The organism is Saccharibacillus sp. O23 (genome assembly GCF_002205895.1).
GTDB lineage: Bacteria > Bacillota > Bacilli > Paenibacillales > Paenibacillaceae > Saccharibacillus.
Map to the genome: position 1 here is coordinate 1 of NZ_NJDE01000002.1, position 55,120 is coordinate 55,120.

The 55,120-nt window shown below is 50.2% G+C and carries 75 protein-coding genes (1 of these 75 cut by a window edge); 74 read left to right on the forward strand and 1 reads right to left on the reverse strand.

Features of this window, described 5'->3' with window-relative positions; all coding sequences use genetic code 11:
• The first annotated feature begins 116 nt into the window (after window positions 1-116).
• The 54 genes from CDO73_RS01425 (at window position 117) to CDO73_RS01695 (ending at window position 37,032) form a co-directional block, all read left to right on the forward strand.
• Window positions 117-554 (forward strand): ribosomal-processing cysteine protease Prp, encoded by a 438-nt coding sequence (locus CDO73_RS01425; RefSeq protein WP_088486716.1) that lies wholly within the window; start codon window positions 117-119, stop codon window positions 552-554.
• 729 nt (window positions 555-1,283) lie between these two features.
• A complete protein-coding gene (locus CDO73_RS01435; protein ID WP_088486718.1) occupies window positions 1,284-1,733 on the forward strand; it encodes a hypothetical protein in 450 nt (149 codons plus the stop codon).
• A gap of 165 nt (window positions 1,734-1,898) precedes the next feature.
• Entirely contained in the window at window positions 1,899-2,144 is a 246-nt protein-coding gene (locus tag CDO73_RS27390) for a DUF5984 family protein (protein WP_373446960.1), read from the forward strand.
• On the forward strand, window positions 2,099-2,428 hold the full coding sequence (locus CDO73_RS27060) for a low molecular weight protein tyrosine phosphatase family protein (protein ID WP_088486719.1): 330 nt from the start codon (window positions 2,099-2,101) through the stop codon (window positions 2,426-2,428). Before CDO73_RS27390 ends, CDO73_RS27060 begins: the two co-directional genes overlap by 46 nt.
• A gap of 50 nt (window positions 2,429-2,478) precedes the next feature.
• On the forward strand, window positions 2,479-2,859 hold the full coding sequence (locus CDO73_RS01445; protein WP_088486720.1) for a hypothetical protein: 381 nt from the start codon (window positions 2,479-2,481) through the stop codon (window positions 2,857-2,859).
• Window positions 2,860-2,875: 16 nt separating this feature from the next.
• Complete coding sequence (locus CDO73_RS01450; protein WP_088486721.1) at window positions 2,876-3,499, forward strand: DUF3885 domain-containing protein; 624 nt, start codon at window positions 2,876-2,878, stop codon at window positions 3,497-3,499.
• 60 nt (window positions 3,500-3,559) lie between these two features.
• Window positions 3,560-3,919: a hypothetical protein gene (locus tag CDO73_RS01455; RefSeq protein ID WP_088486722.1), complete on the forward strand. Its 360-nt coding sequence runs from the start codon at window positions 3,560-3,562 to the stop codon at window positions 3,917-3,919.
• Window positions 3,920-4,252: 333 nt separating this feature from the next.
• Window positions 4,253-4,717 (forward strand): SMI1/KNR4 family protein, encoded by a 465-nt coding sequence (locus CDO73_RS01460; protein ID WP_088486723.1) that lies wholly within the window; start codon window positions 4,253-4,255, stop codon window positions 4,715-4,717.
• Between the two features lie 29 nt (window positions 4,718-4,746).
• The gene (locus tag CDO73_RS01465; RefSeq protein ID WP_088486724.1) at window positions 4,747-5,049 is read left to right on the forward strand and encodes a hypothetical protein; all 303 of its coding nucleotides are present in this window, start codon (window positions 4,747-4,749) and stop codon (window positions 5,047-5,049) included.
• 19 nt (window positions 5,050-5,068) lie between these two features.
• On the forward strand, window positions 5,069-5,725 hold the full coding sequence (locus tag CDO73_RS01470; protein ID WP_179218466.1) for a tetratricopeptide repeat protein: 657 nt from the start codon (window positions 5,069-5,071) through the stop codon (window positions 5,723-5,725).
• Between the two features lie 23 nt (window positions 5,726-5,748).
• A complete protein-coding gene (locus CDO73_RS01475; RefSeq protein ID WP_088486726.1) occupies window positions 5,749-6,651 on the forward strand; it encodes a hypothetical protein in 903 nt (300 codons plus the stop codon).
• Between the two features lie 187 nt (window positions 6,652-6,838).
• Window positions 6,839-7,234 (forward strand): contact-dependent growth inhibition system immunity protein, encoded by a 396-nt coding sequence (locus tag CDO73_RS01480; protein WP_088486727.1) that lies wholly within the window; start codon window positions 6,839-6,841, stop codon window positions 7,232-7,234.
• A 65-nt stretch (window positions 7,235-7,299) separates the two neighbouring features.
• Complete coding sequence (locus CDO73_RS01485; protein WP_088486728.1) at window positions 7,300-7,776, forward strand: hypothetical protein; 477 nt, start codon at window positions 7,300-7,302, stop codon at window positions 7,774-7,776.
• A gap of 61 nt (window positions 7,777-7,837) precedes the next feature.
• The gene (locus CDO73_RS01490; RefSeq protein ID WP_088486729.1) at window positions 7,838-8,470 is read left to right on the forward strand and encodes a hypothetical protein; all 633 of its coding nucleotides are present in this window, start codon (window positions 7,838-7,840) and stop codon (window positions 8,468-8,470) included.
• A gap of 1,103 nt (window positions 8,471-9,573) precedes the next feature.
• A complete protein-coding gene (locus CDO73_RS01500) occupies window positions 9,574-10,161 on the forward strand; it encodes a DUF4269 domain-containing protein (protein ID WP_088486731.1) in 588 nt (195 codons plus the stop codon).
• Window positions 10,162-10,213: 52 nt separating this feature from the next.
• Complete coding sequence (locus CDO73_RS01505; RefSeq protein WP_256972512.1) at window positions 10,214-10,714, forward strand: GNAT family N-acetyltransferase; 501 nt, start codon at window positions 10,214-10,216, stop codon at window positions 10,712-10,714.
• 32 nt (window positions 10,715-10,746) lie between these two features.
• On the forward strand, window positions 10,747-11,184 hold the full coding sequence (locus tag CDO73_RS01510) for a hypothetical protein (protein ID WP_088486732.1): 438 nt from the start codon (window positions 10,747-10,749) through the stop codon (window positions 11,182-11,184).
• A gap of 128 nt (window positions 11,185-11,312) precedes the next feature.
• Window positions 11,313-11,750, forward strand: coding sequence for a hypothetical protein (locus tag CDO73_RS27065; RefSeq protein WP_256972513.1), 438 nt, complete (start codon window positions 11,313-11,315; stop codon window positions 11,748-11,750).
• A complete protein-coding gene (locus tag CDO73_RS01520) occupies window positions 11,747-13,018 on the forward strand; it encodes a hypothetical protein (protein ID WP_088486733.1) in 1,272 nt (423 codons plus the stop codon). Before CDO73_RS27065 ends, CDO73_RS01520 begins: the two co-directional genes overlap by 4 nt.
• Before the next feature lie 161 nt (window positions 13,019-13,179).
• Complete coding sequence (locus CDO73_RS01525) at window positions 13,180-13,686, forward strand: hypothetical protein (RefSeq protein WP_088486734.1); 507 nt, start codon at window positions 13,180-13,182, stop codon at window positions 13,684-13,686.
• A 37-nt stretch (window positions 13,687-13,723) separates the two neighbouring features.
• Window positions 13,724-14,266 (forward strand): DMP19 family protein, encoded by a 543-nt coding sequence (locus CDO73_RS01530; protein ID WP_088486735.1) that lies wholly within the window; start codon window positions 13,724-13,726, stop codon window positions 14,264-14,266.
• 11 nt (window positions 14,267-14,277) lie between these two features.
• Window positions 14,278-14,652, forward strand: coding sequence for a pentapeptide repeat-containing protein (locus CDO73_RS27395; protein ID WP_088486736.1), 375 nt, complete (start codon window positions 14,278-14,280; stop codon window positions 14,650-14,652).
• On the forward strand, window positions 14,613-15,323 hold the full coding sequence (locus tag CDO73_RS01540) for a Type 1 glutamine amidotransferase-like domain-containing protein (RefSeq protein WP_256972514.1): 711 nt from the start codon (window positions 14,613-14,615) through the stop codon (window positions 15,321-15,323). The genes CDO73_RS27395 and CDO73_RS01540 overlap by 40 nt, the downstream gene beginning before the upstream one ends.
• A 36-nt stretch (window positions 15,324-15,359) precedes the next feature.
• Window positions 15,360-16,076, forward strand: coding sequence for a hypothetical protein (locus CDO73_RS01545; RefSeq protein ID WP_088486738.1), 717 nt, complete (start codon window positions 15,360-15,362; stop codon window positions 16,074-16,076).
• A gap of 52 nt (window positions 16,077-16,128) precedes the next feature.
• Complete coding sequence (locus CDO73_RS01550; RefSeq protein ID WP_088486739.1) at window positions 16,129-16,524, forward strand: Imm7 family immunity protein; 396 nt, start codon at window positions 16,129-16,131, stop codon at window positions 16,522-16,524.
• A 134-nt stretch (window positions 16,525-16,658) separates the two neighbouring features.
• Window positions 16,659-17,366, forward strand: coding sequence for a hypothetical protein (locus CDO73_RS26625; RefSeq protein ID WP_179218468.1), 708 nt, complete (start codon window positions 16,659-16,661; stop codon window positions 17,364-17,366).
• 33 nt (window positions 17,367-17,399) lie between these two features.
• Entirely contained in the window at window positions 17,400-18,107 is a 708-nt protein-coding gene (locus CDO73_RS01560; RefSeq protein ID WP_088486740.1) for a nucleotidyltransferase, read from the forward strand.
• 91 nt (window positions 18,108-18,198) lie between these two features.
• Complete coding sequence (locus CDO73_RS01565; RefSeq protein ID WP_088486741.1) at window positions 18,199-19,086, forward strand: GNAT family N-acetyltransferase; 888 nt, start codon at window positions 18,199-18,201, stop codon at window positions 19,084-19,086.
• Between the two features lie 107 nt (window positions 19,087-19,193).
• Window positions 19,194-20,231, forward strand: a complete 1,038-nt coding sequence (locus tag CDO73_RS01570) for an ABC transporter substrate-binding protein (RefSeq protein ID WP_088486742.1) — start codon at window positions 19,194-19,196, stop codon at window positions 20,229-20,231.
• A gap of 1 nt (window position 20,232) precedes the next feature.
• Window positions 20,233-21,006 (forward strand): ferric iron reductase, encoded by a 774-nt coding sequence (locus CDO73_RS01575; RefSeq protein ID WP_088486743.1) that lies wholly within the window; start codon window positions 20,233-20,235, stop codon window positions 21,004-21,006.
• Window positions 21,007-21,049: 43 nt separating this feature from the next.
• Complete coding sequence (locus CDO73_RS01580) at window positions 21,050-22,792, forward strand: helix-turn-helix domain-containing protein (protein WP_088486744.1); 1,743 nt, start codon at window positions 21,050-21,052, stop codon at window positions 22,790-22,792.
• A gap of 252 nt (window positions 22,793-23,044) precedes the next feature.
• Entirely contained in the window at window positions 23,045-23,398 is a 354-nt protein-coding gene (locus tag CDO73_RS01585; RefSeq protein ID WP_088486745.1) for a hypothetical protein, read from the forward strand.
• Between the two features lie 26 nt (window positions 23,399-23,424).
• Window positions 23,425-24,321 carry an RCC1 domain-containing protein gene (locus CDO73_RS01590; protein WP_088486746.1) on the forward strand — a complete coding sequence of 299 codons (897 nt, stop codon included), beginning with the start codon at window positions 23,425-23,427 and terminating at the stop codon, window positions 24,319-24,321.
• Between the two features lie 241 nt (window positions 24,322-24,562).
• Window positions 24,563-24,718: a hypothetical protein gene (locus tag CDO73_RS26630; RefSeq protein ID WP_179218470.1), complete on the forward strand. Its 156-nt coding sequence runs from the start codon at window positions 24,563-24,565 to the stop codon at window positions 24,716-24,718.
• Entirely contained in the window at window positions 24,715-25,110 is a 396-nt protein-coding gene (locus CDO73_RS01600; protein WP_088486748.1) for a DUF7674 family protein, read from the forward strand. Before CDO73_RS26630 ends, CDO73_RS01600 begins: the two co-directional genes overlap by 4 nt.
• A gap of 49 nt (window positions 25,111-25,159) precedes the next feature.
• On the forward strand, window positions 25,160-25,624 hold the full coding sequence (locus CDO73_RS01605) for an NUDIX domain-containing protein (RefSeq protein ID WP_088486749.1): 465 nt from the start codon (window positions 25,160-25,162) through the stop codon (window positions 25,622-25,624).
• Between the two features lie 38 nt (window positions 25,625-25,662).
• On the forward strand, window positions 25,663-26,130 hold the full coding sequence (locus CDO73_RS01610) for a VOC family protein (protein ID WP_088486750.1): 468 nt from the start codon (window positions 25,663-25,665) through the stop codon (window positions 26,128-26,130).
• A 184-nt stretch (window positions 26,131-26,314) separates the two neighbouring features.
• Window positions 26,315-26,767 (forward strand): alpha/beta hydrolase, encoded by a 453-nt coding sequence (locus CDO73_RS01615; RefSeq protein WP_256972515.1) that lies wholly within the window; start codon window positions 26,315-26,317, stop codon window positions 26,765-26,767.
• Window positions 26,768-26,810: 43 nt separating this feature from the next.
• Window positions 26,811-27,482: an SMI1/KNR4 family protein gene (locus CDO73_RS01620; protein ID WP_088486752.1), complete on the forward strand. Its 672-nt coding sequence runs from the start codon at window positions 26,811-26,813 to the stop codon at window positions 27,480-27,482.
• Window positions 27,483-27,574: 92 nt separating this feature from the next.
• Window positions 27,575-28,054, forward strand: coding sequence for a GNAT family N-acetyltransferase (locus tag CDO73_RS01625; RefSeq protein ID WP_256972550.1), 480 nt, complete (start codon window positions 27,575-27,577; stop codon window positions 28,052-28,054).
• Window positions 28,055-28,104: 50 nt separating this feature from the next.
• The gene (locus CDO73_RS01630; protein WP_088486754.1) at window positions 28,105-28,659 is read left to right on the forward strand and encodes a YfiT family bacillithiol transferase; all 555 of its coding nucleotides are present in this window, start codon (window positions 28,105-28,107) and stop codon (window positions 28,657-28,659) included.
• 2 nt (window positions 28,660-28,661) lie between these two features.
• Entirely contained in the window at window positions 28,662-29,186 is a 525-nt protein-coding gene (locus tag CDO73_RS01635) for a phosphotransferase-like protein (protein ID WP_088486755.1), read from the forward strand.
• Window positions 29,187-29,199: 13 nt separating this feature from the next.
• The gene (locus CDO73_RS01640; RefSeq protein ID WP_088486756.1) at window positions 29,200-29,496 is read left to right on the forward strand and encodes an antibiotic biosynthesis monooxygenase family protein; all 297 of its coding nucleotides are present in this window, start codon (window positions 29,200-29,202) and stop codon (window positions 29,494-29,496) included.
• A 23-nt stretch (window positions 29,497-29,519) separates the two neighbouring features.
• Window positions 29,520-29,819, forward strand: coding sequence for a hypothetical protein (locus CDO73_RS01645; RefSeq protein ID WP_088486757.1), 300 nt, complete (start codon window positions 29,520-29,522; stop codon window positions 29,817-29,819).
• A gap of 39 nt (window positions 29,820-29,858) precedes the next feature.
• Window positions 29,859-30,416 (forward strand): DUF4303 domain-containing protein, encoded by a 558-nt coding sequence (locus tag CDO73_RS01650; protein ID WP_088486758.1) that lies wholly within the window; start codon window positions 29,859-29,861, stop codon window positions 30,414-30,416.
• Window positions 30,417-30,420: 4 nt separating this feature from the next.
• Window positions 30,421-31,107, forward strand: coding sequence for a VOC family protein (locus CDO73_RS01655; RefSeq protein WP_088486759.1), 687 nt, complete (start codon window positions 30,421-30,423; stop codon window positions 31,105-31,107).
• Window positions 31,104-31,757, forward strand: a complete 654-nt coding sequence (locus CDO73_RS01660; RefSeq protein WP_088486760.1) for an ATP-binding protein — start codon at window positions 31,104-31,106, stop codon at window positions 31,755-31,757. Before CDO73_RS01655 ends, CDO73_RS01660 begins: the two co-directional genes overlap by 4 nt.
• A gap of 50 nt (window positions 31,758-31,807) precedes the next feature.
• Window positions 31,808-32,878 carry a hypothetical protein gene (locus CDO73_RS01665; protein ID WP_088486761.1) on the forward strand — a complete coding sequence of 357 codons (1,071 nt, stop codon included), beginning with the start codon at window positions 31,808-31,810 and terminating at the stop codon, window positions 32,876-32,878.
• Complete coding sequence (locus CDO73_RS01670; protein WP_088486762.1) at window positions 32,875-33,339, forward strand: NUDIX hydrolase; 465 nt, start codon at window positions 32,875-32,877, stop codon at window positions 33,337-33,339. The genes CDO73_RS01665 and CDO73_RS01670 overlap by 4 nt, the downstream gene beginning before the upstream one ends.
• 84 nt (window positions 33,340-33,423) lie before the next feature.
• Window positions 33,424-34,206, forward strand: coding sequence for a class I SAM-dependent methyltransferase (locus tag CDO73_RS01675; RefSeq protein ID WP_088486763.1), 783 nt, complete (start codon window positions 33,424-33,426; stop codon window positions 34,204-34,206).
• A gap of 46 nt (window positions 34,207-34,252) precedes the next feature.
• Window positions 34,253-34,981, forward strand: coding sequence for an ATP-grasp domain-containing protein (locus CDO73_RS01680; protein WP_088486764.1), 729 nt, complete (start codon window positions 34,253-34,255; stop codon window positions 34,979-34,981).
• 173 nt (window positions 34,982-35,154) lie between these two features.
• Window positions 35,155-35,643 (forward strand): NUDIX hydrolase, encoded by a 489-nt coding sequence (locus CDO73_RS01685; protein WP_088486765.1) that lies wholly within the window; start codon window positions 35,155-35,157, stop codon window positions 35,641-35,643.
• Window positions 35,644-35,663: 20 nt separating this feature from the next.
• Entirely contained in the window at window positions 35,664-36,227 is a 564-nt protein-coding gene (locus CDO73_RS01690; RefSeq protein WP_088486766.1) for a CHAP domain-containing protein, read from the forward strand.
• 154 nt (window positions 36,228-36,381) lie between these two features.
• Complete coding sequence (locus CDO73_RS01695) at window positions 36,382-37,032, forward strand: SMI1/KNR4 family protein (protein WP_088486767.1); 651 nt, start codon at window positions 36,382-36,384, stop codon at window positions 37,030-37,032.
• 83 nt (window positions 37,033-37,115) lie between these two features.
• Here CDO73_RS01695 and CDO73_RS01700 read toward each other — a convergent pair whose 3' ends face one another.
• Window positions 37,116-37,532: an SET domain-containing protein gene (locus CDO73_RS01700; protein WP_088486768.1), complete on the reverse strand. Its 417-nt coding sequence runs from the start codon at window positions 37,530-37,532 to the stop codon at window positions 37,116-37,118.
• 120 nt (window positions 37,533-37,652) lie between these two features.
• Here CDO73_RS01700 and CDO73_RS01705 point away from each other — a divergent pair, with 120 nt between their 5' ends.
• The 20 genes from CDO73_RS01705 to CDO73_RS01800 all read left to right on the forward strand — a co-directional run.
• Window positions 37,653-38,189, forward strand: coding sequence for an AAA family ATPase (locus CDO73_RS01705; protein ID WP_088486769.1), 537 nt, complete (start codon window positions 37,653-37,655; stop codon window positions 38,187-38,189).
• Window positions 38,190-38,207: 18 nt separating this feature from the next.
• Window positions 38,208-38,588 (forward strand): hypothetical protein, encoded by a 381-nt coding sequence (locus CDO73_RS01710; RefSeq protein ID WP_088486770.1) that lies wholly within the window; start codon window positions 38,208-38,210, stop codon window positions 38,586-38,588.
• A gap of 48 nt (window positions 38,589-38,636) precedes the next feature.
• Complete coding sequence (locus tag CDO73_RS01715; protein WP_088486771.1) at window positions 38,637-39,092, forward strand: hypothetical protein; 456 nt, start codon at window positions 38,637-38,639, stop codon at window positions 39,090-39,092.
• A 324-nt stretch (window positions 39,093-39,416) separates the two neighbouring features.
• On the forward strand, window positions 39,417-40,997 hold the full coding sequence (locus CDO73_RS01720; protein ID WP_088486772.1) for a type 2 periplasmic-binding domain-containing protein: 1,581 nt from the start codon (window positions 39,417-39,419) through the stop codon (window positions 40,995-40,997).
• A 152-nt stretch (window positions 40,998-41,149) separates the two neighbouring features.
• Complete coding sequence (locus CDO73_RS01725) at window positions 41,150-42,007, forward strand: ABC transporter permease (RefSeq protein WP_256972551.1); 858 nt, start codon at window positions 41,150-41,152, stop codon at window positions 42,005-42,007.
• A 21-nt stretch (window positions 42,008-42,028) separates the two neighbouring features.
• Entirely contained in the window at window positions 42,029-42,913 is an 885-nt protein-coding gene (locus CDO73_RS01730) for a carbohydrate ABC transporter permease (protein ID WP_088486774.1), read from the forward strand.
• Between the two features lie 128 nt (window positions 42,914-43,041).
• Window positions 43,042-45,414, forward strand: coding sequence for a helix-turn-helix domain-containing protein (locus CDO73_RS01735; RefSeq protein WP_088486775.1), 2,373 nt, complete (start codon window positions 43,042-43,044; stop codon window positions 45,412-45,414).
• Window positions 45,415-45,430: 16 nt separating this feature from the next.
• The gene (locus CDO73_RS01740) at window positions 45,431-46,591 is read left to right on the forward strand and encodes a glycoside hydrolase family 88 protein (RefSeq protein ID WP_088486776.1); all 1,161 of its coding nucleotides are present in this window, start codon (window positions 45,431-45,433) and stop codon (window positions 46,589-46,591) included.
• 135 nt (window positions 46,592-46,726) lie between these two features.
• Window positions 46,727-47,236, forward strand: a complete 510-nt coding sequence (locus tag CDO73_RS01745) for an AAA family ATPase (protein WP_088486777.1) — start codon at window positions 46,727-46,729, stop codon at window positions 47,234-47,236.
• Between the two features lie 4 nt (window positions 47,237-47,240).
• Window positions 47,241-48,101, forward strand: coding sequence for a YwqG family protein (locus CDO73_RS01750; protein ID WP_088486778.1), 861 nt, complete (start codon window positions 47,241-47,243; stop codon window positions 48,099-48,101).
• A 31-nt stretch (window positions 48,102-48,132) separates the two neighbouring features.
• Window positions 48,133-48,651, forward strand: a complete 519-nt coding sequence (locus tag CDO73_RS01755) for a hypothetical protein (protein ID WP_088486779.1) — start codon at window positions 48,133-48,135, stop codon at window positions 48,649-48,651.
• A 38-nt stretch (window positions 48,652-48,689) separates the two neighbouring features.
• Window positions 48,690-49,235, forward strand: a complete 546-nt coding sequence (locus tag CDO73_RS01760; RefSeq protein WP_088486780.1) for a GNAT family N-acetyltransferase — start codon at window positions 48,690-48,692, stop codon at window positions 49,233-49,235.
• 53 nt (window positions 49,236-49,288) lie between these two features.
• Entirely contained in the window at window positions 49,289-49,621 is a 333-nt protein-coding gene (locus CDO73_RS01765) for a hypothetical protein (protein WP_088486781.1), read from the forward strand.
• An 80-nt stretch (window positions 49,622-49,701) separates the two neighbouring features.
• Window positions 49,702-51,366: an ATP-binding cassette domain-containing protein gene (locus CDO73_RS01770; RefSeq protein WP_088486782.1), complete on the forward strand. Its 1,665-nt coding sequence runs from the start codon at window positions 49,702-49,704 to the stop codon at window positions 51,364-51,366.
• Window positions 51,281-51,748: a helix-turn-helix domain-containing protein gene (locus CDO73_RS01775; protein WP_179218472.1), complete on the forward strand. Its 468-nt coding sequence runs from the start codon at window positions 51,281-51,283 to the stop codon at window positions 51,746-51,748. Before CDO73_RS01770 ends, CDO73_RS01775 begins: the two co-directional genes overlap by 86 nt.
• 81 nt (window positions 51,749-51,829) lie before the next feature.
• Window positions 51,830-52,333, forward strand: a complete 504-nt coding sequence (locus tag CDO73_RS01780) for a hypothetical protein (RefSeq protein ID WP_088486784.1) — start codon at window positions 51,830-51,832, stop codon at window positions 52,331-52,333.
• A gap of 17 nt (window positions 52,334-52,350) precedes the next feature.
• Window positions 52,351-52,824 carry a hypothetical protein gene (locus CDO73_RS01785; RefSeq protein ID WP_088486785.1) on the forward strand — a complete coding sequence of 158 codons (474 nt, stop codon included), beginning with the start codon at window positions 52,351-52,353 and terminating at the stop codon, window positions 52,822-52,824.
• Window positions 52,825-52,843: 19 nt separating this feature from the next.
• Window positions 52,844-53,920: an NAD(P)H-dependent flavin oxidoreductase gene (locus tag CDO73_RS01790; RefSeq protein WP_088486786.1), complete on the forward strand. Its 1,077-nt coding sequence runs from the start codon at window positions 52,844-52,846 to the stop codon at window positions 53,918-53,920.
• Between the two features lie 38 nt (window positions 53,921-53,958).
• A complete protein-coding gene (locus tag CDO73_RS01795) occupies window positions 53,959-54,864 on the forward strand; it encodes a DUF7638 domain-containing protein (protein ID WP_088486787.1) in 906 nt (301 codons plus the stop codon).
• Between the two features lie 132 nt (window positions 54,865-54,996).
• Window positions 54,997-55,120, forward strand: partial view of a class I SAM-dependent methyltransferase gene (locus CDO73_RS01800; RefSeq protein WP_088486788.1) — the beginning only. The gene runs 764 nt beyond the window's last position; 124 of the gene's 888 nt are visible here — the first part of the coding sequence; the start codon lies at window positions 54,997-54,999; its stop codon lies beyond the right edge, outside the window.

Below are 55,120 nucleotides of genomic sequence, written 5' to 3' on the forward strand. Positions count from 1 at the left end.
AATATTCACGCTGCGGACATTCGTCCCTGGACCGACATGCGCCGCGTCTTGAATACAGGAACGTTATGTGAAAGACCCTTAGGCAAATGTAATTAAGGATCTCAAGGAGAGTATATATGTACAAGCCAAATGACGAAGACATAGAGATCCAAAAATCAATACTTGAGGGAGAGAGAGAACCGTTTATATTCAGGTTCTATTTTAATAACAAGTCCATTTTATATGGATTTGTTGCAAAGGGTGAAACAGGATTTACTCAGTATGGTCTTGATATAATTGCCGCTGCGGTTTCAGCATTAATCATTAATACCATACATAGCCTAAAACACTTAACTAAAGATAATGTAGAAGCAGACATGCAAAGGAATTACTCAAAATGTATATTACCAGATCTAAAAACGAAAAATCGTGGAAGTAAAGAGGCGAAAACATTATTAAAGTCTCTAGAAATGGGAATGTATAGCATACAAAATACCTATGGTGAAAAATACATAACAATAGAAAAGATATATGAAGAACAAAAAATAAGTCGATTTAAAATATTTCAAAGATAATCAGGTTATTCAAAGAAGAGGTTCCTTCACCTAACAATATATTCACGTTGCGGGTCATTCGGCCCTGGATCGACATTCGCCGAACGTCCTACATGCATCGGGGCTTGAATACAAGAACTTTATATGCAACTCCCGAAGGCGGCTAAAAACTTTTTCAAACCGAGGTGAATCCTCATCACTTTCAAGCCTTTTTCTTACTTTAAGATTTATCGACTCAAGCAAGAACTACAAATCGTGAAGCCTATATTTGAGATTATGACAGACCGGAAAGAGATTTTTATCAAGCATTGGGAAGACCGATCAGAAGAGTATCTTTCACTGCGTGAACCAGCCATTCGCGAAGTGTTGGAGTATACGCAAGAAAGATTGATTGAATTGAAAGCGTATTTAAATAGGATTAGAGCAGATAGAAGAACGAAGAGAATCTTAGGGTTTTATAGAGAACATGTCGAACTTCTGTTGAAGGATCATCAAAAAGAAATAAAGGGATACCCGGGGAACTACATGTATTTTTACAACGAACTGTTATTAGGATCGGAAAGATATTTGACAATCAAAAACGAATTGAAGAAATTGGGCTGCGAGATCGAATAAGAGTAGAGCGACACATAACAACATATTTACGCTACGGATATTCGTATTTGGTCCGGCATTCGTCGGGTCGTGAATACAGAAACGTTATTCGAAATCTTTGAATAGCGGATGAATCTTAAATACAGGTGATTTCCAATGACAGATAAACTGATTACTTGCAAGATCGTTGGTGTATATAAACATGCATTAACTCGAGGAAAGCCATATGAAATAATTGATTATGCAAATGACAAGTACAGAATTATTGGCGATCATGGAAGACGAGTATGGGTAAGCCAACTCTATTTCGATATGGGTAAAGTGTTATTGCTGCATATGAAGGAATGGAAGTTTGATGATGAGATTAAAGATTGGGACATCATTGAGGTCACAATCACTTTTGATAACGGAACTCGACGCTGGTGTCATATGACGACGCCCGAAAAGCTGGTGGAACACTTTAAGAATCCTATGATGGATCCGCCCGGGTTTTTCATGAAGCATTTAATCATTATGAAGTCTCTAGAAATAACTGAAGTTGAACAAACATTAAGATATTTGGATTCACAAGGGGAACTGGAAGAAGCGACAAAGCCATTGGAATGAATGTAATTTAACGCGACCAAAGGCTTCGTCTAACACTGTGTTCACGCTGCGGACATACGATACGATCTTGGTCCGGCATTCGCCAAATACCCACATGCACCGGGACGTGCACATAGGAACGGTATAAGAAATTGCAGGCCAACCAAGTTGAAAACCTAGGAATGAATGGTACTGATCCGCTATAAGCTGAAAAACTGGAGAGACATTCAACCTTGGGGCGATGAGAACCCTCGCGTTTTATATTGGTTTGGTTTAACCGATTGCTATTACTGGTTTGATTTTAAAGAAATCCGAAGAGGTTTCAAGAAACATTGTCTGAGTTCGTTATTAATAATCAAGGATCACAAAGGGAGAGGTGACAAGATATTAAATTACTTTTTATATGCAGCCGCAATAAGTGGCGTAGTTTAACGGCCGAGAAGATTTTTGATCGATACAATGGCTATGAAGTAAGATCGGCAGGAACGGAAGAAGGAGCTAGAATTAAAGTAACAGAAGGACATATCGGGTGGTCGGACTTGATTTTTGTAATGGAGAAAAAGCATACGAGAAGGCTTAAAGATAAATTCTCAACCAGTCTCAAGAATAAAAGATTAATCTGTCTTGATATCCCGGATGATTATCAATTTATGGATGAGGAATTAATCGAAATATTGAAATCAAGAGTATCCGAATATATTGAAGTGCCCGAATGACTAAATAAGAACGAATAGCTGATTCAATAAATAGAAGGGAGCGAAACGAGATGAAAACGATCATTCCAAAAGGATGCGACAATGCTCCGAGGAAACAAATCGTTATTGATTTTACGATAGCGATCCTACGACAACGAATCGAGATCATTAAAGAATATGCCGACGAATCCGTAATATGGCATCAATTAAAAGAAGGTAAAAAAGTTGAAGGTCAAAGCGCGTTACTCGATCTTTTGCAGCACGAAAACAAAGATCCGATCGACTGCTTAGAAATCGACCAAGTAATCACGCACGGCAAATTTGCTTCAATAAACGGCGTGATCTTATTAACGAACGGAACAAAAATCGATTTCTGCGACGTCTACACGTTCAGCAATACGGCAAAGTCCGGGAAGGTCAAGGAAATAAAATCATATAGGCTGAAGCCTTGAGAAAAGAGCGGATTAAATGAAAAAGGAAATCATCGAATATCTGGACAATCATTTTCCAAACTTAAGCGGCGAAGTGCATATTAGATTTGAACTCGGAGAACCTTATGAAAACGGATCGGACCAAAGAATCGAGCAGGTCAATCAAAGAGTAGTCACTATATTCGAAGAGATTTTTGATCAAGAGGATCTTATCTTTGTATATATCAAAGACTGGGGGAGTCAAGACGACCCTATGTTCGGAAATACGACGCCCGACTATCTCTACGAGCTGCTCGACGGTAAAGTCATCGAAGAGGAAATCGGATTCGAATTAGACGAAGATGAGGACGAAGCAGGGAACACGATCGAAATAAAGAATGAGTACGGAATTAAAATCTTGAACGGACGAGTTTCTTCATTTCCTTATAAACAAATCCTTGAAGGAATCAGCCATTACGAGCAGGGAAGAGAACCGTCGATCGGTCAAAGCGTCTTTTTCGTCAGCAAGGATAAAGACGTTGTTTTTCATATGTACGACGATAGAGGGTGCATCATTCATGCGAAATCGAAAGAGCGATTAAAGCCTTTATATCTCAAATACAATGACTGGATCGTGGATTATTGGAGAGATTATTTCGACAGCATATTTAAAGAAGAGTGATCCATCGCCTAACCTAATATTCACGCTTCGGGCACACGATTTTGAGAGGAAGGGTTTGCTATGCAATGGATCATTCTGATCGGCGATGAAACATTCAATATCGATTCCGTACATAAAATTAAATACTTTGGAGCAAGTACAGTTTCCAGTGTAGAGAACAACAGATTTGTCGTCGATTATGGGGAAGAACATGTCTTTTATGATTTTTCTGAAAGTATTATAAATGATTACGAATTTGAAGAATTACAGAAGATTCCTTTTCGCAACCCTCGATTCATCATGATGATCTATAAATCCAAAGAACTGATGAAGAAAATATTGAGTCAGGACAATTTTATTAGAGACATTTATATTGACGATGACCACGGTACGATATTGCCGATAGAAGAATACATACTCACTTTCCAAATCGAAAAATAGAGATTCGGCTCTCGGTTCGACAGAAGCTAGAAGAGGATTCGGCAGCTTCGCGATCTGAAGTCGCTGCGACGTCGTCGATACAGGAACGTGATCCGAAACCAGCCCGAAATCTAAAAGGAGTGAACGACTAGTGATTCGAGAAGCAAAAGCCAAAGATCGAACGCAATTATTGGAGACGTCAAGAAGCACACCGTTTTTTTGAAAGAGAAGGTTTCGACGGTTCAGTAAGTAGGGGCTTCAAGAGATACCTCTGAAAAAATCATCGGATAGCGAGAAAGTTTGTGAACAGAAGAACGTTATATCGAACTTCTGGATGGACATCTAGGGGGAAGCATGAAGAAGAAGGATATAGAAACACTTTTAATGAATAAGAAACTCGTTAACGCGCCTCTCGCGGGTTGTACGGAAGAAGAGATCCTCAAATTAGAGGATCGGATCGGTCTTAAGCTGCCGGGAATATATAAAGAATTTTTATCGGCGGCAGGACGCGAATCGGGCAGATTATTTCAAGGAACGGTTGTTCATTATACGAACCTTCTTGAAATTCAAACATGGGCAAAAGAGTTATTAGAAGAGAATCAGAACCCTATGACTTTATCCGATACTTCGTTTGTCTTTTCCATGCATCAAGGGTATGAAATTCGTTTTTTCGATGTGGATATGGGCGAAAATCCGCCTGTATTTCTCTGGTACGAAGGAATGGAAGATCCGACATCGGCCATTCAATTATTTGATACCTTCGAGGAGTTTTTGTTACAAGAGATTGAAGAACATTCCAGTATAAGTTGGAGAGATTAAGCGAGCGAAATCGTTCGAGGAGCGAACATATGACAGACATGGATCAAAATAATATTGAAGAAGCCATAAAGGTACTGGAAGATATGATAACCGAAAGAATACCTATACATCTGGGGTGTCATTTGCTTTCCGCTATGCATCACTCAGGGAATGAGTTGATTTGGTATGATTTCGATGAATATTATTACGATCTAAGCGATATACCTTTGCCTGGCGAATATGAATTATGGAATCAAGAAGCGCTGAAAATAAAGTTGAAGAAATTGGAGGAGAACAAAGAAAGCGTATTAAGCATGGCAAAAAAAATGCTGGATGAGATTAAAGGACTTTAGGTCGAATTGGAGAGCTATCATGACACTTTACGATCAAGGCGATCAGCTATACTACGAACAGAAATTTTTGGAAGCTGCCGAGAAATTCAAAGAATGTATCCGGTCGGGAATCGACGTCATAGATAGCATGAACTATCTAGGCTGCTGCGAGATGCGGCTAGGCCGTTTGGATGAGGCCCACCGTTGGTTCGATGAGGCCATTTTAGTAGATCCGGAATGGGCCAGACTTTATACCAATAAAAGCAGAGCCTATATGAAACAGAAGGACGATTCCAAAGCGTTAGAGTTTTTGCAAAAAGCGCTGCAGTTGAACGAAGCAGATGAGGACACTTTATATTACTTAGGCGTATTTTACGAAGGTCAGGGGGACTTGCAGAGCGCTCGAAAAGCATACCTAAAATCGCTTGAAATCAACCCGGATCAACCAGAAACGCTTTTGAATTGCGGAGTCGTCGAGTATCGGTTAAATCATATCGAAGAAGCGAAGAAACGGTTGGAAGCAGCGATCATTCTTGATCCAAACGAGAGTTTGGCCTATTGGAATCTAGCACAAATATATAGGGGAACTTATCATTATCCAGAAGCCTTGAATTACTTGAACAAATATCTTGAATTGAATAAAGAGGATGAAGAAGCGAAAGCTTTGCTGGGAAAATTAAAAGCCGATTTGCAGTAGAACAACATATTGGAGATTAGTTTATGAAGAGACTTATACCAATAATATTAATTTGTTTTCTATTAGCAGCATGTAACCCTAAAGTAGCAGAAATGACTAATGAAAAACCCTCGGAAGAACACAGCGGCCTTTACGAAGACGTTAAAAGCGATGTTATTCGTGATGTTGACGAGAACAATAATAGTTATGAGCTTTTTAACGAACAGTTCAACAAATTCAGCGGCAGGGTTGATGATAAACTCGCAATCGGTATGCTTTTATGGGTAGATGAATACAACGATATAACGGGGAATTTCTTTTATAAGGACCAACAAATTAAGATTCCGTTAATCGGTTCTTTTCATAATAATCGTCTCGAACTCTACGAACTAGATCAGCAAGGAAACAAAGTAGGTAAATTTGAAGGAGAGGTTGTCTCGGAGCATCTAGAAGTCAAAGGAGTAAAGACTGATCTAAAAAGCAATAAGTCAGTTTCCTTATCTCTCAGATTAGAATCAGCGTTCCCCAGGCATTTAGATAATCTTTATGTAGATGCGGGGGCACCAAGTACAGAAGAGGTCGAGAACTTTGCTAAAGCGCTTAAAAAGGAGATATTGTCTGGCGCCAAATTTAATGTAGCCAGAAAAATATCTTATCCGATATCGGTTGAAGTGAAAGACGAAGAGGTATCGATAGAGAACGAAAAACAATTTATGGATAAATTTGATGACATTTTCTATCATGATTATTTAACATCAATAAAAGCAGGTGATCCGATTAACATGGATTCAAGTTATCGCGGAATCATGTTCGGAGATCGGGGAGAAATTTGGTTGAATTATGTTTTTTCTGAGGATCCATCAGAAGCGACCCTTAAAGTAACTTCAATCAACAACTCGCGTGATGCAGTAAACTTTTATTTGGAAGAAATAAACGGATCCGAATAGCTGTTTGCAAAAAGGCGATAGACGAACTGAGCCAGTACAAGAACAGAAGAGTCCTCACGCCCAAATGGGAGGATGAAATAATCACTCCGAAATTGGTAGGCGAAATCATCGAGTGGTGCCTATCGGAAGACAAAGAAATCACTGTTGTGAATTGGAATGAAGAGTGAAGAGTGAAGAGGGTGAACCCATGCGGCAAGTCGATCTGACCCAAACGATTGAAGAACTTGAAGGCGTATATTGGGATAAGCCCGATTTTGATTCTTCATTGGTGATTAAAGTGCATCGCTTAAGAAAGAAGCCTATTTGCGAATTAGATAAAGAGGATCTAAGGCTGCTGATCGGACAACAAATGAATCTGGACTTGCTTTTGCCGCTGGCTTTAGAAGAATTAACACAAAATCCATTTGCATCAGGGGACTTATATATTGGAGATTTGTTCTCCTCGGTGCTCCAAGTCAAGCAAGAATATTGGATCGAACATCAAGATTTAAAGAACGAATTGGATGAAGTGATTGGAATCTATGAAGACACGGCAAATATGATAGACGGGAAAATAAGCAAATATAGAAGTGGTCAGTTGTAAGTGGATTTAAGATTAGATGTGATGCTTCAGAAACTAAATACATTAAAAGAAGAGAAGGAACATAAATGAAAACATATATGGAATACTCTTTTTACTTACCTTTTTTTGATCTTATAGATGATGAAATCGAAATGTTTCTTTTAGAAGAATTGATGCAACAATTAAATATAAGATTTGATTTTATGGAATTATACGATCAATATTTATCCTATGGTGAAGGAGCTAGCAGCGCGGGCAAAGGAGATGCTTTTGTGTTTTTTAATAAAGAGGATAAGGAAAGTTTTATACTCATAGATTTGTTTCATGACTTCACTGATCAGTATAATATGGTGCAACTAGGAGTCCGCTGCAAGATTGAAAATGATAATGAGAAGCGTATAAAAAACATACTTAATGATTTACACGCAAGGGCAGAGATCAAAAGCGAAATACAAGAGAGTCATGATTTGCTGAAGTCACAGATCGGCAGCGAAAATTATCCTAAAGAGATTCGTTACGGAGATAAAAAGTATATAACGAACATTTATTACAAAACTATGTAGCTCCTATGCCGGCTAATATAAGAGTATTGACGAAGCCCTTATAAGAAGGAACAATCACACAATGAACATTAGAGGAATCATTCTTGAAGGATATTCGAATTCAGGGAAAACCTCATTGCTTAGAGCCCTCAAACGGTATCAAGCGCAGGACGAGGCTTCGGAATCAAGCGTGGTCATACTCGGCGAGCATTACTCTCAGATCTTGCATAACGTTCATGGAAAGTTCGTCCGATTATCTCGCGAGCAGCATCTCGATTTGTTGAAAAGCCGTGTCGATCTGATCAAGCCGTTAAACGATTGGGCGAACTTTTTAGGTCCGGGTCGCAGGAAATCCAGAGGCCTCTTTTTTATATTGGAAAGGTTTCATTTGAATCATCGTGCGGCATTCCCGGAAGCTGACGAGATCGAAATAACAGAGCTGGAAAAACAATTGTGCGAACTTGGCGCTAACTGTATCCTGCTCACCCTTTCAAACGAGAAGGCAGAAGAACGCATCAAAAGCAGGAATCCGGACGAATGGGTCGGTAAGCCTAGAGAGGATATGGAACAAGCCTGCGAAGATTTGATCGAAACTCAAAATAACCTTAGAATCCAAGCCGCAAAGTCGCTCGTCCCTACCAAAGAAATAAATACCGATCGTAAAGACTGGAACGAGTATGCAAGATTGATTATGGAAGACTACGGCTTCGCCTAAGTTCATCTTTGTGCTACGAACGTTAATAGCAATTCTCGAAAATCTGCTCGACGAGGTATTGTAAGGTGAAGGAACTCTATGCTAGCGCTAAATAGTGAATTCCGGTATGTGAGATCTAATGCGGAAAGAATAATCAATGAGCTTAGGTAAATCAAAGAAAAGCGAGATGATCCTATTTTACCTTCATTAGTACCGGCACTGATCGAAAAAGAAATGCATTTGAATCATCGGCCCTATCTCGTCAGAATCGTTTATAGTTACGGAGATTTCGTTTGTTTTATCAAAGAATATGATGAGAACGAATCTCTAATAAAACCGGTAAAGCTTATACATTTCGGACATCGAAACACGGATTATCGAGGTTATTACTACGGGATGAAGAACGAGCATGGAGATTTTGCAGAAATCATCAAAGAGATCGCTTATCGAATCTATGAGAAAGGAAATTGGTCGAACAACGATCGGAAAAGGAAAGGATTAAAGCCGATCAACGTCAAAAGGAAAATGGAAAAGCACAATAACAGATAGCTTGGAGAGATTCGATGCTAAGATCATATCCCTATACTTGTATACTCTCTGTCGATGCGAAAGGACTTACATTCAGATCTGAAACGGAGCTCGAGTTTATTGACTTCTATGCGTGCAGAAGAAACTGGGTCGAGTACGTCAATAAGTCGGATGATTTTGTGATTAGCGATTTGAATGAAGAATCAACAAACTGCGTAGGACAACGGAATATAATCGGCCGCCCTCCGTTTTTCGAATTTTATGCGGATGCGATCATTAGATTCGAATTTAGCAATCGAGGACAATTACCTAGGCTCGCAATGAATAGAATAAAAAGAAGAGGCATTCGTAATTTTCAAGAACTAAATCATCTAGTCAAAGAGAAGGGATGGACAACATTTGACTTAAGCTGATTAGAAAGAGGTTGAAAATGATGATGGAACCCGAAAAGGCCGGGCAAATGATCGCCTACGAGCTTAAAAAGATCGAAGAATAGTCGACAAGCGAGTGCAAAAGCGCCGGATTGCTTGTCGGCGTTTTTGTTTAGGTTTCGGAGGTAAAAGGCATCCAAAAATCAGAAGAATGGACTGAAACATATGACCGAAGCCGCTTATCATTTTACGGATATTGCCTATTTAAACGACGGAAACGTTCGGCAGCGCAGCGCGTTTCGTGTTCTGAACGACTTGGAGATCATGACGGCGTTAAGTTCGTTTGACCCCTTGCTTGTCGGAACCGTGCCGATCGAAATCGATCTGCCGACTAGCGATTTGGATATCGTCTGCGAGTTTCAAGATGCCGCACAATTCGCAGAACGGCTTGTTCAGGAATATAGGAAATACGAGGACTTCGTGATCAAAACCCAAACAGTCGATCAGATTGAAAGAGTCGTGTGCAACTTTACTTATGAAGATTGGATTTTTGAAATTTTCGGACAACCTGTTCCTACTCTCCGACAGAACGGTTATAAGCATATGATCATTGAATATCGTATACTGAATATATTGGGAAATAAAGCAAAAGAATATATCATCGATTTAAAAAGCGGAGGATTGAAAACCGAGCCGGCTTTCGGAAAGATGCTAAACTTGCAGGGCGATCCTTACCAAGCTTTGTTGGAGATGTGCGAATGGGATGAAGAACGATTGAGAAACTACCTGAAGAGAATTCGATCAGCGTACTAGGTTCCTGTTCTACGCAGTTATATGTATAAGAACAAAGTACGAAGACCGCTTAATGACTGAAACCGGAGGGTTTGAAATGAATTTTAGTATCGTCCCCGCTAATCACACGCATAGAAATGCATTAGCCGATCTGATGCAATTTTATATTTACGATTTTTCCGAGTTTCTCGGCTTTGATGTAGAAGAGAACGGCCAGTATAGTCCTTACCCTTTAGATGAATATTTTGAAGAAGGAAACCGTCAATTTGCTTACGTGATCAAACGAGAAGAGAAGTACGCAGGGTTTGTGTTGGTGCGTTTGATCGAAGACGTCGGAGTTCGGCATTATTCGATCGCGGAGTTTTTCGTATTAAAGAAGTACAGACGAGAAGGCATAGGGAAAGCAGTCGCAGCAGATATCTTCAGCCGGCACAAGGGACCGTGGGAAGTACATCAGATCGAGAACAATAAAGGCGCGCAGATCTTTTGGAAAAGAGCGATCGATGAATATACGAAAGGCCGATTCGAAGAACTGGTCGAGGACGGGAAAACGATACAAACGTTTGTTAGTTAACCTAAACAGAGGCATTGAAAAAGGAGAATAGGATGAAGCCGGATATGATTCGTTCAGTAATCGGAACCAAAGCAGTGATGACAAGAGTAATAGGGAATTCGCTGATCATTTATCTGGACTCGATGCCGGGCGAGCAAAGCGGATTCTCGATTTCGCTTGAACCTGCATGGCATTTGCACGATAACAAGAAAGTCTTGATCGGATCGAGACAACTGCAAACGGAAGATGAGCAGAAATTTAATGTTCTGGCCCAAATCATAGAAGTGTTATCTTCAAAAGAAGTGGAGAACATAGAAGTCGACGAGGTAACAAACGATATCACCGTAAAGATCGGGGAGTACATGCTGCACACGTTTGTAACGGATGCAAACGATGAATGGATATGGCGGATCAGAGATCGAACGCGGGGAATCATGCTGGAAGCAAGCCCGCAAGAAATCGTTAAGAAGAAGACTTGGAAGAAGCCTTAAAGAAGGAAAAAGGAGGACAACATGACCCCGAATTCGCTGGATTCCAAAGATCCGTTTATCGGCTTCTGGAAGTATTTCGTTAACAATCCCAATGAATTGACCGACCTTATAGACTCTCTGGAGGATGTATGAATCCACAACTCGAACAAGCATTTATCGAATCGTTTTGCGCGACCAGAATAAGAGAACGATTATATTTCGAATTAAGTTCGCCCCGCAAAAGAAAAGAAGGATTAAGCCGGTTCGCGCATCAGTTTAAGAATATTCTTATCGAAAAATACATGCACGAGTTAACAAAGCCCAATTCGAATCTCCAATCAATTTTAAACCTACTGAAAAGTCATGGCGCTGACGCCGAAGGCTACTGTTTATCTTTGAATCCTGAAATAGACGGACAGACCCTACCTTTATCGGAAGCTCTTCAGCAGGCCGTCGGCTACGGAATGCCGTCCATCATTATTTGCGGTAAAGGGCTGGCGTATTTCGAATCCGAACAAGAAGCGGGGCCGCCGAAGAGGTTCGTTTTGAAGCGAGATCAACCTTCGCGGTTAAAGGAGGATCTATGAGTACGAGTTTCGAGGTATATCCGACTTCGGAGAACTTGCCTACCTATGCCGAGTTGTTGAAGAGAACCAATGAGCTATTCGAAATGAAGCTAAGATCATTAGGCGTTGATAAGCGGTTCGATTTGGATTTTACTTTAAAGAACAAAGAAGGAACATTGTATTTTAATAAAAATGAAGTTCTCGATCTAACGGAGCACTGTTATTTATGGGTGTTCACTCCGGAAGTCGAAGGCGGATTTTGCATCGATCAACTCAATAATGATCAAGTGCAAGCAGACTTATTATGGGAGGCCGAGCTGGAAAGAGAGCAATCTAAAAGGCTGGAACCGTTGATCAGAACCAGCCTAAAAAAGAAGGACCACTGGAGCGTAACTCGATATGCGGGAACGGCTTCTTTATACCATCTGGCTTATGGAATCATGGCCGGCGCTTTAGCGGAACTCACGAAAGGAATCGTATTTACGGATGATGATGCTTGGGAATACAGCAAATTTCCATGTTTGCTCGAAGAATTTTTCGCTTTTTATTTTGACCCGAATAGGGCGATAGATCAGGCATATAAAGAAGCGGCCGTTTATCATATCGAGAACATTTTAAAAGACTACGGCGGGAATTCAAAGAATGAGCTGCAAGGAGGTCCTTTCTTCGAACTTAGTTTTGTAATCGAAGAAACCGAACATCTGCAGCATCTTTTGGATCGGATGATCCGTTCTTCGAAGATGCAAATCGTTACACCTGATATTCCGCAAATGATCGCCGATTTTTACAAAGGATATCCTTTTGACGAAGAAGACGCTGCCAGTCACAGGATTCATCAAATGCGTCTGAACGTAACCGTGAAAATGAACCGAGTCCGCCAAGCGCTTCTTTTTGCAGAAAGAATACATACGAATTTGCTTTGCTTGTCTCTTTGCTTTTACGGTTCGGAATTCGATACCGACGAATGGGATCAACCCGGAATTGGAGCGGACGAGAAACCGGAGTTCTACGAAATGCTTCGAAATATGTATCAAGCCATTCCTTTTCTGATCGGCGGAAGCGCATTGGAAGAAGATATAAAAGTTCTTTTCGGAACGAATGAATGTTGGCCTCATGCAGCGTATGCGATAGAGAATCTGGCGGCGGATCGAATAGCGGATCGAATGGAGAGTTTTGATCAGCTCATAATCAGTAATGACTTATATAAGAAGCTGGAATTAGACGTTAAAGGGCATGTACTTCACAAAAGGCCGGACGGAGTCGAAATCCTGTTGGATACGGAGCAGTAGTGGAGATCCGTACTTTGCGTGAATAGAAGAATGAGGTTGGTAACCGGAGCCGGAAACGGAACGAATCAATGGAGAGAAGCGATCCAGCTTATTGAAGAACACGACGAAGTTGTCCAATCATCCAAAAGGCGAATCTTGTTCGACCGAAAAGAGGCGAGTGCGTGATCCTTGACTACTTGAAAATGTACGCTCAAAAAGCTTATAGAGAAATTCATTCCCTTACGACCTCTCCTGCCTTCTTATTTGCGAATGATCCCGAGTTAAGAGAACGAGAGTTTTATTACAATTACTTCTACATATACGGATTCAACCGGCTGATTAAGCATAATCGAATACCTTCAGATAAACTAATCGAAGCCTTTACTCATACGGAGGAAGCGATCGAGCGGTATCTGAGGACGTATTATCAGGCTAAGAACTTTATCTTCTATTTAAAAGCGGACGCTTTGATCCCGGCCTTTACAGTCACGGTGGTTTCTTATTACGAAGACGAGGAAGCAAAAGAAAACTATTCTTTGCTTGAACTCGTTGATTGGTATACAGAAAAGGCTTGCTTCGATGGATTGAAGATCATAGAGGACGGAACCGGCGAAGAGCATGAAGAAGCAGAAGATGAGGATAAGCTGCCGGTTACGGCAAAGATCTATGCGAAGATGATAAGGACGTAATTCTTATGTTCTAAGCGATAAAATTGAGGTGAAGACAGTGAGCCTACCCGATCATTCCATCCGGTTACTGATTCCGTCGAAGGAGACGTTCACCCCGGACGATCTTGTCGAACAGATCGCAAGTGTGATCTACGAAAAAGAGCTGCTTTCGGTAAGAAACCGAGTCGAAGAACTGCCCGAATTATTAAAAACGATCATATGGGTCATCGATTTCGATACGGAATTGTCGATAAACGGGATTTTAGGTTTTTTCGAAAATTCTTCGGGCAACTATTTAAACGCGACTATTCGAACTTTACGATTAATCGAAGCCGTAGAAGATGCAGACTTATTGGAGCAGATAGAAAAACGGATCGAAGGTATCGATTTCAGTTCGGAGATTGAATTACAGCCTGGTCAGATTACGACTTTCGAACAAAGACACCGTATCGACGAGCAAATCCTAAGCGAGATTGCAGCGCTGGCCGCGCAATTATACTTGAGTTCGGAAGATCGCAATATTTTTGATTACCTTCTTAAGTATCTGTCTAAAGATTGGCCTGCAAAGTCGAAAGAACTTAAGCAGACGATTTCCGATTGAGGTGATTCTCCATGAGAATACATACAGAATTAACTTTAGCTGAATTTAAAGAGCTTTTACGATCGGGGGAAAATCATTTCTCTAATATTGAAGTTATAGAATCCGGTGAACTTCACGATTACAATCTGGACGAAGTCGTATTCGAAGAATGCATTTTGACATTAGACTTTAGCAGCTCGACTTTTCGAAAAGCCAAAGTGATCGATTCGAATATCAAAACTTGCATATTCGCAAACGCAAATTTGTCCAATGCTGAATTCATAAACAATTCGATCGAACATTGCATATTCAGTCATGCTGACATCACAGGAATAACATTTGTTCAGAACAGCCGATATTCTAGCGAATGTACATTGCAGGATCTGATGGAACTGGTAAAAGAATAAGAATATCCAATCATCGTACAAGGACGGAGATCTTAATGGGCAGCGCATTACTCACCTCTTGCGGTTTTATTACCGAAAATATCAAAAATCGATTTCTGGATTCTGTCTCTAAGGAGCGTGATGTCGCGGGATTAAAAGTCTCGATCATCACCACGGGATCTCCCGCGAAAGAGAATAACCGTTATGCGCAAAGAGCGATGCAAGACTTTAAAGACATGGGATTTCGGCATATCGATTTTGTGGATATCGAGTTCGACGACCCGCAGGTTCTCGCAGATCGGGACATTATCTATATCAACGGCGGGAACCCGTTCACTTTGTTGGATCACGCGAGAAAAAGCGGAGCCGACGAAGTGATCCGGAAGCTTGCCGCACAACAGGTCGCGATGGTCGGAGTCAGCGCCGGCGCGTTGTTGCTGGGTCCGAATATCAAGATCGTCGATTTGTTTACGCCGCAGATGAATACCGCCGGTTTGACGGACTTTACGGCATTGGGCGTAACCGATCGGCTTATTTTCCCGCATTACGATCGAGAAGACCTTTTCCAAGACGGGACTGACGCCACGATCGAAGAAAGAATAACGGCATTCGAACTCAAGGAAAACTGTCGGGTAGCCAGACTGAAGGAAGAAGACTGCCTCTCGATCTTGATCGATGAAGAGCAAGCCTAGCCGACCGTGAATTTTTCGCAGAAAGGAATCGAAGACATGAAAGTTCGCAAAGGAATATTGAGAACGCCGATCAAACTGAACCTTCCCTATCGCAACCTGAATCTAGGGCTGATCAAAGAATATTCGATGATCGTTCCGAAAGCCGAGCTTTGCAAATGGAAGCAAGCGGGATGGGCCGAAGACCGACTATTTACAGATTTCAATTACTATCCTGATCCGGAAGAAACCTTGATTCTGAACAGACCGCAAACGCTGCTTGAACTCGATATCCAAACGCTCAAAGGAAAACAAATTCTGGGCTACTCTACTCATTTGGGCACCTACGGAATGGGCGGGCCGGGATTCTTCGGCTTGTTAATCGATCGTGACGGGGAACCGGAGTATCTGGTATATGCGGTATGGTCGTCTGATCAATATACGATGATGGATCATCGAGTGATCGGCTGCCATATTCGTCACAACGCCACCCATCGCCCTTGGATTTCCCGTTGGACCGGCGAAAGCGAAGAGAATCAATGGGACGAGCTGACGGACCGATTAATAGGAAGCACGATCTCGGAAGTCTCGTTGTCGGAAGCGCGTTTTGACATCGAGATTATGAATAAAGGACAAACGCACAAATTAACTTTTTATCGATATAGCGAAGAACTGCCTCCGCAGGGGAACGGCGAGCCCAGAAAACCGGCATTTACCGAAGGGACGATCGGCAGCTATATCGTGTTCTGTCATCGGAATGCTTTATTGCATGTGTAGTTGAAAACGGCGCAATAAGATTCGAGATCATAGGTAGAAAAGGTGGCCGAGAATGTTCGAATTTCACGGATGGGCAGTATTAAGGCATCACACGCATGATACGGAAGATGCCGAGCAAGAACTTCAAATCGAAAAATTGTTCGATTTTATCGAAGGCGTCGATTCCGAAGGTGTCATTACGCGCAAAATAAGAAACGGGCTCGTATCGTTAGAGATATCCGGATTACATAATCATAGGCAGCAATACGTGTTCGATCTGTTCAAAAAGATAGCCGAACTTTTACCGGGATCGTATGGACTGCTGTATATCTATGATGATGAAGATATCGGCAAAAACCATGATCATTCGAACGAATTTGTCGTGTTCAAATTGGTTCGAGGCCATCTGATCCAAGAGCAAGATTATTACTTGTCTCCTTATATTCCAACCGTCGAGGACAATGGGTGATACTGAGGGAATGATTCAACAAATCAAAGAGCTCGCGAATAGGAGTTGATCGTAGGCTTTGAAGGTAGAAGTACGACGTGTCCATACAATCATTCCTGCTCTTAATAGAAATGAAAGGAGCGAGAATATTTACCATGAATGAGGACTGGCCGTTCGAGGATCCGAAGAACCTAGCCGTGATCACTACCCGAGGCATTATGGAAAGAAGCGAATCGATCAAATATGTCAGTCATGATGAGGACGATGGGGGCTGGCAGTTCCACAATGGCGAGTCGGTAGATGAAAAAGAGGCAAGAATCATCAGTTTGCGGCAAGCGACGATACTCGATCCGACTCTGCTGGAATTAGCCGATCTGCCTCTAGGTTGGCTCGCGATTAGAGATAACGTGCATGACGAATGGAAAAGAATCAAGAAATCGAATATCGAAGATCAGCACCTGCTGTTTACCCTTTTCCATGACGGAACTCTCCTCGATCTTGTTCAACAGGATAAAGATTACTGGATGTCGATCGAGATTCCATATCTGGCCGAGCGGATCGATCCGAATTTCGAACTGTTCCGTATTCGATTGATGCAGCCGCATGAAATCTTCTATAGCGATATCGAATCCGGCAGGATTACAGAAGATCCGAGCGAGATCAGCCGGATGGAGTTGGAGATCTGGAACACGGATTTGAAGGAAGGGAAGATCCATATTTTTTGCAGGAATGAAGAGAACAACGATTTCGGATATTTGATCCTTGCAGCCGAGCATATTCAAATCTTCGATCAAGCATATAACGCGGTGGAACTAAGCGAACTCAAACGAATCGCCCAAAGCTACTGGGACGAAAAGAAGTAGAACGCAGGCATCGGCCAATGAGGAGAGAATACGATGATATTGCAAAAAGTCATACCCAAGATCAACATACAAAAAGAATACCAAGATTTTGTAGATACCTTTATCGACCGAACTCTGAGCGAATTCGGCGATAAGGTGCACAGCCTCTATATGTGCGGATCGATTCCGCTAGGCACCGCCAGACCGTTCAGCTCGGACGCGGATTTTACTCTGGTATGCGCGAATCCCGCGAATATCGATTACGACAGATTGTCGACGATCAGACAAGAAGTGCTGAACGAATACCCGTTCGTCACCAAGATCGATACGACCGTAAGCTCGATCGAGAACGTGTTAAACCGGCCGAACGATTGGGGATTCTGGGTGAAGGTCATTTGCATATGCGTGCACGGCGAAGATCTCGGCGAACGAGTTCCTCCGATCGTTGTCTCTCCGAAATTCATTGTTGAGCTAAACGCAGATACTCCGATGGAATTCGATCGTGCCCGCCGCTCGCTTGCCGAGTCGGGCGATAACGAAGAAGCGAGACACAGATCGACGAAAGGATGCTCCAAAAGATTGATGCGCGCGCTGTACTCTTTGACTATGGAAGATACAGGGGTCTGGGAGAACGACATGCTGAAGATGAAAGAAGCGATATTGACTTACTGCGCGATCGATCCGGCTCTGGTCGAGTACCTGTATGCTTCTTATTTGCATAGCGATGCGCCTACAGAAGAGTTCTTGATCCGCGCGGATTAAGCTTATCGTTATTTCGAAGACGCGCTGCGGACGATGGCCGAAAGACCTGATCCGGCTTCATTCCAATAATCGGATAAAAGGAGAACTTGCGATGGAATTCAAAACGTATACGGACGTGCATGAGTTTTACCGGGATACTTACGAAGTGCTGATGCGTCATGAAGCGCAGAACATGATTCCGCTGGGGAATCTCATCATCGGACATGAAGGCAAAGACAAAACGGATTGGCGCGATCCCGCGAATTGGCTGATGATCGCGATCTCGGACGCCGAAGGCATACGGCTGACCGCAATCATGACGCCTCCGCATAATATCACGCTGTACGCCACGGACAACATCTTGAATCCCGAAGCTGTCGACTGCTTGATCGAAGGTCTGGACGGCTTCGAAATTCCGGGCGTGACCACCGAAAAAAGCTTGGCCGAATATTTTGCGAAAGAATATAAGCTGCGCAGAGGCCTGACTTACCGGACCGTCATGGATCAACGAATCTACGAGCTTACGGCGGTAAATCCGGATATTCGGAAGACCGGTACCGTTCGGCTGTTGGACGAAAAGGATATGCACTTTTTCCCTTATTGGGTCGAAGCCTTTTCCGCAGCGGCGAAGTACGGCCAAACGCAAATGCACATCCCGCAGGACACGGAGCCTTATCTTTACCGCATCGCGTCGAAAAAGCTTTATGTTTTGGAAAACGATGACGGGATTCCCGTTTCGATGGCCGGGTATACGAGAGAAATGGAGAACGCGATCGGCGTAGCTTTTGTCTATACCCCTCCTTATCAATGCAGAAAAGGCTACGCGACTTCCGTCGTAGCGCAGGTCAGCCAACTCGCTTTGGAAAAAGGATTCTCTAAATGCGTATTGTATACCGATTTGGCGAACCCCACGTCCAACAGCATCTACCAGAAAATCGGCTATACGCCGGTCTGCGATTCGCTTCATTTGCAATTCGAACCGATGCCCGCGTCGCATTAGTCCCGCCAATATGTCGCAAAAGTACATGGTCAGGCCGAGCGGGTATTCGCTATACTCCCTTTATACGCGATAATGAAAATCATTATCATACATAAGGGGGATTTACCATGCTTAAAGGAACAAACAAGCAGGCGGCGGGAAGCCGAGGATATGCCGTCTATAGATCGCGAGGATTGATGGGGCTGATGTTGGCGCTCATTCTGATTCTGACGGCCTGCGGCTCGGGAACGGGTACCAATAACAGCAAGTCCGCCGCGGCGGAGACGACGGAGACTCCCGCGAAGACGGAAACGAACAGCGGAGCTTATCCGGTCACGATCAAGCATATGAAAGGCGAACTGGTTCTGAAAGAAAAGCCGAAAACGATCGCCGTGCTCGACGTGAAGTTTCTGGATCAGATGTTGGCCGTCGGCGAGAAACCGGCAGGCAGCGTGATCGCGGGCGGCAACACCGATTACCCGGAGTATCTGGGCGATCGGACGAGCGGCATGCAAGTTCTGGGTACGCGGGACGAGCCTAACCTCGAAGCGATCACGGCGCTGAAGCCGGATCTGATCATCATGACCGATTTTCAGGAAGAGCAGTACGAGAACATAAGCAAGATCGCGCCGACGCTGGTGCTCGATTTCTACGAAGATTGGCGGGACACGTTATCGACGATCGCCAAGATTACGGACAAGCAGAGCGAAGCGGATCAGGTGGTCAGCGCTTACGAAGAGAAAGTCGCGGGACTGAAAGCGAAGCTGAGCGAGAAATTGGGCGACGAAACGGTAGCCATTATCCGTCCGAGAAAAGAAGGCATTCGCGTGCACGGCATCGAGCACCGCATCGGCCAAATTCTGTATCAGGATCTGGGTCTGAAAATGCCGGAGATGGTCAAAGGAATCGGCGAAGACGGCTCGGTCGAGATCTCGATGGAGACGCTGCCCGACATCGGCGCGGATCGTTACTTCGTACTGTCGGACGAATTGTTTGCCGCGGAAGCGGAAACGCTGGCGAAGAACCCGGTATGGAAATCGCTGCCCGCGGTCAAAGAAAATCATGCTTACGACGTGAACGCGACGCTCTGGATCGCTTATTACGGCCCGCTCGCGATCAACTTGATCGTGGATCAAGCGTCGGAAGCGCTGCTCGGATCGAATTGATATGGAACATTATCTCGCTGCGGAGGCATGGAGACGGACGGCGGCCGACCATTCGATTCGGCTCGGCGAGCCGCCGTCCGACAGCGTCCGCACTATAGCGCTTAGCGAACTGAAGGAAGAAGCGGCATGTCTGGCTTACGTGAGTTGGTTTCGGGACTATATCGATGCGCCGGACCTGCAAGTCGCCGCTTCGATGCTCGCCAAGCGTCTCGGCTATCTGTGGACCGCGCCGCTGGTGACCGCGCTGACTTTTCATCGTCAGCATGTTTCTTTGGATTTGCAAAGCAGTTTCCTGTATCATCCTGTGCTCGCCGAGGAAGGGATGACCCGTTTTCCTTTTCTGGCGGTTGGCGAGGTTCGATCCGAACCGCTTACGGGAAGTCCGGAAGCACGCCGGACGGCGGCGATCGAAGAAATGTTCGCGATGCAGCTTACGCCGATCTTGAAGATGCTCTCCAAGATCGCGCCTCTTCCGATGAGTATCCTCTGGGAAAATATCATGGTTCGCATCGGCCCGCTGTATCGGATGGAAGAAGAATACGACGCGCGGGAAAAGGAACGGCTTCAAGCCGACTTTGCATATTTGACGCAGGAAGCGCCGGGCGCGGTGTTCGATCAGCGGAAGAACCCGTTTACCCGCTTCACGACCTGCGAAGACGAGGTTCCGGTCGCGAGAAGCGAGCGCCTTACCTGCTGCTTCTACTACCGGATGTCGAACGAATACTGCCGAAAATGCCCGAAGATTGACACTGAGAACATTTCTCAACTAAAATGACAACAGCGAGTTACAACGATGCTATCGTCAGGAGTTGAGAAAGATGCCGCTGCAAGAACAAACGAGCCTCTGGAGCGATACGGCGATCAGGATGCTTGACGGATACAGCGGGACTTTGCAGGCGGGCGAGGTTCTCGGCATGAGCGAAACCGAATCGACGTCGAGTTTGCTGCTGTTGGCGGTAGGCGGGGCAGGGGAGCTTGCAATGAACGGCGACGTTTGCCGCATTGGAGCTTCTTTTGCTTGTCATGCCGCGCAAGGGACTTCCTTTACGCTGACCTCCAGATCGGACGAGTTGTATTATATCGCGATCGCGTATCGGGCAGTCTCCATAGTGGGAGCCGCCGGCGATCTGCCTTCGTACCGCAAACACCCGCTGCAAATCTCGTTCGTGCAGAATATGGCGGCGCAAACGGACTGGGTACGGAACGCGGAGAAGATGATCGCCAAATGGCGGCGCGGGGAAGGCTTGGAATGTTTCCATGCCCACGCGTTGCTTCAAAGCATGATCTACGAACTGATTATGGAGTACGAATGCGGTCAAGGCGCGGCGGAGTTCGATATGGTGGATACGGTCTCGTCGTATATCTCGTCGAATTATCGCCGGAATCTGGAACTGAACGAATTGGCGGCCGTCGCCGGATGCAGCGTCAGACAGCTTCAGCGGCGCTTCAAACAGGCCAAGCAGCTCGGACCGATGGAGTACGTGATTCAGTTGAGGATGGAGAACGCTTCGCGGATGCTGCGGCATACGGAAGCTTCCGTCGGAGAGATCGCCGATCGGCTCGGTTATCGCGACATGTATTATTTTAGCCGGGCTTTCAAAAAGCATTACGGCGTCTCGCCGCTGCGCTATCGCTTGGCCGACGTCGCGAAAACGGATGCCGATTACGCAACCGCTCTGCTGCAAAACGTCACGGCGTCTTCGTACGATTCGGATCGCGGACCGGTCGTCTGCCATATGCGGGGCGAATATGCCGTGACGCGGCCCCCGGTTCGGATCGCCGTGCTGGACGTTCAGTATGCCGACCATTTGCTCGCGCTGGGATCGTCGCCGGCCGGCAGCGTAGGATCGGGCAGCATGTCGGTCGATTTTCCCGCTTACATCCGCGAAAAGCTTCAAGGGACCGAACTGCTCGGAACGTACGAATATCCCGATCTGTCCGCCGTAGAGGAATTATCGCCGGATCTGATCGTATGCACCGAAGTGCATGATCGGCATTTTGCAAGGTTGAGCGAGATTGCTCCGGTCCTGATGTTCAAGCGCAACGAGAACTGGCAGACGATTCTGCGATTGTTCGGCGAACTGACCGGCAAACGGGCGGAAGCCAAACGTATCATCGCGCATTATCATCGCAGAACCGCGCTGCTGTCGGAAGAACTCGCTCCCGTGCTGGCGGGCCACAGCGTGGCGCTGATCCGTCCGTTGGATTCTCTGATCCGGGTGCATTCCGCCGCTCATCGCACGGGAGCCGTGCTGTACCGGGATCTCGGTATGCCGGTTCCGTTGTTCGTGGCCGACGCTTCCGATACGGCGTATCATATTTCGGTCGAGCGGCTGCCGGCCGTGCAGGCCAGCCACTATTTTCTGCTGAGCAACGAAGCGATGCAGGAAGGCATATCGGCCACGGAACGGCGCGTGATCGAGATGCTGGACACGGGGGGCAGCCGGCATGTTCATTCGGTAGACGCGGCGACATGGATCGGCTGTTACGGACCGACCGGCATTAACGGCATCGTGGATCAGATCGAGCAGGCTTTGTTGGGCGGATCGCGGCCGAGTTAGGCTTCGATTCCGGATCTGTCGGCAAACGAACAGATACGCGCGAATAAACAGGACCTTCGGACGAAGATTCGTTCGAAGGTCTTTTTATCACAAAAAAGCTCCGATTTTTTGACAAAATGATAAAATGAAGAGAAGCACGTCATAAATCCGGAACGAATCCGTGGATCGGAGGAGTAAGAGACGGGTACGAAATTTGCGAATCTTCACGTTAAAAGTACCGACCAGACCTTAATCGTCGAAGCGCTCCGGCAGTTGAATCGTCAAACCGACCTGATGCATCCCCGCCTTAATATTCTTGACGCCTACATCTATAAACGCGAGAACAAACAGCCGATCGAACCGCGCGAGATAAAAGTGACTTACTACATCGGTCAAAACGAAAAATGGACGAGCGTGCTGAATGAACATTTCCAATGGGGCACGATCGAGCAGGTCGGACAGATGCTGTCGACGCTCGTACCCGAGCCGGTTATGACCGTCGGTTTTTTCGCCGTGAACGAATTGGAAAAGCTGCTCTCTATTCCTCTATGGGTCGATGCCGATTGGGTCGCTATCGATCCGGAACTTGCGGCAAAGTATTCGAAATTGGAGATTAACGTGATGTGAACGGATTCTTTTATCAGGAGGTAAGCATGAACACCAATACGCCGCGACGGCCGGAAAAGAAAGCTGAACGAATTCCCGCTCCCACAATCGCAGCCGGCAGGCGTCATACGGTAGGCTTGAAATCCGACGGAACCGTGATCGCCGCGGGCGACAACAAACATGGGGAATGCGAGGTCGGCGGTTGGCGCGACATCGCAGCGGTTGCGGCCGGCAACGTTCATTTTGCGAATAACACGGGCAGTTCGCATACGGTAGCGCTTAAATCGGACGGAACCGTCATGGCTGTGGGGTGGAATCAACATCGCCAGTGCGAGGTAAGCGACTGGTACGGGATTGCGGCGATCGCGGCAGGTTGGCGGTATACGCTCGGCTTGAAGGCGGAGGGTACGGTGATCGCCGTAGGGAGAAATCAAGAAGGCCAATGCAAGGTGGACGATTGGCAGGATGTAGTCGCGATATCGGCAGGCGATTGGCATAGCGTCGGAGTCAAAGCGGACGGTACGATCGTCGCGGCCGGCAATAATCGATACGGCCAATGTGACGTGAGCGACATTCGCGGTGCAGCGGCGGCGGCAGCGGGCTATCTGCATACGGCAGTCCTGAAATCAGACCGAACAGCCGCAGCCGTAGGAGGCAATAAACACGGTCAATGCGAGATCGACGACTGGCAAGAGATCGTGAGCATTGCGGCAGGAAGTTATCATACGGTCGGCCTGCGATCGGACGGAACGGTAACGGCAGCAGGCAGCAACGAATACGGACAATGCGAGGTGAGCAGCTGGAGCGGTATCGTCGCGATTGCGGCGGGCTGCATGCATACGATCGGCCTCAGATCGGACGGCACGGCAGTCGCGGTCGGCGATCATCGTTACGGTCAGTGCGATGTAGAGACTTGGAGCGGCATCCGGCTGCCGAACGAATAATTCGCGCAGCAAACTTCAATATTACCGATCGCTGAATATAAAAATAACCTCGACAATTTCATATGGTGAGCCGTCTATAAGGAGACTCCGATCGAGAAAGTCTTTATCGAATACGAAAAGGGATTGACACAGGAGACAAAAGCCGTGAACAATACGTTTATTTTGCAGATGCCGGAAACGTTTAAAGAAATCGAGGCGAACAAGGATGGAAGATTTTTCGGTGAGAACGGAGATAAGCCGCTTGATCGGAAAAACAGGAAATCCCGATCGAATCAGCGAAGTGAACAATTGGGCAACCATTCAAGCCAAGATCGAGGAAACGTTTATCAACAAGAAGCATCACGAAATCGTCTGCGGATCCGGAAGAATCGAAGGGCTGAAGGCGGGGCGAGAATGATCGAACAAGAGCAAATCATGGAGCGGCTGTTAACCGCGTGCCCTTCTTATCGGAAAAGGTACGAGCGGTATATCGAACAGCATTACGAAGCCGGCGAAAAACGATTGATCTATGTGGATATCGGCGATTTCGTCGAGTACGCGATCGAACGTTACCGCAGCGGCAAGACCGGCGAATTCGAAGATTTATTCGAAACCATCGAACAGCTTCTTACGAGCGGGGATGCCGAAGTCCAAGAATTCGCCACCGTCGGGATCCTCGAAACGTTTCAGAACAAATCGCCTGACCGAAACGTCGAATATGGCGAATGGGAAAGATGGCTGCATCCGGAATCCGAACGACGGTGGAACCGCTTGATCGAGGATTGGAACGGAAAAACGGCATCGACTTGAGGCGCGGTTAAAGAGAACAGGTAGGGTCAGTTTGCGAAAAGGAGCAGATATGACAAGACGAATCATTGTAACCGGCGGAGCGATCATCCGAGACGGACAGGGACGCATCCTGCTGCAAAAAAGATCCGATTACGGAGACTGGGGGCTGCCCGGCGGCGGCATGGAAGCGGGAGAAACGATCGAACAAACCATGATCCGGGAAGTCAAAGAAGAAACGGGTCTCGAGATCAACCATTACGAGCTGTATTCGATTTATTCGGGTCCTCGCATGAATTACACGTATCCGGACGGCAACGAAGTGACTTTCGTGATGTTTTTATTTAACGCGGAGGCGGAATTGGCGGGCAAGGTCTCGGAAGACCAAACCACACTTAATTTCGAAGACGATCATAAGGAATCGCTGTATTTGGAGTTCAAAGATTTGAAAAAGATCGATCTGGAAAAGATCAATGCGGTGCAGAAACCGGTATTCGAAGATTTGAAGCATCATGCGGCGGGCCTGTTGAGATCGTAAACCGAAATGCGACCAAAACGGTAGGAGAGGAAAAAACGATGATACTCGGACTATACGAAGCCCATCTGCCGGTAAGCGATTTGAATCGCTCCGTCGAATTTTATGCGAAATTAGGCTTGGAGCTGGCATGGAGAAAAGGCGATATTGCTTTCTTCTGGATCGAAAAAGAAAAAAGTTGGTTGGGTTTATGGGAAGGGGATGCTTATCAAACGCCGTATCATCCTTCCTTGAGACATCTTGCTTTTCGCGTCAGTTACGAAGAGCTGAAGAACAGCGTCAAATGGCTGCAAGACAGAGACATCGAAGCGGTTCCGTTCGCGGAAGGCGACCCGATCGATCCTTTTGTCCGGCCGAGTCAAGGCAATGCTTCCGTTTATTTCAAAGACCCGGACGGAAACAGCTTGGAATTCATGTGTTTCGTGGACGTGCCGGACCGCTTGAAAAGCATCCCGAATAAATTTTCGATGACCGAGTGGGAAAAACTTTTGGAAGAAGCGGCAACATAAATCGAACCATGAAAGGGCGAACAAAATGAAGGTGGAACTTGTGGCTGTGCCTTCCTTCTGGGGAACGGAAATGAAGCAGAAACATTATCGGCTTAATGAAGGAAACAAAAAGCTGGTCGTTCTTTTTCCGGGGCAAAATTATCCTTGTCATAAACCTGTGCTGCACTTTGCGGGAACATGTGCGATGCAAAGCGGTTATGATGTTCTCATGTTGGAATACGGGTATCAAGCCGCGCGAACAGAACTTCGACGCAGCGAGGTGCCGACGGTAGCCGAAGAAAGTTACGAATCGGTCAAGCCTATCGTCGGCCAGTACGAACAGATCGTTTGGATCAGCAAAAGTCTGGGAACCGTCATCGCCGGCAGCGTTCATGAAAAGCTGGGAGTCCCGGTTAAGCATATCTTTTTGACGCCGGTCCCGGAGACTGTTCCCTACATAAACAAGTTCAGCGGAGTTGTCGTATACGGAACGAAGGATCCCGCATTCGGCGAAGAACAGGAGAAACAAATCCAAGCGGAGAATCGGATGATTCGAATTGCCGATGCCAATCATGCTTTGGAGACGGACGACGTCGAAAAGAGTATCGAGATCCTCAAGCAGCTTGCGAAAGTGTATGAAGACGTTCTGAATTCGTGATTGTATCCCTGTTAGAAATGCGAAACCAAGGGAGGACATTGTTGTGAAAGAACAGTCATGGAGCGTTTGGGAGCAGCGTTGGAAAACGACGCTTTCTGCGATCGAAGATCGGGGAGGCGAAGTATCCACCCTAACCATTAAGCCTCCCGTCCCGATCGAACAGATCACTTTGCTGGAGCAGGAGCTGGAGGTGAAACTGCCCACTTCTCTAATCCGCGTTTTGACGGAATATTCGAGTGAAGTGCAGGTATCATGGTCGTTTCCTGATGAAGAGAATCGTCTCGCGTCGCTGCCTCCGGAGCTGGACAGAATTTTTAGAGGGGAACTTTATTGGAGTCTGGATCAATTGGGAGATATCGAGAGGAATCGAAGAGGGTGGCAGGAAGCCGTGTTTCCGAATCCTCATGATTCCTACGATGTCGTTTGGCATCACAAGCTTGCCTTCATGGAAGTAGGCAATGGTGATTTTATCGCCTTTGACTTATCGGAGCCGGACGATTACCCGGTTGTCTATCTATCGCATGATGCTGGGGATGGGCATGGATATAGATTGGGTGACAACTTCATTGATTTTGTGGATCGCTGCACCTTAATTGGCTGTGTAGGTCCGGAGGATTGGCAGCTGCTGACTTTTATCGATAGTCCTATGTCCGGCATCGACCCTCACGGTGAGTATGCCCTAAAATGGAGGTCTTGGTTGAGCCGCTGTAAATAGCCATGAATATAGGATAAACCGGACTGGAGAGCGGTGATCCATAACGATTCGGATAGGAGAGTGGAGGCATGCACGAGACCCCAAGGCTTATTATGCGTGAGTATACCATGAATGATCTAAACTTTCTGATGAGCATGACGTCCGATCCGGAGACCATGCGGTATATCGGGGACGGATCGATCTTGGACGAGGCACAAACGAAAGAAAGACTGGAACGTTATATGAGTCGGTACAGCGCCGGAGAAGGCTTAGGTCTTAGATTAGCCGTTCGCAAAGAAGACGGCGTGCCGGTCGGACATGCCGGGTTGATCCCGCAGATCATCGAAGGCACGCCGGAAACGGAAGTGGGATATTGGATCTCGTCTGATTTCAGAGGGCAGGGTTATGCCGCGGAGGCGGCGATCGGATGGCGCGATTACGGATTTAACGAATTGGGCAAACGGCGATTGGTCTCGATCATCAAATTCGAAAATCTGGCTTCGATCGCAGTCGCCCGGAAAAACGGAATGAGCTACGAAAAAGCCGTCACGTTCAGCGGTCAACAAGCGGCTTTGTATTCGATCGAAAAATAAGCGCCGCGACGATGAAGCCTAACTTTTATGAGGAAAAGAGGCGTTAGCACATGGAAAACCAAGATCTCATCCGTTACCCGATCGGTTCGTTTGCTCCGCGGGAACGGAGCACTTCCGAAGAACGCGAACAGGATCGCGCCGAATTGAACGCAATCGTTCCCCGTTTGCAGCAGGCCGTAAGCGATCTGCCCGCTTCCCGATTGCACGTACCTTATCGGCCGAACGGTTGGACGCCGCAGCAAATTATCCATCATATGGCGGATAACGACATGAACGCTTTTATCCGATTGAAGCGGGCGATCACTGAAACGGAACCTCAAGCGTCTTCTTATCGGCAGGATCTATGGGCGGAGCTGAACGATTATAAAGAGACTCCGATCTCCGTTTCGATTCAACTGCTCCAAGCGATACATTTCAGAATGGATAAAGTGCTGGCAAGCTTGACCGAAGCGGACTATGAGAAAAAGTTGAGAACGAACGTGCTCGGCTCGATCTCCGTAGACACCGCGATCCAGCGATTTATCTGGCATAATCGCCATCATACGGCGCAAATCCGCAGCTTTTGCGAAGCGGAGTCGGAAACCTTAAGCGAAAAGAGGAGTTAAAAGTGGATAAAGGCAAAATCATTTTTCTAAACGGAGTCACAAGTTCCGGCAAAACGTCGATCGTCGAGGCGATGCAGGATTATTCGGAACCGTTTTTCTATGTGGTCGCGAACGATTTGTTCGAAAACATGGTCGGCGATAAGCATTTGCAGCAAAATTATTGGAAACATCTGAGCGAGGTCGTGAAGATGATGTATCAAGTCGCCAAAGTGTTCTCGGACGACGGTAAGCATGTGCTGATTGACGGAATCTTGGTGGAACGGCCGGAACTGCAACCGCATTACGCCAGAGTCCAAGAGTTGTTCGAAGGATATCCGTTCGAGATCGTCGAGATCTATTGTCCGCTTGAGGTATGCCGTCAGCGAAATATCGAGCGAGGCGACCGGGGGGAAGATCAATCCGAAGAACAAAGCAAACGGATGGCGGCCGATATTCGTTATAGTTATAAAGTCGATACGAGCACCAGCACTCCGGAAGAATGCGCGGAGCGGATCATTAAGAACTTTTTCAAAACCAGTCTTAAATAAAGGAGCGGTCATCATGATTCTGGAAGTCGCCGTATTGAACGTTATTCCCGGTCAGGAGAACGAATTCGAAAACAGCTTCAAAAAAGCGTCGAAGATCATCTCCGGCATGAAAGGGTATATCGAGCACGAACTTCAGAAATGTCTGGAGGAAAGCGGGAAATACGTCCTGTTGGTCCGTTGGGAAACGCTCGAAGACCATACCGAAGGATTCAGAGGATCGGCGGAATATCAGGAGTGGAAAACGCTGCTGCACCATTATTACGATCCGTTTCCGACCGTCGAACATTATGCGAAAGTCGAGTTGGGATAAAGCGATAGGAAGAAGGAACGATCATGTCCGAACCGTCCGTACATAACTGCAATCTGAATATCCGGTACGATCTGCCTGCGGAGCAATGGGAAAAGGTCGCAGCGGTCTATCGGAAAATGCCCGGCTGGATCGGATATATCGAGGGAATTCCGTATTGGTTCGGCGAAGAAAGCGACGGCGTTACCGTCTCCGCCTCCGTCGAACCGAGCGGTTTGTTTTTCGATGCCCGGATGGACGCCCACGAATGGGGACGCTGGATCGAGCAGTTCAAAGCGGAAGCGACGCGTGCGTTAGGATTCGAAGTCGGGGAACCGGAAGATTAGGGCATACACGCCCCGAATAAACAGGAGGTATAGGCAAGAATGAAGGACTTTTTTGCGAAGTTTACAGAAGAATTGGTACAAGCGGTGCGCGCGGACTTTGCGGAACTGGTCAAGCGGATCGGAAACGAAAAGCTGTACGCGGTCGCTCTGGTCACGGACAGCGACGCCGGCACGGTCTATCTGGGAATGAACACGGAAGAATCTCTTGGGCGGCGGGTGGAGTACTATAAGCGCGAAGGCGACCCGGACGCGGAATCGTACATCTCTTCCTATCGCTGGATGCCGGACGAATGGGCGTACAGCGACGGCGATTTGGAACCATCGCAGACGGTTCGAGCCAGCCGCATGCTGAGCAGCCGGGACGATTACAGCGAAGAGACGCAGGCGGCTTTTTGCGAAGCGGCATCGGAAGCCTTGAAGCAGTTGGATCAAGAAGGATTGTTCTCGAACGTCGCGGATCGAGATGAGCTGACGTTGTTCGTATACATGAACGACGACGATCGCAGCGAAGACATCGAAGACTATTCGGCCAAGCTGCTTAATCCCGAGCCGGTCTACCTGCGATTTAAGGCCCGTTACGATTCGATCGGAGAATAAAAGAATGAAATTAAACAAAATCGAATTGTGGATATCGAATTTCGAACAGACGGTACGGTTTTACGAACAAACATTAGGATTCGAACGTTTGGACGACGGGGCCGAGGCCGCTTCTTTCCGGATCGGCAGCAGCGTGCTTCGGTTGAACCGCGATCCGGAAGACCGTCTCTATTATTACCATTTCGCGTTCAACATCCCGCCGAATCTGTTCCGCGAAGCCAAACGGTGGCTGTCCGAACGGGCGGAACTGCTGCTGGAAGACGGGATGGACGAAGTCTTTTTCGACGGCATGACTCAAGCGGATTCGTTCTATACGGAAGATCCCGCGGGTAATATCGTCGAGTTTATCGCCAGAAGAGAAACGACGCCGGCGTCGGAAGCTGCGGAGTTCGATACGGAGCAGATCCTCTGCATCAGCGAGATCGGGTTGTCCGTCGAGCAGGTCGCGGAGTATGCCAAGCGGCTGGACTCGCTCGGCATCCCGGTACGCGGAAACGAAGAGATCTCCTATGACCGTTATCTCAATTTCATGGGCGAATACGAAGACGGCAGCTTTATCATTTTGGCTCCGCTGGGTCGCAGATGGTATTTCTCGAGCAAACTTTCGATCCTTGCGCCGCTCGTCATTCATACCGATCGCGGAACCGTCGATAGCGGCATGGAAGCTTTGAGCAGGGGAGGACGCCCATGACCATCATTAGCATCGAAGGAGCGAGCGCGGCGGGCAAAACGACGACCTCGTCGACTTTTGCGGCCCGAAACGGCGGATTCCATATTCCCGAAGTCGCGGCATGGTGGGAGAAACCCGAACCGGTTTACCCAGAGTGGTTTTTCGAACGTCAGGCGGATCGATGGAAATCGGCGATCGGGCAGGAGGCCGAACGGCCGGTCGTGATCGATATCGATTTGTTTCAGCCTTTTTGGTATAACTGGTCGTTCGGCTTCACGCTGTTCGACGGGCAGTCGCTGGAATTCGTGGAAGAGTTCTATCGTCCTCTGTTCAGTAAGAGGGAGCTGGGCTTCCCCGATAAATATTTCTTGTTGTATGCCGACGAGCCTCGCTTGCGCGAGCGGAAAGCGGGCGACCGGACGAGACTCAGAAGAGGATTCGAGATGAACCTGACGTTTATCGAACCGCAGAAAGCTTATTTTGAAGCCCTGAACGAGTTCTGCCCGGGACTGGTCTGCTTCATGGAGTCGACCGATATCGCGAGCAACGTCAGCCGGATCGAAAACGAACTGCCGAACTGCCGCAGCGATCACCGGTATTCGTTGGAACTGTTCGATTTTATGGTGGATTGGCTGCGTACGCATAAGGCGGAGAGTTTCAGGGCGGAGTAGGAGGAGCGGGCGCGTCAGAAGGGTTTATACATAAGAAAGGAGCAGCCTCCATGATTTCTGCGACTCGAAGACTGATCGCGAAAATGACGGAAGAACCGGATATGGATTGGACAGAATTTCAAGCGTATACGGACTTGATCACGCGGCACGGCGGAATCGAAGATGCGCGAGGATTACTGGACCTGCTTAAAAGCTCGGAGCTTCGCGCGATCCATTCCGAATTGCTATGGCCGATCATGGCGCACGGCGATGCGAAGATGGCCGAGGAATTGTATCTTTGGGGCATGAAAAAAGGGAAGCTTCGCGAAGACGCGCCTTACGAAGTCTTGCACGCGTTGGGCTACATGGGATTCGAGCCGTGCACGGCCGAACTGGTTCGTTTGATCCCTACCCCAAATTGGTATGTGACTCAAGCCGCTTGCCTCGGTCTTATTCATCTGCCTTGCGAACGTTATCGAACGGAGCTTGAGGCGATGTTGAATCGATCGTTCGGCGAAGCTTTGTTCGAAGAGTTCCTGCCCGTACTAGCTTGCAAAATTTCGGATCGAAGCATCGTGCCCAAATTGGTCGAATGGGGGAAACGATCGGCATCGGTCGATTGCAACGCCGGTCTTATCTTCGGAATCGCGCTGTTCGGTTCGGAGGAAAAAGAAACGATTCGGCAGATCTTATGGGACACGAGTTGGGAAGCCCACGGGAGAAGTACGGGAACGGCTTATTGGTCCTATATGGCGATGCAGCAGGTCGGACTTCTGTTTACGGAGCTGATCGAAGACGTGAATCGATCGGCGGCAGGAGTCTTGCAGCATGGATCGAAGCAGGAATTGGAGTATCGGTTGGAAGTCCTGCATGTCCTGTTAACGCTCAAGCTGGAAACTCGGGACAAACCGGTACGGTTCATGACGACCAATCCGGAAAGCATTCGCCGGATTCACGATGCGCTGTTCCGCTCGAAACGGCCGGACGAAGATTCTTCCGTTACGAGCTTGATCGCGCGGCTGCTGCCGGAAGAGGAAGGATTGCTTCGAGCATACGAACATTTGCAGGATAACATGAAACTGTCGATTCGGCACGAAATCGAGACCCAATACTGGACGGACAAGGAGCCAAATCATTCATGACGAATCTCGACTATATGAGGGAGCTGCGGCGTCAGGTCGGTTCCCGGCCTTTGATCATGTGCGGCGCGAGCGTGTTGATCTTCGACGAACAAGGTCGGGTCTTGATGCTGCATCGCAACGATAACGATACCTGGTGCTTCCCCGGAGGCGCGATGGAACTCGGCGAGAGCACCGAACAGACGGCGCGCCGCGAAGCTTACGAAGAGACGGGGCTGCGCGTGGAACAGCTCGAATTATTCGGCGTGTTCTCGGGCGAAGGAATGCGTTACGTGTATCCGAACGGCGACGAAGTCCATAATGTGGACGTCGTTTATCGAACGAATATCTACGATGGGGAACTTCGGCTGGATCACGAGAACCGGGCCTATCGCTTCTTCGATCTGGACGAGCTGCCCGAACGGATCAGTCCGCCGGTCCTGCCGGTCGTTAGGCAGTTATCGGATCAAGGAAATCGAGCGTGACTATCAACTTATTGGCAAAACCTATTTCCTATCTCGTTCTTATAGGCGCATAATGGTGCAAACGAAGACGGGAGCGATGAAGACATGTCGAAAAAAACCATCGAACAAAAGTGGGATGCCAAGCACTACGACGAACGGATCGGGTACGTCTCGCAATTGGGAGTCGGATTGGTCGAGCTGCTGGCGCCGCAGTCGGGGGAACGAATTCTCGATCTGGGCTGCGGAACGGGAGATCTGGCGCAGCAGATCGCGCAGCGCGGCGCGGTTTGCGTAGGAACGGACTATTCGGCGGATATGATCGAGAAAGCCCGGGACAAATATCCCGACCTGTCTTTCCGGGTGGGGGATGCCGAGCGGTTTCGACTGGAAGAGGGAGAAGAGCCGTACGATGCCGTCTTCTCGAACGCGGCGCTGCATTGGATGAAGCGGCCGGAAGCGGTCATCGAATCGGTAGGACTCGCGCTGCGTCCGGGCGGACGATTCGTAGCCGAATTCGGCGGCAGCGGCAACGTAGGCGCGATCATCGAGGCGTTGACGAACGAGCTGGACCGCATCGGCGTCGACTGGAAAGCCCGCTTCCCGTGGTATTTCCCTTCCGTGGGCGAATATGCGCCGCTGCTGGAAAAAGGCGGATTCGAAGTGCGCTACGCGGAGCTGTACGATCGTCCCACTCCGCTGGGCAGCGGCGAAGACGGATTGAACAATTGGCTGCTGGCTTTTGCCGGATCGCTGCTGAGCGGCATCGATTCCGATACGCAGCGCGAGATTGCCGTCAACTGCGCGGCGGCGCTCAAGCCGAAGTTGTATCGAGGCGGAGAATGGATCGCGGATTATCGTCGGCTGCGGATAACGGCGAAGAAGAAGTAGGACTCCTGCTGATCGAGTATCTGCAAGAGAAGGAAGGACGAGCCGAATGATCGTTTACGTAAAAAAAGGCATGGACGGCGAGATCGCCAACCATAATTTCTATGCGGCCTATGACGGATTCAAGCAGTTGGGATTCGAGATTCGCTATTTCAAGGACACGGCCGAATTGACCGAACATCGACGCGAAGACATCGTGATCGGTTATGTCGACGACGTGCGCACGATGTTGGGAAAACACGGCATCGTCGCGCCCGAGCTGGATTACCCGGAAGAATTGCAGGATGAGCTGGGGCGCAAAGTATGGAGAACCAAGCTCAGCGCCATCGTCAATGATCCGGAGAGTTGGGGCGTGTTTATCAAGCCGGTCGAAGACAAAAAGTTCGCGGGCACGGTCGTACGCGGAACCAAAGACCTGATCGGCTGCGGAACGTACGGAGAAGACCCGGAGATTTTCTGTTCGGAAGTCGTGAAGTTCGTTGCGGAATGGAGAGGCTTCGTGAGGCACGGGCAGGTTCTCGACGTGCGCCGGTATCGGGGAGATTGGAGCTTGTCGTTGGATCCCGTCGTCTTGAAGCGGATCGTGAACCGGTTTGCGAGCGCGCCCAAAGGCTATTCGGTCGATATCGGTCTGACCGATGACGGGCGCACGCTGCTGATCGAGATCAACGACGGCTATGCGCTCGGACATTACGGGCTGAACTCGCTCGATTATGCCAAGCTGTTATCGGCCAGATGGGCGGAGCTGACCAGAAGCGAAGACGAATGCGACTTCTGATGTTAGATCGCTTGGCTTTCCTAAGAAGGATAAGAACGGGACCTGTACAAACGTACGGGTCTTTTTATTCGATCGCGGGTTGCGAAAAAGAGGATTTTGCTTCAAAAGAATGAACTTTATACAGGTACGGAAAACAGCAAGGCAGGATCGGAACATAACCGGGAGGTGCTAGGATGAAAAGATTTCCTACTCATATCGTGGCCGTATTCGGCGTCGTGGAGAACGCGAATCGGGAAGTTCTGCTGCTCAAACATCGTCATCGCGACATCTGGATGTTTCCGGGCGGGCAGGTCGAAGTCGGAGAGAATCTGATCGAGGCGCTGGTCCGCGAAGCTCGCGAAGAAAGCGGAATGGAAATCGAACCGGGACATCTGTTCTGCATCACGTCCAACACCTGCACCTACCCGGGATACGACGGATACGACACGGTTCCCAGCAAAGTGATCATGGGCTTCGCCTGCACCTATAAGAGCGGCGACTTCGGAGAATCGGACGAAACGACGGAACATCTCTGGGTAGCCCGCGATCGGGTACTGGATTATGTGAAAATGCCCGATTTTATCGACAAATACAAAGCTTATCTCGAATTCGACGGAACCGTTCGGTATTTGTCTTACGTGACGAAGCCGAACTACAAGGTCGATCTGGAAACGACTCTATAAAAATCAGCAGGAGGACGAACGTGGAACCACTTAAGAACGAAGCGGCAACGGATGCAGCGAAGAAAGACGAAATCGACACACCTCATTTACGAGAACGCTTGGCGGCAACAGCCGAACAATGGGCATCGAAACCGCTGATCGGAAACGAGAATAAATATGGTCCCGATCTGGAACCGATTCTGCGTTATTTCCCGAGAGAGCATCCCGATATCGGCTTCGATTGGTGCGCGGCGTTCGTGTACCATTGCTGCATGGAATCGGGACTTGAACTTCCGGTTCGTTACGCGGCGCCGGTATCGCGCAATTTCGCTTGGGTCGAAGCTTGGATGGAATGGGCGGAGCTGTACGGTTTCTATCACAAGTCCGGAGAATCGGGGTTCGTTCCCGAGCGGGGCGATCTGATCGTGTTCGACGACTTGCTCGGCAACGGGGCTAACGATCATATCGGAGTCGTGATTCGCGCGGAGGGGGACCGTTTGATTACGGCGGAAGGCAATTATCGCAATCGTTCGGGGATCTTCGATCGGACAGGCGTTGCCATCAACGGGTATATTCGGATCGCGGACGCTTACGAAGTTCGGTAAACGCAATCAGACTCGTTTTTCGAAAACGGTCGCGAACAAGCAGAGCGCGTGACCGCTGCCCTTGCCATTCGGCAAGGGCTTTTGTTACGATGAAGGAAAGAAAAGGAAGGCTGATTGAGCGCTCTTTGCTTTTTATGCGAAAGGAGGAAGTCCGATGGGCGTGATCGAGGCCGCTGCCGAGCTCGGCGCAACTTTCGACGAAGAGGCGCGAACCGCGCTCGAAGCGCACGACAAAGTGCAGAACGAAGAAGATTTTTACATACGATTGATCGACGGCCAAGAAATGCGCGAAATGACGGAAGCGCTGAGCGGGATCGAAGTTTTTGCGGACATTTTGCCTCTCTGGACGGACGGCAATTCCAATTATTTCGCCGTTTATACGGGAGGGCCGCTTCGCGGACGGATCTGTTATCTGAATCACGAAGAAACGGACAACTCTCCGATCTTCCGCTCGGTTCTATCGCTGATCCGTCGACTGGAAAATAATCCGCAAGCGGACGCCGACGAACTGCAAGCCGATTATCCGCCGCCGCGAGAGGCCGAATCCGCGCATACCGAGTCGGATCTGAAGGCAATTCGCGGACTGCGCGAGCGGCTGGGCGAACCCGACCTTGAAGACGATGTTCGCGGCCAGCTTCTGATGAGCCTTATGGCCTTGACTCCGTATTCGTGCTTGGATACGCTGCTGGCTTATCTGGAAGACGAAGACCCTTATGTAAGGGAGCGGGCAGGGGTTATTTTCAAACATCATCAAGTGAGCCCGGGAGCTTTAAAAAGAGCATGCAATAAAGAGCAGAAGCGGTAAGACAGCCGTTTTTTGCTATAAAAAATACCGCATGCTCGACCGCGAACAACAGTGGTCGAAACATGCGGCGATCGGATGCGGGATTACTTATCGTTCGTCTCGTCTTCTTCTGCGGCATCTTCGTATTCTTCCATAAACCACAGAATATCGTCGCAGTCTTCTTCGCCGTTGTAGTTGATCAGAATCTCTTCGCCGGCTTTGATATCGGTGTATGCGTAGAAATCGAAAGTATGTTTCTCGAAGCTGATCTCGTACGTGGCGTTCGGCGTATAGGAGTGGTTGAACAAGCTGCCGTAGCCGAGCAGGATCGCGGTATGATTGGCTCCGTATTGGAAAACGTAGTCGGCGAGAATCGTTTTCTCGATATGTTCGTGTTCTTCGTTCTCGTAAGCGACGACCGGCGCTTCGTGGATCAGTTCGCCTTTGGCGATATCGCGGGTCGCGAACACGCCGCGGGTGAATTCGCCTCCGCTGAGCGCGGAATGTTTAATTTCGATCATGGGTTCACCTTCGCAATTCTTGGATTGGCCTTTCGAGGGCATAGCGATAATTGTAGCTCAACGGCAAGAGATCGGCAAGGAATGAAACGAAGTAAAGGGTTTTTATTTAGGAGGAACAATATGATTATCTGGATAAACGGGGCATTCGGCGCCGGCAAATCGACGACGGCGGACGAACTGCATCGGCGCATACCGAATTCGTTCATGTACGACCCGGAAGAAGCCGGTTATTTTATTCGCAAAAACTTTCCGGCCGAACTGCACAAAAGCGATTTTCAAGATCATCCGATGTGGCGCGAAATCAATCTGTCGATGCTGGGAGGTCTCGCGCGCGAGTATTCCGGAACGATCATCGCCCCGATGACCGTGGTGAATCCGGCTTATTTCGACGAATTGGTCGGCGGACTGCGGGCATCGGGGATCGACGTCCGGCATTTCGCGCTGTTGGCGAAACGAGAGACGCTGCTGGGACGCTTAAAAAGCCGAGGCGAAAGCGAGAATTCTTGGCCCGCGCAGCAGATCGAACGCTGCTTGGCTTCGTTGTCGCAAGAAAAATTCGGTCGGCATGTGCACACGGACGAGATGACGCGCGAGCAGGTCGTCGAAGAGATCGCCTCGGCCTGCGGCATCGATTTGGAACCGGCTGACCGGAATTAAAAAGGAGGCAAGAAGCGTATGGCTGACCTGATTGCAGATTATATCGTGTCCGGAAGCCGTAACGAGCGTTATGCGCGGATCGAATACGCCCACTCGCGGGAACTCGAAGATTATTGTCACGGAAACGTGTTGGAGCGGCAGTTTCCCGAGAGACTGGCTTGGCTGTTGAACGAATACGAGCAGTTGGTTCAGCATTTTGTGGTTACGCTGATGGACGACGTGGAAGAAGAAATTCAGACGTACGATTTGCATCTGGAAAGCACGGGTCAGCGCATTTATACGATCATGCTGTTCGACGATCAGATCTCGTTCTTCCTTCTTCCCGCGTTCGACGAAGAAGACGCGCGGTGGAACGAAGAAACGCTGGACGAAAGTATCGATTCAAGCGAAAAATCCTAAGGAAAGAAGGCAGGCTTCGTGAAGGTTCTGTACGAGGAGAAACAGAGTATGCCGAAAGCTCTGATTCCGGCCGTGATTGCACCGACATTAATCATCTGGCTTATCGTCCTCTTGCAATCAACGGCGGACAAGCCGCTGGGCAACCACCCTTTGTCCGATTCGCAGATGTGGATCGGAGGCATCGTTCTCGGTATTGTACTGCCTCTGCTGATCTTGACCGTGCGCGGGAAGATTGCGGTGGACGAAGAATTCTTAACGTTAAGCTTAAGTCCTTTTTTTCGCAAAAAAGTGAAGCTGAGCGATATTGCCTACATCGGTGAGATCGCCTCCAATCCGCTGAGAGATCTTCAAAATTGGGGAGTCAAATATCGGCACCGGACCTGGCGCTTTGTTCTTCAAGGCGATCAGGCGCTTGAGCTGAGATTGGTCAACGGACAGAAGATCGTCATGACCTGCGCCCATCGGGAAGAACTACTCGAGGCGATGCAGCAAAAAAAGGCATAGGCAAAGCAGCGCGCCGAGCAGGAACTCGAGCCGCCGCCGTATGCCGACAAAACGTTCCGAACGGATCAGGCCGTACTGCCGCCATGCCGTCGGGACGTTTTTTGTTTTGCGCTCCGTATACCGGACCCGATACCCGACAACCTGTCAATGGCGATTTTTTGCACCGATGTTCATTTTTTAAGATGAATGCGCTTTCGTTAATTTATCGGCATTCCCGCAAGAATGGGGCATAGGCACAAGCGGCGACGGGCGATAAGTTGGAGAAGCAGCGGAGGCGCTTCACGGCGCGGTCGCTATCTTATTCAGACGGGGGCGATAAGAAGAATGGCACAATCTTGGTTACGCAAAGCCGCCCTGTTGGGCGCGACGCTGATTCTCGGAGGAACGGCATTGTCCGGCTGCTCGGGCGGAGGGGAAGAAGCGGAAAGCAAGCAGGGAGACGGCAAAGATCCGATCTCGATCTGGGCGTCGCTGAACACGAACGTCTCGATCACGCTGAAGAGCATGAACGAGATCACGGCGATCAAAGAATGGGAAAAAGCGACCGGGGTCCAAACCAAATTCGAGCATCCGGCGGTCGGCGCGGAGAACGAGCAGTTCAACGTGATGTTGGCTTCGAGCGAACTGCCGGACGTCATGTTCGTGTACGGCGATTACAGCAAGCTGTACAATGACGGTTCCATTATCCGCTTGAACGAACTGATCGACGAATACGCGCCCAACCTGAAGAAGATTCTGGAAGAGAATCCGGAAGTCGCGAAGCAGCTCAAAGCGGACAACGGCGATATCTACGCGATTCCGCATCTGCGTCTGGGCGAATACAAGACGTTCGGCGGCATGTTTATCCGTCAAGACTGGTTGGACGAACTGGGGCTGGAGAAACCGGAGACGCTGGACGAATGGGAAACGGTGCTTCGGGCGTTCAAAGAGAAAAAAGGCGTGAACGCGCCGCTGCTCTACGGGGCTCCGCCGAAGTTGTCCACGATGGGACCCGCCGCCGCGAACTTCTTGGAAGCGTACGGCATCACCAATACCATTTTCCTAAGAAACGGGAAAGTCGCTTACGGTCCGATCGAACCGGAATACAAAACGTTTCTGGAGATGTTCCATCGCTGGTACGAAGAAGGGCTGATCGATCCCGATTTTGCGACCAACGACCAGAAAACGTTCGACGCGAAGATTCTCGACAGCCAAGCGGGCGCGTTCTTCACGTTTATCGGCGGCGGAGTCGGACGTTACCTTCCGGCGCTTCAGGAGAAAGATCCCAAAGCCAATATGACGGCCGTGCAGTTCCCGGTCGTAAACAAAGGCGACGAACCGATGTTCACCGGACGTTCGTGGGAATGGAGCGGCGCGGGCGCGACGATCACCAAGAGCAACAAGCGGCCGGAAGAAACGGTAAAAGCGCTGGATTATTTCTTCGGCGAAGAAGGCCATATGCTGAAAAACTTCGGCGTGGAAGGCGAAACGTATACGATGGTGGACGGTTACCCGACGTACACGGACGAGATTCTGCATAATCCGGACGGCTTGTCCGTGGTGCAGGCGATGGCGAAGCATTTTATCGCCAATTATCCGTTCGTGGGCGAAGACGACGACCGTTACAACGAGCAGTATTACCAGCTTCAGCAGCAGAAAGACGCGGTCGAGCTGTTCTCGAAGTACAGCGACAATACGCTCGAAGTCAGCATTCCGCCGATCAGCCTGACGACCGAAGAATCGAACGAATACAGCAAGATCATGAACGATATCACGACTTATCGCGACGAGATGTTCATCAAGTTCGTCGTGGGCGCCGAACCGATCGACAACTTCGACAAGTTCGTCGAGCAGATCAAGAAGTTCGATATCGACCGGGCGATCGAGATTCAGCAGGACGCGGTCGACCGGTATAACGCGAGATGAGCGGCGGCGCGCGCAAACTCCGTGCCGCTCGCGAAGGAGGGCAGCAGGCGCCCTACGCTCCCCGCGATCTGCACGGACGAGGTACGGATAAGAAGGAGGGTTGGTTCGCGCGCCTCTGGCTGAATTACAAGAAGAACAAAGCGATCTATTGGATGGCGCTGCCGGTCGTGCTGTATTTCCTGGTCTTCAAGTACATGCCGATGTACGGTGCGATCATCGCGTTCAAAGATTACACGGTCGGCAAAGGCATCTGGGGCAGCGAATGGGTCGGACTTCAGCATTTCCGCGACTTTTTCGAAAGCTACTATTTCTGGCGGATTCTCAAAAACACGCTGCTGCTCAGCTTCTACCAACTGTTATTCGGATTCCCGGCTCCGATTCTGCTCGCGCTGCTGCTCAACGAACTGCGGCACGAGCTGTTCAAGCGGACGGTGCAGACGGTATCGTACATTCCGCATTTTATCTCGATCGTGGTCATCTGCGGCATGGTGGTGGATTTCTCGGCGCGCGGCGGACTGTTCAACACGATCATCACGTTCTTCGGCGGTCAGGACAGCGCGCTGCTCAGCGATCCGTCCAACTTCCGCACGATCTATACCGCGTCTTCGATCTGGCAGGAGCTGGGCTTCTCCACGATCATCTATCTGGCCGCGCTCAGCGGGATCAATCCCGAGCTGTACGACGCGTCCCGCGTAGACGGGGCAAGCCGGCTGCGACAGGTCTGGCATATCACGCTGCCGGGTATCATGCCGATGATCGTGATTCTGCTCATTCTGCGGATCGGGGGCTTGATGGAGATCGGCTTCGAGAAGATTATCCTGCTCTACAATCCGAACGTGTACGACACGGCCGACGTGATCTCGACGTTCGTGTACCGGAAAGGCATCAGCGAAGGTTCGGAATTCAGCTACACCACGGCCGTCGGATTGTTCCAATCGGTCGTCAACTTCATCCTGCTGCTCGGCGCGAACCGTTTGTCCAAAGCGTTGTCCGACAACAAGCTGTTTTGACAAGGAGAAAGGAGAAGCCGCATGCAAATCAAACGTACGGCGGGGGAAAAGCTGTTCGACGGCTTCAACGTCCTCGTCATGGTTCTGCTGATCGTCGTGACGCTGTATCCGCTGTGGCATGTGCTGAACGCGTCGCTGAGTGATTCGTCGCGTCTGATGGCGCACAGCGGACTGCTGCTCTGGCCCGACGGTTTCAATATCGACAGTTACAAGCTGGTGCTGAGCAACCCGAGTATTCTGTCGGGTTATCGCAACACGATTCTGATCGTGGTGCTGGGGACGGCGCTGAATCTGCTGTTTACGATCCTCGGCGCGTACACGCTGTCCCGCAAAACGTTCATGCTGCGCAACCCCATCATGCTGGCGATCGTGTTCACGATGTTTTTCAACGGGGGGATCATTCCGAGCTATCTCTTGATCAACAATACGCTGCATATGGGCAATAACCTGCTCGCTCTGATTGTTCCGGGACTGGTCAGCAGTTATAATCTCATCATCATGCGGACGGCTTTTCAAGAGATCTCGGAAAGCTTGCTGGAATCCGCCAGAATCGACGGAGCTGGAGAGATGCGCATTCTCTGGCGGATCGTGGTGCCGCTGTCGATGCCGGTCATCGCGGTCATGATTCTGTTCTACGGCGTCGCCCACTGGAATTCTTGGTTCGGCGCCATCTTGTATATCCGCGACCGGGATCTGTATCCGCTCCAACTGGTCCTGCGGGAGATCCTGATCCAAAATAGCACCGATTCGATGACGACCGGAGCCGCGATGGGCGACCGGGAAGCGATCGGCGAGAGCGTCAAATACGCGACGGTCATGGTGGCGACGCTGCCGATTCTGTTCATTTATCCGTTTCTGCAAAAGTACTTCGTCAAAGGCGTCATGATCGGCGCGATCAAAGAGTAGGCTAGGAATAGGAAATAGGACCGGGAACAAACGCGCAGTAGGCCGGGAGAAAACCTTCGCGCGGCTAAGAATAAACGAGCAAAAAAGATCAAAAACGGTCAAGTAGCGGGACGGAAAGGAGAGACGACATGAGAAAACGAAAAAGCATTCTGCTCTCTTGGAGTCTGTCCTATCTGGTCATTCTGCTGATTCCGATCGCGATCGGCGCGGCCGTGTTCGCGGAAGCGCGCGGCATGTTGGAAGAAGAGGTCAACCGTTCCAACAAGGTACTGCTGTCTCAGGTGCAAGAATCGATCGACAGTCAGCTTGCGGACGTGATCGGCATCGGCAGCCAACTCGCGCTCGACTCGCAACTCAACAGCTTCATCAATCATGCGGACGAGCCGGACGCGCGCTGGCGGCTGACGGCGACGGAGTTGATCCGAAGCTTCAAGTCGGTCCGCGTCGGCAACGGACTGATTCGCGAGATGTACTTGTACGTGAAAGACGCCGACGTCACGCTGTCTTCTTCTTCTCTGGCGCAGAAACGGCTGACTTACGAGATGCTGTACAGAGGCACCGACGTGACGCAAGGACAATGGACGCAGTTGATGGATACGACCCGCGAAGGCGTTTTCCGCAACATGCAATTGCTGGCCGAAGACGGCAGCGTCGCGGACACGCTCGTTTACGTGCAGCCGTTTCCGCTTCGGGCATCGGAGAACAGCCCGGCCACGCTCGTCGTTACGCTCGATCCCGACCGTTTCCAGCAGGCGATCGACAATGTGCGGTTGGAAAAAGAAAGCACGGTGTTCATCGTGGACAGCGAAGGACGTACGTTATTTTCGACAGGTCCGATCGTGACGCCTTACCGCTCGGATCAAGCGCAGGCCGACCGTCCGGAAATGCCGGGTCAGGTGCGGGAGACGAGCGCGGAAGAATGGGACGGAGAATCCGTCACGGTCTCGCGCATCTCGTCGGGCGTGCAGGATTGGGAATACGTCTCGATCGTGTCGACGGAGATCTATGCGCGCAAGCTGACGGTTATTCGCGACATTACGCTGGCGGGCGTCGGCGGAGGATTACTGCTGGGCGGGTTGGCCGCTTGGTGGTTCGCCCGCCGCAACTATCGTCCGCTGAGCCGGATCATGAGCATCGTGTCGGATCAGGTCAAAGGCAAACTGGAGCAGCCCGGCGACGAGTTCGGCATTCTGCACGGGGTGCTCACCCAGACGCTCGAAGAGCAGGACCGGTTCGCCGCGAGAGTGCGGGAACAGCAAAGCATCATGCGCGGAGGATTTCTCGTACGGCTGCTGCGAGGCCGGCTGCCGAGGGAGGAAGAAGCGGAAGCCGAGATGAAGCGGCTCGGAATCGGGTTCGAATCCGAAGCGTTCGCGGTACTGCTGCTGCAAATCGAGAACTACGAAGGATTGTTCCGAAGCCGCGAACCGGAAGACGAAGAACGCAAAAGGCAGTTCGTGCATCTGATCCTGACCAACGTGCTCGAAGAAATGATCGGCGCCGTCGGTCCGGTCTATTCGGCGGAATTGGACGGCAAGATCGCGTTTCTGGTCAATGTGCGAGGCGGGGCCGCCGGGGCGCAAAGCGAAATCGATCAGGAGCAGACCGAACGGCGAATCGCGGCGGCGGCCGCGGAAGCGCAGGAGCTGATCCGTTCGCGATTCCTCGTGACGTTCTCGGTAGGCGTCAGCCGAATCCGCTGCGGCCTGCCGCAGATCGCTTTTTGCCGCCGCGAAGCCGAAGAAGCGCTGGAATACCGCTTGATTCTCGGAATCGGGCAGATTATCGATCCGGAACGGATTCGCCAGCCGAAGGAAGAACTGTATTATCCGCTCGATCTGGAACGGCAGCTCGTCAATTATATCGCGACCGGCAATTATGCCCGTTCCACGGAAGTGATGAACGAGATCCTGATGACCAATTTCGCCGGCGAGCCGCTATCGGTCGAATTGGCGCGCTGCCTGATGTTCGAGCTGATCGGCACGATGCTCAAAGCGTACGAACAGGTCAAGCTCGACGACGCCGAAGAAGAGACGCGGCGCGGCGAATTGATCCGCAGTCTTTTCGCCTGCGAGACGTTCGAAGAGATCGAAGCCGAGCTGCTGAAGATGTTGGAAAGCGTTTGCCAGACGGTACAGGAACGCAAACGTTCGCACAACGCGGAGCTGAAGCAGCAGCTGCTCGAATTCGTCCGCGAGAATTACGCCGACGTCAATCTGGGACTGACTTCGATCTCCGAACGGTTCCGTTTCCATCCGGCTTACGTCTCGAAATATTTCAAAGAACAGACCGGCACCAATCTGATCGACTATATCAACCAATACCGGGTGAACGAAGCCAAATCCATTCTCGAACGCGAGGATGCGGCCGTGCAGGAAGTCTCCGAACGGGTGGGATTTCTCAACAGCAGCTCGTTCATCCGGGTGTTCAAAAAATACGAGGGCATCACGCCGGGACAATATAAACAAAACGCCCGGCTGATTCACCCCGACATTCGTTAGGAGCGTGCGCAAAGCAATGAGCATCTGGCAAAAAGCGATCGAAGACGCATTAGTCGTCACGCGGCTCAATATCGAACGGTTCGACGGCCGTTTCCCGCACGTGGGCGAGAAAGGCGGTCCGTATACGTTGAACGACAACACCGAATGGACCGCCGGATTCTGGTCGGGCATGCTGTGGCTGTGTTCCGAATACGCCGACGATCCGGCGTTCCGCGAAGAAGCGGCGCGCACGGTGCGTAATTTCCGCGACCGGATGGACCGGAAGATCGTGTTCGATCATCACGATATCGGCTTTCTGTATTCGCTTTCTTCCAAAGCGCAGTGGATTCTCGAAAGCGACGAGGAGGCGCGCAAGCTGACGCTGGAAGCCGCGGACATGCTGATGAAGCGTTGGCGGGAGCGGATCGGCATCATTCAAGCATGGGGCCGGGAAGGCGACGCGCAGAACGGCGGACGGATCATTATCGACTGCATGCTGAATATCCCGCTGCTGTTCTGGGCGCACGAGCAGACGGGAGAATCGTCCTATCTGCGTGTCGCGGAGCGGCATGCCCGGAAATCGAGAAGGTTTCTGGTACGCGGAGACGGATCGAGCTACCATACGTTCTATTTCGATCCGGCTACCGGCGACGCGGTTCGCGGCGGAACGCATCAAGGGTTTGCCGACGGTTCGACGTGGACGCGCGGGCAGGCTTGGGGCATCTACGGTTTCGCGCTTGCCGCGCGTTATCTGAACGATCCGGAGATGCTGGACACGGCGGCGCGCATGGCGCTGTATTTCGCCGAACATCTGCCGGAAGACCGCGTGGCGTATTGGGACTTCGATGCGCCCGCGACCACGGATACGAAGCGCGACAGCTCCGCTTCGGCGATCGCGGCCTGCGGGATGTTGGAGATCGTTTCGCAGCTCGGCGAGAGCGACGAGCGGAGCGCGGCATTGACGGAAACGGCAAAAGCATCGGTCGAATCGCTGATCCGGAATTATTCGACTCACGGCGATCCGCAGGCCGGCGGACTGCTGCTGCACGGTTCCTATTCCGTGCGCGGCGGAGACTCGCCCGACGATTACACGATCTGGGGCGATTATTATTATCTCGAAGCGCTGATGCGTCTGGAACGCGGCGTGCCGGGCTACTGGTACGAACGCGATAAGATTGTTACCGCGACAGCCGACTGAATCGGCAGCAAATAACAAGACCGCCCGGAAATCGGGGCGGTTTTTTTGCTGCCGAGAAAAGGGAACGTATATACGGTCGGCGAATAAGAAATCAAGAAGGCGGAATAGGGAAACTCATCATTAAGGAGGGCCGTTATGAGCGCCAGTAAGATTCTGATCGTCGGCATCGTCGCCAGCGGCAAAACGACGCTGGCCCGGCAGTTATCGGAACGTACCGGCATCCCGTGGCACGAGTTGGACGATATCGTATATCGACGGGGAGCAGACCGATCCAAGCGCTCGCCGGAAGAACAAGCCGAACGGATCCGCGCCATCGATCGGCAGGGCGCTTGGATCATGGAAGGGGTAGACCGTGCTTCCTACCGTCAATTGTACGATCTGGCCGATCAGGTGCTTTTTCTCGATCCGCCGCTCTGGAAAAGAAAGGCGCGTATCGTCACGCGTTATCTCAAACAGAAGACCGGCTTGGAAGCTTCGCATTACCCGCCGGATCTTCGGATGCTGAAGATGATGTTTCGTTGGACCCGCGATTTCGAACGCGGGCGTCCCGAATTCGAAGCGAAACTCGCGAATTACGGAAACAAAGTGCTGCACGTCGCAGGAGCGGAAGAAGCTCGGCGCCGATTACGAATCGGAGGAGAATGATACGATGCAGAAAGACCCGGAAGTGCAAGCGTTGATCGAACGCGGCGGCCTTGACCGGATTGCCGAATCGTTACAAAGATTGACGAAGCTCTCGAATCGCATGACGACGGTCCCGACCTCGGACGAAGAAATTCCGCCCGGACGCTCCAAGATCGGCGGTCGGCCGGATCTGCTGGCAGGCACGCCGTGGCCGTTGCATAACGGCAAACCGTTGACTTTTATCGCGCAGATCCGTTTGGAAGACGCGCCGCTCACGGCGGAAAACCTGCCGCAGTCGGGATTGTTAAGCTTTTTCTACGATGCCGCCGAACAGCCTTGGGGTTACTCGCCTAAGCATGCCGGGAGTTGGAAAGTCATGTATACCGCGGATACCGAGGCGCTCGAACGGGTATCGCCGCCCGCAGAATCCGGACACGACGGAGACTTGGAACCGCTATCCGTCGAATTTTCGGTGCAGACTACGCTGCCGGATTGGAATACGCTGGCCGTGCGCCGAATGGACTTGAACGAAGAAGAGATCGATCTGTACATCGAGCTGATGGAGCAGATCACGGAGCATAACGCGCCGGGGTTCCCGATCCATCGTTTTCTGGGGAATCCCGATCAGGTGCAGGGCGAGATGCAGCTTAAATGCCAACTGGTCACGCACGGCATCGACTGCGGCAGTCCCGTCGGCTACCGCGATCCGAGACGCGCCGAACTCGAACCCGGAGCCGACGGCTGGAAACTTCTGCTTCAGATCGACTCCGAAGACGATACCGGCATGACGTGGGGCGATTTCGGGATGATCTATTTCTGGATTCACGAAGACGATCTGAAGCGGGGCGATTTCGATAACGTTTGGGTCGTGCTTCAGTGCGGCTGAATCGGATTTATGAGTAACGGAGGGAGGCAGAATGTCAGATTTCGGCCAAGAAAACGTTCGGAAATTCTTGTTGCATTTCGGGCTAGAAGCCGTAAAAATACCTGAATCTGATCAGAAAACGCCGGATTTTGAAGTATTTTATAAGCAAAAAAAGGTGTTTTTTTGTGAAGAAAAAACGTTAGAAAAAGATGAAAAAGAAGGAGCGTACCCTGACCCTACCTATAATGCGATTTCTGCGCATATTCACAAAGCTACGAAGCAATTTAAAAGCTTAAACCCTAGACATGAATTTCCCAATGTCTTGGCGTTTACTAATTTAGATAAAGGTAAAGATTTTTATGATTTGTTTATTACGATAACCGGAGCAGCTCCAATAGGAAACGGAGAGTTCTTGACGATTAGAAGCGTAGGGAGAATACAGAAAGATCTATCGGATATCGATCTTTTTTTATGGTTTGATCAAGATTCTTTTATAGATTCTCTTCCCAATTTAAATTCAATGTTTAAAGCGGATTTATCTACTCTTTTAAATATCGTAAAAGATAAATAGCGATCAGAACATTTCGATTTAGCAGGAGGACGAAACGCATGACCCTATCTTATGACCGAGACTTCATCCTCACGCTGCGGCCGTTGAACGCGGAAGACGCGGCCAAGATCAATACCTGGGTGTACGAACCGCCGTATTCGCTATGCAGTTTCTCGAGCGATCCCGACGACTTGGAGGATCTGATGAACGGGCGATATCTCGGAGCCTTCGACAAGCAAGGCGAGTTGATCGGGTTCTTCTGTACGGGTGAATCGGCGCAGGTTCCGGGAGCGAGGCTGGTCGGGATCTATGACGAGCCGGGGTATCTGGATATCGGTCTGGGACTGCGGCCCGACTTGACGGGCAAAGGGCTGGGAGAAGCCTTTCTCCGGCAGGGAATCGCTTACCTCACCGAAACGTTTCAAACCAAAAAACTGAGGCTCGCGGTCGCGGCCTTCAACAAACGGGCCATCGAAGTTTATCGGCATGCGGGATTCCGGGAAGATCGAACTTTTACGTCGATGGTGGATTTGACGAATCTGCCGTTTATCAGCATGGTACGCGAAAAACCCGCTGAATCGGCCGCATCGCGAACGGAAGTGTAGAGAACGAGTTGCCGGTTTTCGAATTCGAGCCTGACGACAAAAGGAGGAACGCGATGAAACGAACCTACTTGATTCGAATGGGTTACTTGGTGGAACTCGACGAAGAACGCGGCGAAGACGAGGAATATTTCGACGAGCAGGTTTTTGTCGGAATCGGCGAAGACCTGATCTCGCAAAAGTCGGGCAAAACGCTCGAATGGACTCATGCTTCTTCGCTTCTTCTTGATCCGGCTTCCTCGAACTGCGGCAGATGCGAGAACTGCGGCCAATGGACGACGGATCGCGAACGGTCGGATGCTATTGCGGAGCTATGCAACGGCGCGACCGTAGACGGGCGATTATTATGCGACGATTGCCTGCCTAAAGATCATCGTTGGGCTTTTTAGATTTTTCATATTATTTCACTTTTAAGTTGAAAATATATGAATTAAATGCTATCTTCAAGATCAAAAGGAGGTAGCATTCCGTGAAATTTCTGCTGCTCGCCAATAAGAAGTTCGTCGTCGTTACGCTGATCTTGGTAGCCCTGTCTTCGGTTACGGCTACGATCACGCCTGTCCTTTTGCAGCTTTTTTCCGTCGGCAAGCAAGGCATGAATTTGCGTCTGTTCGGCGTCGTGCTCGGGGCTATGGCTTTGTCTTTTGGGCTTCAATTCGCGCTTTTGATCTATCGGGAGAATTATGCGGCGCGCTTCAATACTCGGTATTTATCGTCGCTGCTGGGCAAGATCCACCGATTGAATTACGACGCCTATGCCAAAAGCGAGCCGGCTTACCTGATCAACCGCATGTTTGCGGTCGTAGACAGCCTGTATCTGTTCATGGTCTCGGGATTCGGCGAATTCATCCGCTCTTTGCTGATCCTTGCGGTCGCGCTGGTCTTGGCTTTTTCGATACACTGGACGATATTTTTGACGCTGCTGATTTTGATTCCCGTCAATGTCGTAGGCTTTCGATGGATTAACCGCAGACTCCGCGTCCGTATGGAAGAGATGCAGAAGCGGGGGGCGGCCGCGAGCAAAGATCTGGTCTCCGCGCTCTCGAACGTCGATGCTGTCAAACAGCTGCCCGATGCGTCGTCGCTCGATCGGCTGCTGCTTCCCGGCATTCGGGAGATGTACCGTACGCTCGCGCAGACCAACAAATTCGCTCAAGGCTCCAGTTCGAGTCTCGACTTCGTCAATCAATTTTGTCAAAACGCGCTGTATCTCGGCGTCACGTACGCGATCGCGCAAAATCTGCTGCCGATCGGAAGCGTCGTGGTGGTCGGATTGCTGCTGCCGCTTTTTTTCTCGGCGCTCGGCGGGCTGACGCAGGTCAATCTGAAGTTCAAAACGTTGGAGACGGGGCTGGATTTCGTGCGCAGCGAGCTGGATGCCCATGCGGAGCAAGACGGCTCGATCGAAGTCGATCGGATTCGTTCGATTACGCTGGAAGATCCCGAGTTTGAGCTGGACGGTCGGATTTTTCGTTACCGGCTTCAAGATCGTTTGCTTCCCGGACAGATCGTGCATGTTCAAGGAGCGTCCGGTTCGGGCAAGTCTTCGCTGTTGAAGCTGCTGCTTGCTTTTCGCGAAGCGAAAGGCGTCGCCGTCAACGATATCCCGATCGCATCGCTTCGCAAGAACGGTTTACGGGCGAGGATCGCTTACGCTTCTCAGCATCCGGTCATTTTATCGAAAAGTCTGGAAGAGAATATCGGATGGGGCAGGCGATTATCGGACGAGGAGAAAGCACGGCTGGAGCGTTCGAAGGTATTGGCGCCGATTCTGCGAACCAAGACTTGGGAAACGAGGTTGACGGAAAACGGGGCGAATCTGTCGGGCGGAGAGAAACAGCGGATCGCCGCCGCGCGTCTGCTGCTTCAAGATGCCGACGTGCTGCTGCTCGACGAGAGCACGAGCAGCATCGACGCGGAGTCGGCCGACGATATTTTCCGAACGCTGATCGAGGCGGCACCCGGCAAGATTGTGCTGTACACGTCCCATAACCGCGATGCCGCCGAATACGCGACGCATACTCTTATCATCGAAACGGAGAGCAGACATGACGACTTATTGGACGATCGAAGATTTGGCGAAAAAACTTCAAGTCACGACGCGCACGATCCGCAACTACCTGAAATCCGGTGAACTATCGGGCACGAAGGTCGGCGGACAATGGCGTTTTACGCAGGACGATATCCGGCATCTGACCGGATTCGCCGATCCGCTGACCGTTTTCTCCGAACATTCGACGGATCCCGACGAATTTCAGGAAGCGATGTTGGCGTTCAATATCCCGCTTTCGGCGGAAGAAGGCGAACCGGAGAAGCTGCGCGACCGGCTGCTCGAACAGTATAATGAAGTGTATTCCGGGCCTAAACGTACTTTTCATTACGAGGTGCTGACGAGCGGTCACGTTCGCGTCGTGCTGGGCGGTCCGCATCAATACGTGTTGAACTTCGGAAGCTGGATCGAACGGAACGTATATAAGGCTTCCGAAAAGAAAAACCGTTCCGAAAGCGAGGAATAACCATGCAAAGAGCGGCGGCGATCGTATTGACTTCGAGGAGAGCAGTTCGCGATTTCGATTTCGGGCAAAGGGCGGAAAGCCATGGATAAGAAGCTTGAACAAAAGTCGGCGGCGCAAATCGGGCGGAAGCTGGCTGAAGACCTGAAGGGATTCGGTTTCCGGAAAACGAAAACGGCGTTCTATACCCGCGTTCGGCCGGACCGGATCGAGTTCGTTTATCTGAATAAGCTGGCATCCGGTCCTTATTTCCGGGTGCAGATCGGAATTCGTTTCCTGTGCGACCCTTTTCCCGTAGTAGCGTTGGAAGGGATCTGTTCGGACGACGACCGGGAATACCGGATTCGGATGTCCTACACGCGCGAACCGGAATCGCTGGACCGCTGCGCGGAAGCGATCCTCGATTATGTACGCGAACGGGGCGAGCCGTGGCTGGCTTATTGGACGGATGAAAAGCGCCTGCTTCGCGAAGAAGGATCGCCGATCTTGCGGTTTAAGGAAGAGTACGCCCGATCCGCCGAAAAGACCGGAGAAGGATTCGAACAAGCCGCGGCGCTGAGCCGCATGCTGTTGGGCATCAAACCATAACGAGGAGGACGAAACCCATGTCGATGTTGACCGAATTCAGATTGATTCCGATCGCCAGATTGGACGAATTGGAGCGCAGAGCCGATCCTTCGCGGGAAGACGGCGAATTTTACAGTTTTCTGGAGCGGAATTCCGAGGAACTGACCGAATATAACGGCTCGGGCTATATCTATTCCGCGCTGCTGGAATATCTGATCGAGCAGGAGATCGATTTGGAAGAATCGGAATACGACGAGTTAGCCGTCAAGCTGTCGCAATCGAAATACGCGTTCTGCACGATCTTGACCGTTGCGCATAAGAGGGAATACCTCGACAAGCTGAGTCCGGCGAATTTCGATGCGGAAGAACTTGGCGAATATTATAACGAATTTAACGGAACGACGGACGACGCGGAAGAAGCCGGAGCCGATATGTCGGAAGCGCTTCGCGTGCTGCACGCCAATTTGCAGCGAGCGGACAGCGAATCGGTCGTACTGCTGCTCGGCGTATAAACGGGAAGGAGGAACAGGCATGGCGATCTCGATGAATACCGCAATATGCGATCTGTTCGGCATCGAATATCCGATCATTTTAGCGCCGATGGCGGGCATCCCCGATATGGCTCCGCTCGTTTCTGCCGTTTCCCGGGCAGGCGGTCTCGGATCGCTCGGCGCGGCGTATCTGCCTCCCGAAGAGATCCGCCGCGTCGTGCGCGAGATCCGGCAGACGACCGACGCTCCTTTTGCCGTGAATTTGTTTGCCGGCGTCAGCCCTGACGATCTGAATCGATTCGACGAAGTCAACGATGCCTTGAACGGGATGCGCGATTCGCTTGGCGTTCCGCATCCCGATCGCGGCGGTATCGTTACGCCGGATCGGTTCGACGAACAGTTCGGCGTGCTGCTGGAGGAACAAGTCCCGATTCTCAGCCTGACGTTCGGCTTGCTGGCCGAGCGGCATATGGCGCAGGCCGTTCAAGCGGGCATGAAAGTGATCGCGACGGCGACGACGGTCGAAGAAGCGATCCAAGCGGAAGCGGCAGGCTGCCATGCCGTAGTCGCTCAAGGCAGCGAAGCCGGCGGGCATCGGGGAACGTTCGATACGTCCGGTCGGCGCATGGGCGCGAATATCGGCACGATGGCGCTGGTTCCGCAGATCGCCGATGCCGTGCATATTCCGGTGATCACGGCGGGCGGCATCATGGACGGCAGAGGTCTCGCGGCTTCGCTGGCGCTCGGAGCGGCCGGCGTGCAGATGGGGACGCGTTTCCTGACTTCGGCCGAATCCGGCGCGCATCCTGCGTACAAGCAGGCGCTGCTCGGCAGTACGGAAGAAAGCACGGTACTGACGGATGCTTTTTCCGGACGTCCGGCAAGAGGCATCGAGAACGAGTTTATCCGGAAATGGGAAACGGCAGGCGTCGATCCGCTGCCGTTCCCTTCGCAAAATACGCTGACCAGAGAGATCCGAAACGCCGCCGCAAAACGCAGCGATGCCGGGAATATGGCGCTGTGGGCAGGGCAGGGAACGCGGATGCTGACGGACGGCCAGTCGGCGGAAGAGATCGTGCGGCAGGTCGCGGAAGAAGCGCGGCGCGTCTGGTCTTGAAAAAGACCGCAAGAACGGATCATGGAAGGAAGGATTGTATGCAGCGCATTCGCGGAACGCAAGTTTTTGAAGGCACGACCGTACCCGGAATCATCTTCAACGCGGGACAGCATTTTTATACCGGTATAGAGATCTACGAGAACGGCACGGCAAACTGTTGGGAATTGGTCGATCTTCACGAACTGCGCGAGAAGATCGCTTCGGGATGGTTGACTTGCCGCGTCCCGGAAGGAAAAGTCTTGTCCGTTCACGGATTGGGAGCGTACGCGGTATCCGACGCGACGTGGACGCACGACGCGAACAGCTACTACCGGGCATTGATCGCCGAATGGAGCTCGTTGAATCCGGAAGACGATCGATTGAAGGAAGCGGCTTCGACGCCGATCCGAACGGGCGCGCTGAAAGGAAGCGTACCGGTTCTGCCGAGTGCGCTGCCTTACGGTTCGCCGGTCGAAGGCCGAGGGATTCGTTTGTTCAGTCGCAAAAACGGGCAAGTGGAATTAGGCGAATTGATCGTGTATGCCGACGGACGAGCCGCGCTTTACGGGGAAGAAGAGGAGATCTATGACAGCTTGGAACAGGTGCTTCAGCGATTCGATCGCGGAGAATTGACGGCTCGGTTGGAATGGCCTGCGGAAATCCGACTGCCCGGATTAGGTACCGCGATCTTCGCCGAAGCTCTGTACGAAGTCGAAAACGAAGAGAAACGCAAAGAAATCGAAGAAGAAATGACGAAAGTGCAAGGACGGGAAACGGCGTTCGAAGCCTGCAAAAAAGCGTATATCGATTATTTGATCGCGCCGAGTGAATGGGCCAGACAGCGTTTGAAAGAAGCCTACGAGAAAGTTCCCGAGCATAATCGCATGTTTCTGGGCAACATGGACGACAAAGACAGCGATTATCAGCGGATTATTTATTTCCCCAATAACAAGCGCGAAGTCTGAGAGAAAAAAGAAAGGACTTGCAGGATCCTTCCTAAACATCTATCATAGATATATAATATCTGTAATACCTTATCAACATTAAAGGTACTGATAGTTTTGATTACGTTCAGGAAGGTCAAGGTGAACATCGATATGAAATCTTTTTTCGATCCGGCGGTGTGGGAACAAGAATGGAAAACGTACGGAGACGGCGCGGCGGAGCGGATGCGGCGTTCGGGGATCGATCCGGCCACGGCATTCAACGCTAAAGCGGACA

Coding starts and splice junctions, on each gene's coding strand:
- CDO73_RS01425 (WP_088486716.1), top strand. CDS start 117: ATGTACAAGCCAAATGACGAAGACATAGAGATCCAAAAATCAATACTT.
- CDO73_RS01435 (WP_088486718.1), top strand. CDS start 1,284: ATGACAGATAAACTGATTACTTGCAAGATCGTTGGTGTATATAAACAT.
- CDO73_RS27390 (WP_373446960.1), top strand. CDS start 1,899: ATGGTACTGATCCGCTATAAGCTGAAAAACTGGAGAGACATTCAACCT.
- CDO73_RS01445 (WP_088486720.1), top strand. CDS start 2,479: ATGAAAACGATCATTCCAAAAGGATGCGACAATGCTCCGAGGAAACAA.
- CDO73_RS01450 (WP_088486721.1), top strand. CDS start 2,876: ATGAAAAAGGAAATCATCGAATATCTGGACAATCATTTTCCAAACTTA.
- CDO73_RS01455 (WP_088486722.1), top strand. CDS start 3,560: ATGCAATGGATCATTCTGATCGGCGATGAAACATTCAATATCGATTCC.
- CDO73_RS01460 (WP_088486723.1), top strand. CDS start 4,253: ATGAAGAAGAAGGATATAGAAACACTTTTAATGAATAAGAAACTCGTT.
- CDO73_RS01465 (WP_088486724.1), top strand. CDS start 4,747: ATGACAGACATGGATCAAAATAATATTGAAGAAGCCATAAAGGTACTG.
- CDO73_RS01470 (WP_179218466.1), top strand. CDS start 5,069: ATGACACTTTACGATCAAGGCGATCAGCTATACTACGAACAGAAATTT.
- CDO73_RS01475 (WP_088486726.1), top strand. CDS start 5,749: ATGAAGAGACTTATACCAATAATATTAATTTGTTTTCTATTAGCAGCA.
- CDO73_RS01480 (WP_088486727.1), top strand. CDS start 6,839: ATGCGGCAAGTCGATCTGACCCAAACGATTGAAGAACTTGAAGGCGTA.
- CDO73_RS01485 (WP_088486728.1), top strand. CDS start 7,300: ATGAAAACATATATGGAATACTCTTTTTACTTACCTTTTTTTGATCTT.
- CDO73_RS01490 (WP_088486729.1), top strand. CDS start 7,838: ATGAACATTAGAGGAATCATTCTTGAAGGATATTCGAATTCAGGGAAA.
- CDO73_RS01500 (WP_088486731.1), top strand. CDS start 9,574: ATGACCGAAGCCGCTTATCATTTTACGGATATTGCCTATTTAAACGAC.
- CDO73_RS01505 (WP_256972512.1), top strand. CDS start 10,214: ATGACTGAAACCGGAGGGTTTGAAATGAATTTTAGTATCGTCCCCGCT.
- CDO73_RS01510 (WP_088486732.1), top strand. CDS start 10,747: ATGAAGCCGGATATGATTCGTTCAGTAATCGGAACCAAAGCAGTGATG.
- CDO73_RS27065 (WP_256972513.1), top strand. CDS start 11,313: ATGAATCCACAACTCGAACAAGCATTTATCGAATCGTTTTGCGCGACC.
- CDO73_RS01520 (WP_088486733.1), top strand. CDS start 11,747: ATGAGTACGAGTTTCGAGGTATATCCGACTTCGGAGAACTTGCCTACC.
- CDO73_RS27395 (WP_088486736.1), top strand. CDS start 14,278: ATGAGAATACATACAGAATTAACTTTAGCTGAATTTAAAGAGCTTTTA.
- CDO73_RS01540 (WP_256972514.1), top strand. CDS start 14,613: ATGTACATTGCAGGATCTGATGGAACTGGTAAAAGAATAAGAATATCC.
- CDO73_RS01545 (WP_088486738.1), top strand. CDS start 15,360: ATGAAAGTTCGCAAAGGAATATTGAGAACGCCGATCAAACTGAACCTT.
- CDO73_RS01550 (WP_088486739.1), top strand. CDS start 16,129: ATGTTCGAATTTCACGGATGGGCAGTATTAAGGCATCACACGCATGAT.
- CDO73_RS26625 (WP_179218468.1), top strand. CDS start 16,659: ATGAATGAGGACTGGCCGTTCGAGGATCCGAAGAACCTAGCCGTGATC.
- CDO73_RS01560 (WP_088486740.1), top strand. CDS start 17,400: ATGATATTGCAAAAAGTCATACCCAAGATCAACATACAAAAAGAATAC.
- CDO73_RS01565 (WP_088486741.1), top strand. CDS start 18,199: ATGGAATTCAAAACGTATACGGACGTGCATGAGTTTTACCGGGATACT.
- CDO73_RS01570 (WP_088486742.1), top strand. CDS start 19,194: ATGCTTAAAGGAACAAACAAGCAGGCGGCGGGAAGCCGAGGATATGCC.
- CDO73_RS01575 (WP_088486743.1), top strand. CDS start 20,233: ATGGAACATTATCTCGCTGCGGAGGCATGGAGACGGACGGCGGCCGAC.
- CDO73_RS01580 (WP_088486744.1), top strand. CDS start 21,050: ATGCCGCTGCAAGAACAAACGAGCCTCTGGAGCGATACGGCGATCAGG.
- CDO73_RS01590 (WP_088486746.1), top strand. CDS start 23,425: ATGAACACCAATACGCCGCGACGGCCGGAAAAGAAAGCTGAACGAATT.
- CDO73_RS01600 (WP_088486748.1), top strand. CDS start 24,715: ATGATCGAACAAGAGCAAATCATGGAGCGGCTGTTAACCGCGTGCCCT.
- CDO73_RS01605 (WP_088486749.1), top strand. CDS start 25,160: ATGACAAGACGAATCATTGTAACCGGCGGAGCGATCATCCGAGACGGA.
- CDO73_RS01610 (WP_088486750.1), top strand. CDS start 25,663: ATGATACTCGGACTATACGAAGCCCATCTGCCGGTAAGCGATTTGAAT.
- CDO73_RS01615 (WP_256972515.1), top strand. CDS start 26,315: ATGCAAAGCGGTTATGATGTTCTCATGTTGGAATACGGGTATCAAGCC.
- CDO73_RS01625 (WP_256972550.1), top strand. CDS start 27,575: ATGCGTGAGTATACCATGAATGATCTAAACTTTCTGATGAGCATGACG.
- CDO73_RS01630 (WP_088486754.1), top strand. CDS start 28,105: ATGGAAAACCAAGATCTCATCCGTTACCCGATCGGTTCGTTTGCTCCG.
- CDO73_RS01640 (WP_088486756.1), top strand. CDS start 29,200: ATGATTCTGGAAGTCGCCGTATTGAACGTTATTCCCGGTCAGGAGAAC.
- CDO73_RS01645 (WP_088486757.1), top strand. CDS start 29,520: ATGTCCGAACCGTCCGTACATAACTGCAATCTGAATATCCGGTACGAT.
- CDO73_RS01650 (WP_088486758.1), top strand. CDS start 29,859: ATGAAGGACTTTTTTGCGAAGTTTACAGAAGAATTGGTACAAGCGGTG.
- CDO73_RS01655 (WP_088486759.1), top strand. CDS start 30,421: ATGAAATTAAACAAAATCGAATTGTGGATATCGAATTTCGAACAGACG.
- CDO73_RS01660 (WP_088486760.1), top strand. CDS start 31,104: ATGACCATCATTAGCATCGAAGGAGCGAGCGCGGCGGGCAAAACGACG.
- CDO73_RS01665 (WP_088486761.1), top strand. CDS start 31,808: ATGATTTCTGCGACTCGAAGACTGATCGCGAAAATGACGGAAGAACCG.
- CDO73_RS01670 (WP_088486762.1), top strand. CDS start 32,875: ATGACGAATCTCGACTATATGAGGGAGCTGCGGCGTCAGGTCGGTTCC.
- CDO73_RS01675 (WP_088486763.1), top strand. CDS start 33,424: ATGTCGAAAAAAACCATCGAACAAAAGTGGGATGCCAAGCACTACGAC.
- CDO73_RS01680 (WP_088486764.1), top strand. CDS start 34,253: ATGATCGTTTACGTAAAAAAAGGCATGGACGGCGAGATCGCCAACCAT.
- CDO73_RS01685 (WP_088486765.1), top strand. CDS start 35,155: ATGAAAAGATTTCCTACTCATATCGTGGCCGTATTCGGCGTCGTGGAG.
- CDO73_RS01695 (WP_088486767.1), top strand. CDS start 36,382: ATGGGCGTGATCGAGGCCGCTGCCGAGCTCGGCGCAACTTTCGACGAA.
- CDO73_RS01700 (WP_088486768.1), bottom strand. CDS start 37,532: ATGATCGAAATTAAACATTCCGCGCTCAGCGGAGGCGAATTCACCCGC.
- CDO73_RS01705 (WP_088486769.1), top strand. CDS start 37,653: ATGATTATCTGGATAAACGGGGCATTCGGCGCCGGCAAATCGACGACG.
- CDO73_RS01710 (WP_088486770.1), top strand. CDS start 38,208: ATGGCTGACCTGATTGCAGATTATATCGTGTCCGGAAGCCGTAACGAG.
- CDO73_RS01715 (WP_088486771.1), top strand. CDS start 38,637: ATGCCGAAAGCTCTGATTCCGGCCGTGATTGCACCGACATTAATCATC.
- CDO73_RS01720 (WP_088486772.1), top strand. CDS start 39,417: ATGGCACAATCTTGGTTACGCAAAGCCGCCCTGTTGGGCGCGACGCTG.
- CDO73_RS01725 (WP_256972551.1), top strand. CDS start 41,150: ATGGCGCTGCCGGTCGTGCTGTATTTCCTGGTCTTCAAGTACATGCCG.
- CDO73_RS01730 (WP_088486774.1), top strand. CDS start 42,029: ATGCAAATCAAACGTACGGCGGGGGAAAAGCTGTTCGACGGCTTCAAC.
- CDO73_RS01735 (WP_088486775.1), top strand. CDS start 43,042: ATGAGAAAACGAAAAAGCATTCTGCTCTCTTGGAGTCTGTCCTATCTG.
- CDO73_RS01740 (WP_088486776.1), top strand. CDS start 45,431: ATGAGCATCTGGCAAAAAGCGATCGAAGACGCATTAGTCGTCACGCGG.
- CDO73_RS01745 (WP_088486777.1), top strand. CDS start 46,727: ATGAGCGCCAGTAAGATTCTGATCGTCGGCATCGTCGCCAGCGGCAAA.
- CDO73_RS01750 (WP_088486778.1), top strand. CDS start 47,241: ATGCAGAAAGACCCGGAAGTGCAAGCGTTGATCGAACGCGGCGGCCTT.
- CDO73_RS01755 (WP_088486779.1), top strand. CDS start 48,133: ATGTCAGATTTCGGCCAAGAAAACGTTCGGAAATTCTTGTTGCATTTC.
- CDO73_RS01760 (WP_088486780.1), top strand. CDS start 48,690: ATGACCCTATCTTATGACCGAGACTTCATCCTCACGCTGCGGCCGTTG.
- CDO73_RS01765 (WP_088486781.1), top strand. CDS start 49,289: ATGAAACGAACCTACTTGATTCGAATGGGTTACTTGGTGGAACTCGAC.
- CDO73_RS01775 (WP_179218472.1), top strand. CDS start 51,281: ATGACGACTTATTGGACGATCGAAGATTTGGCGAAAAAACTTCAAGTC.
- CDO73_RS01780 (WP_088486784.1), top strand. CDS start 51,830: ATGGATAAGAAGCTTGAACAAAAGTCGGCGGCGCAAATCGGGCGGAAG.
- CDO73_RS01785 (WP_088486785.1), top strand. CDS start 52,351: ATGTCGATGTTGACCGAATTCAGATTGATTCCGATCGCCAGATTGGAC.
- CDO73_RS01790 (WP_088486786.1), top strand. CDS start 52,844: ATGGCGATCTCGATGAATACCGCAATATGCGATCTGTTCGGCATCGAA.
- CDO73_RS01795 (WP_088486787.1), top strand. CDS start 53,959: ATGCAGCGCATTCGCGGAACGCAAGTTTTTGAAGGCACGACCGTACCC.